The following is a 55,359-nucleotide window of genomic DNA, read 5'->3' as shown; positions in this document are numbered from 1 at the left end:
CCCGCCATCGGGGTAGATGGTCTCGCCGGTGATGTAGGACGCGTCGTCACTGGCGAGGAAAGCGACCACGGAGGCGATTTCAGCCGCCGTACCCAGACGTCCAAGTGGCGTGCGCGAAAGGATCGCGCGGCGCATTTCCTCGGAATCGATGAAGGTGCCATCCATCACCATCTCCGTGGCAATCGTGCCCGGGCCGACACCGACCACGCGGATGCCGTAAGGCGCGAAGGCGACGGCGGCGGTGCCGGTCACCTGGTTCATGCCGCCTTTCGAGATCGCGTAGGTCGCGACCCGGGGATTGGCTAGCCCGGAATTGATCGAGGACATGTTTATGATCACGCCGCCCTGCCCCTGCGCGATCATCTGGCGGGCGGCCGCCTGCGTGCCCATGAACGCCCCCTTCAGATTGACGGCGAGAACCCGGTCGTAGTCGGCCTCGCTGATGTCGAGAAAGTCCTGAACCGGAGCGATGCCGGCATTGTTGACCATGATGTCGACACGGCCAAGCTTGGCGACCGCCGCCGCGACCAGCGCGTCGACCTGTTCCTTCCTGCTGACGTCCGTGACCAGCGCCAGCACGGTCTCGGGAGTACCGATCTCGGCGGCGCATGTCTTCAGCTCGCTGGCGTCGATATCGCCGAGCACGACCTTCGCGCCTTCAGCCAGGAAGCGTTCGGCGCATGCGCGCCCGATGCCGCGTGCCGCTCCGGTGACGACCGCCACCTTTCCTGCTTGTCTCATATGCGGTTCCCTCGTCATTCTGAACGGGCCGTTGCCTTGGGGCCCTTGTCTATCTTAGCGGATCACGAACGGGTTGGCGGTCTTGCCGACCGTGTCCATCCATACCGTCTTGGTCTGAAGATAGGCATCGATCGCCCCCTGCCCGCTCTCGCGGCCTATACCGCTTCTCTTGTAGCCGCCGAAGGGCGCCATATAGGAGACCGCGCGGTATGAATTGATCCAGACCATGCCCGCTTCCATCGCCGCCGCGCCTCGCAGCGCTCTGCCCATGTCGCTCGTCCACAGCCCCGCCGCCAGCCCGTACGGACTGTCGTTGGCAATGGCGAATGCCTCTTCCTCGTCGTCGAAAGGAATGACCGAAAGGATTGGTCCGAACACTTCTTCGCGCGCGATGCGCATTGAGTTGTTCACGCCGGTAAAGATGGTGGGCTCGACGAACCAGCCCTCCGCCAATTGGTCCGACGCAGGCTTTCCGCCGCCCAGCACGCACAACGCACCCTCGCGCCGCGCGATCCCGAGATAGGAAAGCACCTTCTCACGCTGGGACTGCGTGGTGATGGGCCCGACTTGTGTCTCCGGCAGCGCCGGGTTGCCCATTCGGGCGCTGGCCGCCAGCGTGATCACGTTCTCCACGAACCGGTCATGGATCTTGCGCTGGACGAGCAGGCGTGAGCCCGCGATGCAGGTCTGGCCGCTGGCCGCGAAAATGCCGGAGATCGCGCCGTTGACAGCGCTTTCCAGATTGGCGTCGCCGAAGACGATGTTGGCCGACTTGCCGCCGAGCTCCAGCGTCACCGTCTTCAACCCCTCCGCGGCTGCGCGGTAGACAGCGAGCCCGCCCGGCTCACCACCCGTGAAGGCGATCTTGGCAACGTCGGGATGGGAGACCAGCGGCACGCCGACCTCCTGCGGCATGCCGGTGACGGTGTTTACGACACCCGGCGGAAATCCGGCCAGCGCGAACAGCTTTACGAATTCGAGCGTCGAGGCCGAGGCGTGTTCCGAGGGCTTGATGACTACGGTGTTGCCCGCCGCGAGCAGCGGCGCAAGCTTCCAGGTCAAGAGCAGCAGCGGCGAATTCCATGGCACGATCGCAGCGATGACGCCGAGCGGCTCGTGGCGGGTGAAGGCGAACATGCCGGCCTTGTCGATCGGCAACACCGACCCTTCGATCTTGTCGGCGAGGCCACCGAAATAGCGGTACCATTCGGGGATGTAGCGCAGCTGCGCCGTCATCTCGGTGATCAGCTTGCCATTGTCGCGGGTCTCGATCGCGGCGATGCGCTCAGCGTTCTCGGCGATCAGCTCTGACACCCGCACCAGGAGCTTGCCGCGCGCGGTCGGCGTGATGCCGGCCCAGTCCTTCGACCGGAAAGCCGACCTGGCAGAGGCCACGGCTGCATCCACTTCGGCCTTGCCGCCGCGCGGGATCAGTGCCCACGGCCTGCCGGTGAAGGGGTCATAGCTCTCGAACGTGTCGGCGCTCGATTGCAGCCGACCGTCGACCGTGTTCTGGAAGCTGACCAGCGGCATGTCGGCCCTCAACAGGTGGCAAAGCCCAGATGGGCGCGAAAGCGGTTCTTGACCGCGACGGCGTCGCGCGGCGGCAGCGAGCGCGGCAAGTTCTCCGCGGTGATTTTCAGCACGAACAAGCGAGGCCCCTCTGCAGGGCGGCGCAGCTTTTCGCAGAGCGCGTCGACCTCCTCCAACGAACGCAGTTCGGCCACCTCCGCGAAACCGCAGGCGGCGGCGACCTTGTCGAAGCCGATGCCGCGGCCGGTATGGCTGGATTGCATGCCGGTCTCGCCGAAATGCTGGTTGTCCAGAATGATCAGGTCGAGTTTTTTGGGGCGCGCCACCGAAATCGTCGCCAGCGATCCGAAGGCCATCAACTGCTCGCCGTCTCCGGTGATGACCATCACCCGCCTCTGCGGTTGCGCCTGGGCAAGCCCGAGGCCGACCAATGCCGCGCCGCCCATTGCGCCCCAGAGATAGTAATTGTCGTCCCGGTCGCCGGCGGCATGCACGTCATAGCTCGGCGAGCCGAGCCCGGTCACGACCAGGGCGCCGTCGCGTGCGTCGAGCAGCCTCTTCACCGCCACTCGGCGATCCATCGTCGGCAATGTCATGTCATTCACCACTTCTTCTTGCCAAGCAGGCGCTGTCCGATGAGCACGGCGATCTGCTGGTCGGCATCGAAGGCCATCGCGGCCGCCTGCGCCACGGTGTCCACCAGGTCGGGGCCGGTCTCTGCCCGCAGCACTCTGAGGCCGATCGCCCTCAGTGAAGTCTCGGTCGCCTGCCCCATTGGCACCTGCCATGGATTGAACTCGGCCCACTCGCCGCGCATCGTCACCAGGACAAGCAAGGGAAAGCGCGCCTGCACCGGCAGCGACAGCATGTTGATGCAATTGCCGACGCCGGAGGATTGCATCAGCACGACGCTGCGCTTGCCGCCGAGCCAGCAGCCGGCGGCGATGGCTATGCCCTCCTCCTCCGTCGTCAGCACGTTGGTGACGACCTCGGGATCGGCGCTGAAGCGGCGGATCAGTGTGGTATGGCCGGCATCCGGCACATAGGACATCTGGTTGATGCCGGCGGCCTTGAGTGCGTCATAGACCTGATCCGGCCACTGCGTTTCAGATGCCGCCGGAAGAGCCGCAGAGACAACCGCCTCCGGGTGTTTCGCTTGTAGGCTGCTCGCCGTCACCTTTGGACCCCCGAGGATTGGATTTGACATAAGACTACTTCAGCTCTCCGATCCAATCTTCGTCTATTTCTTGTGATCAGATATAATGATATTAGATAGCTTATGGAGCTATCGCAGCTGCGCACCCTGATCCATGTCGCCGAGCTCGGCAGCCTCAGCAAGGCCGCCGACCGGCTGCACATCGCGCAGCCGGCGCTGAGCCGCCAGGTACGCATGCTGGAGGAGGAGTTGGGCTTTGCCCTGTTCCTGCGTCATGGGCGCGGCATGGTGCTGTCCGAACAAGGCAAGGAGGTGCTGGCTCACGCCGTGCGCGTCCTCGCCGAGATCGACGAGATCCGCGCGACCGCCACGCCCGCCGATGCGCCGCTCACAGGCGAGGTTGCCATCGGCTTGCCGCCCACGGTGGCCGACATCATCTCGCTGCCGCTGGCAGCGGCTTTCGGCAAAGCCCATCCCAAGGCGAAGCTCAGGCTTGTCAGCGCCTATACCGGCTATTTGCTCGATTGGCTGCATCGGGGCGAAATAGACGTCGCGGTGCTCTACGATCCGCGCATGGCGAGATCGCTTCGCACGCGCACGCTGCTGCTGGAAAACCTCTTTCTGATCGGCCCGCCCGCCGCCGGCTTCTCGACCGTGCGCGCCATGCCGTTCACCTCGCTCGCCGGGAAAAGACTGTTGCTGCCGAGCGTGAAGCACGGGCTGCGCATCATCGTCGAACGCTGCGCCGCCGAGACCGGCATCACGCTCGATGTCGGCGTCGAGGCGGATACCTATTCGGTGCTGAAGGACCTCGTGCGCAACGGCCATGGCTGGACGATTCTGCCGCTCGCGCCCATCCATGCCGATGTCGCCGCCGGCCTGCTCACGGCCGCGCCGTTGATCGATCCCGTGCCCGTGCGCCGCCTCATTCTTGCCTATCCGGCCGACCGGCCGGCCTCGCGGCTGGCGCGCTTTGCCGGCCAGGCGATAGAGGATACCGCCCGGGATCTTGTCGAGCGGGCCGTGTGGGTCGGCCAGCTTCTCGGTTCGGCGCCGTAAGGGTTTCAATTTCGGCATAGCTGATCACGCCTGCCTTGCGTTGCTGTCGAGATGTGCTGGCGTGATACTGGACGCCTGAGCGAGACGAAAGGCCCGGCAATTCATGGAACACTATCAGGACATTCGGGAAGCTGTCGCAAAGCTCTGTGCGCGCTTTCCCGGCGAGTATTGGCGCGCCCTCGACAGGGATATGGCCTACCCCCGCGAATTCGTCGAAGCCCTGACAGAAGCGGGCTGGCTCTCGATCCTGATCCCCGAGGAGTATGGCGGCTCCGGCCTGCCGCTTTCGGCCGCCGCTGCCGTGCTCGAGGAGATTCAGCGCGCCGGCTGCAACGGCGGCGCCTGCCATGCGCAGATGTACACGATGGGCACGCTGCTTCGCCACGGCTCGGCGGCACAGAAGCAGCGCTATTTGCCGAAGATCGCCACCGGGGAATTGCGCCTGCAGGCATTCGGCGTCACGGAACCGACCAGTGGCACCGACACCGGCGCGCTGAAGACCACCGCCCGGCTCGACGGCGACCATTTCGTGGTCAAGGGCCAGAAGATCTGGACCAGCCGCGCCGAACATTCCGATCTGATGCTGCTTCTGGCGCGCACCGCGCCGCTGACCGATGGCATGAGGAAGACCGACGGACTTTCCGTCTTGATCGTCGACATGGGCCAGGCGCTTGGCAACGGCCTAACCATCCGGCCGATCCGCACGATGATGAACCATGCCACCACCGAGATCTTCTTCGACGACTTGCGCGTGCCGGCCGAAAACCTGATCGGCGAAGAGGGCAAGGGCTTCCGTTACATCCTGTCCGGCATGAATGCCGAGCGAATCCTGATCGCTTCCGAATGCGTCGGCGATGCCAAATGGTTCATCGACAAGGCAAGCGCCTATGCCAAGGAACGGCATGTGTTCGGCCGCGCGATCGGCCAGAACCAGGGCATCCAGTTTCCCATCGCCAGAGCCTACGCCAACATGCGCGCCGCAGAACTTATGGTGCGAGAGGCGCTGGCCCTTTACGAGGCCGGCAAGAACCCCGGCGCCGAGGCGAATATGGCCAAGATGCTGGCGGCGGATGCCTCCAACGAGGCCGCCAATGCCTGCATCCAGACGCATGGCGGATTCGGCTTCGCCGAGGAATACGACGTCGAGCGCAAGTTCCGCGAGACGCGTCTCTATCAGGTAGCGCCGATCTCCACCAACCTCATCCTGTCGTTCCTGTCCGAGCACGTCCTCGGACTGCCGCGTTCTTATTAGGAGTGGTCGCTGTGAACGTCCTCCTCGTCTATGCACATCCGGAACCGAAGTCCTTCAACGGCGCCATGAAGGATCTCGCCTTCGCGACCCTGACGCGGGCTGGCCACAGTGTGGTGCTCAGCGACCTTTATGCAATGGACTTCAGACCGGTTGCCGGGCCAGGCGACATGACTGGCGAGCGCAACGATCCGGATTTCTTCAGCCTGCAGCGCGAGCAGACCGCCGCCTATGAGACGGGTCGGCTGGCGGGTGACATCAATGCCGAGGTCGAAAAGCTGAAACGGGCGGACTTCGTGATCTTCCAGTTTCCCGTCTGGTGGTTCGGAATGCCAGCGATGCTCAAGGGCTGGGCCGACCGGGTTTTCGCGCGTGGCTTTGCCTATTTGCCGGGCCGCAAATACGACACCGGCATGTTCAAGGGGAAGCTCGCCATGGTGGCCGCCACTACGGGCACCTCGGCCGACACCTATGCGCCCGACGGTATCGACGGCGACATCCTCACGGTGTTGTGGCCGATCCACAACGGCTTGCTTCGCTATGCCGGCTTCGATGTGCTGCCGCCTTTCGTCGCCTACATGCCTGGCCGCGTCGGCGACGACGGCCGCAAGGCCTATCTGGAGGCCTATCGCAAAAGGCTCGAGGACATCGACGAAACGCCGCGCCTGTTCTTCCACCCGGCTGAAGATTACGGCAAGAACGAGCGGCTCAAGCCCGGCGTGCTCGCCCGCTCTGGAGTGCAGCGTAATGTCTGACGCCGCCCGCCCGCTCGAGGGCCTGTTCGTCGTTTCGATCGAGCAGGCGGTCGCCGCTCCCTTATGCACGGTCCGCCTCGCCGATGCCGGTGCCCGCGTCGTGAAGATCGAACGCCCCGAAGGCGAGACCGCGCGCCACTACGATTCCACCGTCGAAGGTATGTCGGCCTATTTTGTCTGGCTGAACCGCGGCAAGCAGAGCGTGGCGCTCGACCTCAAGGCTGAGGAAGACCTCGCTTTGTTGCACCGGATGGTCGCCCGGGCGGATGTCCTCGTGCAGAACCTCGCACCGGGCGCGATCGACAGGCTCGGTCTCTCCTGCGATTTGATTGCACGGAAGTTTCCCCGGCTGATCGCCGTCAACATCGTCGGCTACGGGCAGGACACACCCTACGCGTCGATGCGCGCCTACGACATGCTGGTGCAGGCGGAAAGCGGCATCTGCGCGGTGACCGGCACCGCCGAGACGCCTTGCAAGATCGGCGTGTCGGCCGCCGACATCGCGACAGGAATGAACGCGCACGCGGCGATACTTGAGGCGCTGCTGGCGCGCGGCAAGACGGGCCGCGGCCGCAGCGTCGAGATCGCCATGTTTGATGGCATGGCCGACTGGATGGCGGTGCCGCTGCTGCATAACGAATATGCCGGACGCGAGACCGGCCGCTACGGGCTGGCGCATGCCTCGATCTATCCCTACCGACCCTATGCCTGCCGCGATGGCGCCGTGGTGGTCTCTATCCAGCAGAACAGCGAATGGAAGCGCTTCTGCGAGGTGGTGCTGCGGAGGCAGGATCTGTTTGCCGACGAACGCTTCGCCACCAATGCCTGGCGGGTGGCCAATCGCGCCGCGCTGGATGCCGAGATCGAACCGCTTTTCGCGGCGATCGACTGCGAGGAAGCCATTCGACGCCTTGACGAGGCCCGGATCGCCTGGGGCCGGGTCAGCGAGATGCGCGACCTTTCGCGCCACAGGGCCTTGCGCCGGATGGAGGTCGAGTTGCCGGACGGCAAACGGATCGCCGTGCCGATGCCCGCAGGCCGCCCCGAAGGCCTCGGCAAAACCCCTGTGGTTCCCGCCCTTGGCGCCGACTCCGATCGGATCCGGTCCGAATTCACGGTGTGAGGAGAGCGTCAAATGAGCCTCGATGCGAGCGCGACGCTGCAGAAATGGGTCGGGCGCACCCGCGAGGTCGACGACATCGTGACCCCTCGCCTTGTCGCCAGCTTCGAGGCAACGCTTGGCCCTCACGCGGCGCGCCGCGACGAGGCCCCGCCCGGCCTGCACTGGTGCCTGACGCCCGACATTGCCGACGCAAGTGAATTGGGCCCGGACGGACATGCCGCCAAGGGCGGGCTCCTGCCGCCGGTGCCGCTTCCGCGCCGCATGTGGGCGGGCAGCGACATCCGTTTTCTGGCGCCGATCCGCAGCGGCGACACGATCCGTCGCCGCTCGACGCTAGGCGGTGGTGACGATTTAACTATTTGAGCCAGATGGCGATAGCGGCGAGTTTGACGAAGCCCATGAAGTTGGCGAGCAGTTTGTCGTATCGGGTTGCGACGCGCCTGAACTGCTTGAGCTTGCTGAAGAAGTGTTCGATTCGATTTCGCTCCTTGTAGAGATCACGGTCGTAGGGTCGCTGGACCTTGCGGTTGCGCTTGGGCGGGATGACGACCTCGGCGCCCCCTTGCGCGATGCTATCGGCGAGGTGATCGGCGTCGTATCCCTTGTCGGCGATGGTGGCATGGGCGTCGATACCGTTGATCAGGTCGTGGGCAAAGGCGATGTCGTTACGCTGGCCGGGCGTGCCGATCAGGCGCAGGGGAAGGCCGAGCGCCTCGGTAGCCGCGTGGATTTTGGTGCTTAGGCCGCCGCGAGACCGGCCCAGGCCCTGGGCATCCGCCCCCCTTTGACCTTGCGTGCCCCGGCGGCGTGCTGGTGCGCCCGCACGATCGTTGAGTCGATCATCAGCCATTCGAGATCAGCTTCGCGGGCGAGTGCGGCCAGCATGTCGTCCAGCACGCCCATCTCGATCCAGCGATAGTAGCGGCGCTTCACCGACCGGTAATCCCCGAGCCGCTCCGGCAGGTCGCGCCAGCGCCCGCCTGACCGCGCCATCCACAACAACGCGTCGAGGAATTTCCGGTTGTCGGCACGCGGGCCACGCTTGCCCTTTCTGCCGCCCGGAACAAAGCCCTTGATCCGGTCCCACTGGTCGTCCCGAAGCGCGTCGCAGTTCATCACTGATCCCCAAAAATCAGCGTTGAATCTGATTTGCCGGCCCGTGGGAATCCCAATTCCTTAAATCGTCACTACGGCCTAGGCGTCGTCGAGGAAAAACAAGGGCGCACCGGCCGGCTTACCTTCGTCACTGTCCGTCACGAGATCTCCAATGCCGCCGGCCCCGTCGTCGAGGAAGACCAGATCATTGCCTATCGCCCTACGGAAGTTGGCATTGCGCCGCCGACGCTGCCGGACCCAAGGTCGCCCGCATCGCATGAACGGATCGTCGACGTCGATCCGGTTCTGCTTTTTCGGTACTCCGCGCTGACATTCAAAGGGCATCGCATCCACTACGACGCGCCCTACGCCACAAATGTCGAGCATTACCCCGGACTTGTCATCCACGGGCCGCTTCAGGCGACGTTGCTCATGAACTTCGCCGCGGTCATTGCCGGGCAAGCGCCACGCCGCTTCTCCTTTCGCGGCGTGCGTCCCGCGATCGGCCCGCAGACCTTGCTCTTGAGCGGAACGGCTCGTGGAAAGGGCGAGATGGAAATGGAGGTGCGGGCATCCGATGGACATGTGACGGTCAAGGCCACGGCCCAATGGTGAGGTTGATGACCTCTGTCGTGCCGCTGTTCGTACCGGGCTCACGGGAAAGGTTCGCAAGGATCGATGGCGAGATGGTCGACCGTCCGGAGCGACCTGTAGCAGCCGCCTGCTACCTGCTGCACGATTTTCTGTGTTAGCCAATGAACGAATGGCGAGCCTTACCGAAGTCGTATGGGGTCAGAAAAAAGATGCGACCCAGGCACGAAGAAGGCGAGTGAATCTGGGAGGATTCATGGTCGAAATCATCTCCAAGCGGGATGGCCCCCGGCGCGAGGACGTTCAGGTCAGGCGGCTGATCGAACAGAACCGCTCGACGATTGTGCGCCTTGCCGACCAGATCAGCAGCGGCGGCTATTCAGCATCCAGGAAGCCGCGCCAGAAACCGGAAGCCGAAGGCCTGATCATCCATGTCGGCGGTGGTTCACCGGTCGCCGCCGAGGCAGAACCATCCATCCGCGTCACCCTCAACGGCAGGGTGGTCGCAGTGGACCGGAATACAAGCCGCCAGCTTCACCATATCGGCGATGTCCGCAACCGGAATGGCGAGCAAGTCTTCGTCCTGGCGACGAAGCAGAACGGATACTTCTCGCTGGTCGACGAAACCATCGCACAAGCGCTTGCCGGCCTGGACGGGTCGCGGCTCGCGGCCTCCTACACCGAAGAACAGCTTGCCGCCGACATTGGATTGAAACTCGGCATCGCCTAACGCATCTTGCGAACCGATTATCAGGCGTCCTAACTCGCGAGACTGCAGCACAACAGCATACAGAAATACCGTGCCCCCAAAAGGTTCTGTGATGGCTGAATGAAACGCGGGATCGATACCAACCAGATGAAGACCGGAGCGCTTCCGGCGCGTGCGCCGACGGCCGCCGGACAGCTGGTATTGGATACCATCGACTATGACGAGCGCGCCACCATGCGCGCCTGGGAAAATTTCCTGTCCGATCCTCCGAAATGCGCGCGTGATCCGGTCCAGGTCCGCTCATTGATCCACGATTCCTGGTTCCGCAGCGCTACTGGCGGGATAAATGCGCAGGGCGTCGAAGCGCCGCTCAACAGCAACCGCGACGAGATCGAGTATCTGACCCGCGCCAACGCCGAGCTGCTTTCGGCGGCGCGGCGGCCGTTCGCCTCTCTCGGCCCACTGCTGGAAGGGACGGGAGCGATGCTGGTGCTCGCCGACAGCGACGGCGTGCTGATCGAAGCCATCGGTGACAAGAAGACCCTGCATGATGGCATGGACATCCATCTCGCCATCGGCGGCAAATGGAACGAGGGCGCCGTCGGAACCAACGGCATCGGCACCGCGCTGTGGACCGGCGAACCGATCTTCGTCCACGCGGCCGAGCATTTCTGCGCTGGCATCAAAGGCTGGACCTGCGCCGGCGCACCGATCCGCGACCCGCTGGACGGGAAGATCGTCGGCGTCGTCGACCTGTCGGGCTATTCGCCGATCTTCCGTCCCCACAACACCGCGCTTGTCGCCGCCACTGCCAGGCAGATCGAAAAGGCGCTGGCCGAGCAGCAGCAGGAACAGCGCACCCGCCTGCTCGAAGCCTTCATTTCCTCCGCACCCGGTTACCGCGGAAAAGACGGGCTGGTGATCGTCGACCACCGTGGCCGAGCGATCTTCTGCAACAACGTGCCCAATGGCGATACAGCCGAGATGACGGACGGCCCGATGGAGCCGGGCCGCGGTCGCTGGCTCATGAACCTGCCGGCGTCCGGCTCCGACAACGATCTCGCCAAGGCACTCCCGGCGCATCTGAGGTCTTGCCACATCACGCCGCTGAAGCTGGACGGGAACCTAAGTGGGGCGGCCCTGGTGTTCCCGGCAGCGCCAATCGTTTCGGGCGTGGCGGCGATCAACCGCGAGGCGGACAAGCGGCTGCAGGCTGCGACGTCGATGATCGTCGGCGAGAGCGAGAAGGTGCTGGCCGCCGTCGACGTCGCTTCCCGCGTGGCCCGGTCGAGCGGTGTAACGTCGTTGCTGATAGAAGGCGAAACCGGCGTGGGCAAAGAGCTGTTTGCCCGGCTTGTCCATGCTGGCAGCCAGCGCAGCGACACCGATCCGTTTGTCGCGTTGAATTGCGGCGCCATCACCAGGGAGTTGTTTGGCAGCGAGTTGTTCGGCCATGTGGCCGGCGCCTTTACCGGTGCCTCACGTGACGGCAAGGCAGGCGTTTTCGAACAAGCCAATGGTGGCGTGCTCAGCCTCGACGAGATTGGTGAGTTGCCGCTCGAGATCCAGCCGTTCTTGCTGCGCGTGCTGGAAGAGCGTGTGGTTCATCGCATCGGCGACAGCAGGGGACGGCCGGTGGACGTCCGCCTGGTCGCCTCGACCAACCGCGATCTCAAGCAGGAAGTCGCGGCCGGGCGCTTCCGCAGCGATCTCTACTACCGCATTGGGGCCGTTTCGATCCGTGTCCCTGCCCTGCGCGAACGTGGCGAGGACGTGCTGTTGCTGGTCGAGCATTTCAACCGCCAGATTGCTGCCAAGGCAGGCAACGATCCGTTGCAATTTTCAACCCAAGCGCTCGACGCGCTGCTTGCCTACCGCTGGCCGGGCAACGTACGTGAACTGAAAAACATGATGGAGCGCCTGCATATTCTGGCGCGCGACAGCGGCATCGACCTCCAGGATCTCCCCTCGGAAATCACGACGGGCCACGGCAGCGGCACGATGCAAAGCGATAATCCCGCGGCCATGCTCGAGGCACCCGTTTGCACATTCGAGGATGCCGAGCGGCAGGCGATCAGGAACGCGCTTGCCGCAGAGGGCGGGAACTTGAGCAAAGTCGCCCTTAGGCTCGGCATTTCCCGGCCAACACTCTACCGCAAGCTCGAGCAGTACGGCATCCGACGCGGGTTCGTCTGAGCGGCCGCAAAAAAACAACCCCATGGCATTCGCGCCATGGGATCGAAGATTTCAGTCAACGGAGAATGATGGATCGACGGCCGATCAGGCAGGCTGCGGCGCCTGTTCGCCGGAACCGATCACGCCGACGCGTAGCGCCAGTCCGGTTGCGGCAGCACCAAGGCAAGGGGCAACGATGTAGAGCCACAGTTGCGACAGCGCCGCCCCGCCGGCCCTTCTCCACATGGCATCCGGTCCAGGACTTTCTCAGGGAACGATGACGCCGCGGCCGGTGAACCGCCGGTTCTTGAAGTCGTCGAGCGCGGTGTTGATGCTGGCGAGGTTGTACTCGGTGTAGTGCATCTTCACCTTGCCGTCGGCGTTGAGCTCCATCAGCTCGACAAGCTCGGTGAAGTTGCCGACCAGGCTGCCGCCGATGTTGATCTCCTCGATAACCAGATACGCGGTCGGCACATTGATGGCGCCGCCGTAACCCACGACGAACAACTGGCCGCCCTTGCGGACCATCTTCCAGCAGATATTCTCGACGCCCAGCTCGCCGACGAAGTCGATAACCACATGGGCGCCGCCGCCGGTGATCGCCTTGACCTCCTCGACGACGTTCGGCCCGCCGTCGAGCACGAAGTCGGCGCCGAGATCCTTGGCCAGCACGCGCGCTGCCGGCTCGCGATCGACGGCGATGATGCGGGAGCCTGAAATCGCATGCAGCGACTGCAACGCGATGTGGCCCAGCCCGCCGATGCCGAGCAGGACGCAGTAGCTCCCCGGACGCAGGAGCTTCGCCGCTCGCTTGGCGGCCCGGTAGGCGGTGATGCCGGCATCGGCCAGCGGCGCCACCTCGATCGGCGTGACGTTGGCGTTGAGCTTGATCAGCGAGCGCTCGCTGGTGATGAAATACTCGGCGAAGCCGCCATTCATGCCGAGGCCGGGGAACTGGCCGTTGTCGCAGTACATGTCCTCGCCGTGCCGGCAGTTGAGGCAGATGCCGCAGGAGCGGAACGGATGGCAGATCACGGCGTCGCCACGCTTGACCGACCTGACGCCGCTGCCGACCTCCTCGACCCAGCCGGCATTCTCGTGCCCCATGATGTAGGGCAGCAGGCTGCCGTCGGGATCCATCGTCGGCTTCCACACCCCTTCGATGATATGGAGGTCGGTGCGGCACAGCCCGGCGGCGCCGACGCGCACGATCACCTCATCCGGTGCGGTAATCGTCGGCGCGGCGACATCCTCGATCTTGAGCTTCACGTTCATTTTCGGATCGTATTCGTAGAGTCTGGCAGCTTTCATCGTCGTGTCCTCTCGGTTCCGGGAATTGTTTCAGGCGCGGCCAAGCTTTTCCGCGCCGCCGCCGAGCGCCGGCCCGGCCGTCGGGTCTTCGTCCTCGGCAAGATCGCCGATCAATGTCTCGGTGGTCAGGATGAGCGTCGCCACGGACGCCGCGTTGGCGAGTGCCGTATACGTGACGCGGACGGGATCGATGATCCCGGCTTCGAACATGTTCTGGTAGCTGCCGGCGGACGCGTTGTAGCCGTAGCCGCCATTGATGCGCGTCACCTCGGTCACCACGGCCTCGGGATCGGCGCCGGCATTGGCGGCGATGCGCCACAGCGGCCGCGTCAGCACGGAGCGGACCAGGCGCACGCCTTCGGCGATGTCGCCATCGACACCGGTCGCCACCTTGTCGAGCATCGGCGCGATCTGGGCGAGCGCCGAACCGCCGCCGGCGACCACGCCCTCCTCGGAAGCCGCGCGCACCGCATTCAGCGAATCCTCGATCAGCTGGATTGTCCGCTTCTGCTCGACCGGCGTGACGCCGCCGGCATAGAGGATCGCGGTCCCGCCGGAAAGCTTGGCCAGGCGCTCGCGCAGCTTGTCCTGCTCGATGTTCGGCGGGGCGGCCTCATATTGCCGCTGCACCTGCGCACGCCGCGAGGCGATCGCATCATGGTTGCCGCCACCGCAGATGATCGAAGTGTATGACGAACTCGTCTTCACGCGGTCAGCGGTTCCGAGATCGTCGACCGTGATATCCTCCAAGCGGCCGCCGAGATCGCGGGCTATCACCCTGCCGCCGGTGATGATCGCCAGATCCTCCATCATCGCCTTGCGCCAATGGCCGTATTCCGGCGGATGCACGACGAGGTATTTGCCTGGCCCCTGCTTGCCGAGCAGCGTGACGACGACTTCCGGCGACACTTCCTCGGACACGATCAAGAGCGGCCGGTCGGCCTCGTCGGCGATGCGGCGCGCGGCCTCGAGTGATTGCGGCTCCTTGATCTTGAGATCGGTCATCAGGATCAAGGGCCGCTCGAGCACGGCCTCCATCTTCTCCTGGTCCGTGACCATGTGATGCGAGAGGTAGCCGCGGTCGAAGGACATGCCTTCGACCACGTCGAGCGTGGTCTCGGTGGTGACGCTGAAGTCGGTGGTGATGACGCCTTCGGCGCCGACGCGCTGATGCGCTTCCGCCACCAACGCGCCGAGCTTGGCGTCGGTCGCGGCGATATTGGCGACGGAGGCGAGAATGCCGTTGCCCTTGGCGGGCTTGGCCGATGCCTTGAGGGCATCCACAACCGCCGTTACGGCGAGTTCGATGCCTTTGCACAGGTCGACTGATTTGGCGCCGCGCTCATTCGCCTCGATGCCGCCCTGGATCAGCGCGTTGGCGAGCACGATGGCGGTCGTGGTGCCGTCGCCGGCGACCTCGTTGGTCTGCATCGACACTTCGCGGACGACCTGCGCGCCCATGTTCTCGAAACGGTCGTGCAGTTCGATCTCGGAGGCGATGCTGACGCCGTCGCGCGTAACGATCGGCGTGCCGATCGGCCGGTCGATCATGGCATTCATGCCTTTGGGACCGAGCGTAGGCTCGACGGCCGCGGCGAGCCGAAAGACACCACGGGCCAGCGCGCGGCGGGCCTCGGAATTGTGAAGCATAATTTTGGGCATGACTCCTCCTTCCGCCTTACGGGCGGGTTGTTGGTTGGGGGCCTCGTGCGTGGGAGGCCGTTGCTTCGGTTCTGCTTAGAGCGCGTCGCGCAGAAACGGATTCAGGCGACGCGCTCTAAGTCTTTGTTTGATGCATGTCGTTCTCCCAAAACCGCTACGCACTTTTGGGCGACATGCATTAGGTGGCCGGCGCGCTTCGCTCCGGCACGCGATCCATGATGAAGTCGACCAGCGTCGGCTCGCCGTCGATCACGTCCAGCTCCTTGTATCTTGCCTGCTTGAGCCCACGGCAAAGCGCGCCGTTGAACTCCATGTTGATGCGCACGGCGCGCAGTTCGGCGAGATGGGCATCGAGGGCCTCGGCCGAGATTTGGCGCCCCTCCCAGGTGAGGAAGACGGGGTCGCCCTGCCTTCGCGCCGGAAAGCGCTCGACAAGCGCTGTCCGGTATCGCTCCTTCTGCCTTGCCGCGTCGCCGGACCCGAGCCGGGCAACATCATACGCGGCAAGGTCCATGCCGAGGATCTCGCGATCCGTCAGCCCTTGCTTTCTCAGGGCGAGCAGCACAGCTTCCTGACGCCGCTTGAAAGCCTTCATGCTGAAGGTCTCGCGCAGCGCGCCGATATCCTCATCCCCGGCGAGTCCGGCGAATATATCGCCGAACGTCTTGCCTTCCTCGATGCCGCGATTGACCTCTTCGGCGAACATGTGGTCGTGCAGCCGGACACGATAGGCGGGCGACCAGGAGAGGTGGTCGAGCGCCTTGCGCACGCCGTCGAGCATGAGGAAGGCGAAGTTGGGTGAGCACCAGTAGGTCGGCAGGCGGAAATCGACCTCCACGCTGCCGTCACCCTTCATCTCGGCCCGCTCGACAAAGCCCATCTCGGCAATGGGTTCGTCGAGTTCCGGGTCGTTGACCTCGCCAAGGCGCCGCCAGAGTTCCTTCTCGCGGCTGTCGGAAACACTGGCGGTTGCCATGGCTTCTACTCCGCCGCGATGCTGAAGGGCGAGCTTGCGAGCGCCTTCTTCTTGGCTTCGATGTCGATGTCGTAGAGACGCGCGGCGTTCAGGCCGAGAATCTTCTCCTTGATCTCGTCGGTCAGTTGCACACCGCGTTCCGCGGCGATGTCCTGCGGGATCTGGTAGGCCCAGAATTTCTCGACAAGCCAACGGGGCGTCCAGATCGCGTAGTCGGAGCCGAACAGGATTTTCTCCGGTCCTATCCAGAACAGCAATTCGCCGATGACCTCGCCGAAATAGCGCGGGCGCGAATGGATGAAGGGAAGCGCCACCGCCAGGCCGCCATAGACGTTGGTTTCCTGCGTCGCGATCCAGCAGAAATCGTCGAGGCGCGGCAGCCCGCAATGCTCGATGATCCAGTTGAGGCCCTGGAAATCCGTCGCCGCATGGTCGACGTCATGCACGTCGAACGCGTCCTTGCTGAGCGGGATGATCGTAGGGCCCTTGTGGACGTGGATGTTTTTGATGCCGAGCTTTTCGCACAGCTCGAAGCATTTGTAGGCATCGGGGTCGGTGAGCTTCCAGCCTTTGGAGGCGCCATTCCATTCGGCCGTGTACATCTTCACGCCCTTGACGTCGTAGGTCTCCTTGAGGAAGTGGATATATTCCAGCGCCTTCTCGCCGTCGCGCGGATCGAAGGCGCCGTTGACGATGAAGCGCTCGGGATAGCGCTTGGCGACCTCGGCATTGCGCTCGATCGTGTTGAAGCCGTTCTTGTAGAAATCCTTCAGATAGGTCGACTGGACGATCGCCACGTCGTCCGGGCCGTCGATGAACAGGTCGCGGTAGAGATCGTCGGCGCTGTATTTCTCGAACTTGCCCTTCTCCCAGAGCTGTTCCTTCGGGCTCAAGCCCGTGTGATAGGCATAAAAGCAGTCAATGAACTGCTTGCCGTGGATGTTCTTCTGGTTTTCCGGGCTGCCATCCCAGAAATGGGTGTGGCCGTCGACCACGAAGATGTCCTTGCCTTCCGGTGTCCTGTACATTTCTTGCCTCCGCAGTCGTCATGTTGATAGGGCGTCGTGTTGACGGGGGCCGGCGCGCCGCGTCCGAGCGGCGCGCCGGGTCTCGGGCTTCCTCAGATGTATTCGAAGACCTCGTCCATGTTCCCGAACAGGATCACGGTGTTGTCGTCGACGCGCACCATGCGGCCATAGTGGGTGGAGGTGTTGACCTCGAAGATCTCGGCGGTCATGTCGCGGCCGAGATATTCGCTGATCTCGTCCATCTTGAAGATCAGCTTGCCGTCGCCGTCGATGCGGATCATGGCCGGCTGGTAGGTGACGATGACCCCGGGCTTCTTGCCCATGAATTCGGCGATGGCGCGTGCCTCGACCGAGTCGTTCATGGTGACGCCGCACTGGTGCGAAATCGTCTGTTCAAAGGTGATGTCCTTCATCGACTTGAAGATGTTGGACTGCGAGGCGTCGCGTGCTGCTACTGACATGATCTTTTCTCCCCTGTTCAGCGCTTGAGGCCGAGTTCGCCGAGGATCCGGCCGATCCGTTCCTCGGATTGGGCGCGAACGTCGGTGAAGGAAACCGGCTTGGAATGAGGCATCGACCAGATCGGCTGGAGGCCGGCGGCTGCCTTGTCGGCAAGCGCGCCATGCTTGTTCACCCAGCTCTGGAAGAGCTTCCTGTTTGCCGCGCCATGCTTCTCGTCGTGGGCGAGCAGGTAGGCCAGGTCGATGGTGTTGGCGAGGTTGCGCTCGTAGTCGGCTTCAGCCGCCGAAATCACCGGCGGCGTGATGAAGTCGTGGTTGGCCGCCGCCGCCTGCATCAGGAAACCGGAGCGGAACAACTCGCCGACCAGCGGCTCGAACACGATATTGATGGCGAAGTACTGTTCCAGATAGTCGGTCGTGCCCATGATGGTCTCGACCGCCTCGCGGGTGCTCTGCCATACGCCGTCCTCGAGCCAATGCTTCTTGCCGAGCTCGTCGTCCCAGCCGACGATGTCCATGCCGATCTCGGCGAGATAGAGCGTGATGTCCTGGGCGAGCCGCAGCTTGTAGGAGGAGTTGGTCAGCGTCGCATTGTTGATCATCTGCGTGTAGCCGTAGCGCTGCGCCTGCATGAGCGACGTGCCCAGGCCGAATTCGGCGTGCTTCCAAGCTCCGAGATGCGCCTGCAGCAGCTTGGCCCAGACCTTGTCGAAGGTCTTCGGCGCGCCGGCGCGGCGGGCATTGGTGATGACGCTCTGCACCATCGTCTCGATCTTCGACTGGCGCTGGTAGTGCGTGCGTTCCCACTCCTGGTCGGGAGCCCGGAAAGCATGCCAGTTCGAGCTTCTGGCGGCAGTGTTGTCCTTGATGTAGGCGCCTTTGCCGTTCGAGAACGAGATGATCCAGTCCTGGATCAGGTAGCGCTCGGGGTCGGGCTGCACGTCGACCGTGACATCCTCATAGTGTGTGGCGCGCTGGCCTCTCGGCTCGAAATACCGATATTTGCGGCTGTCCGAATCGGCGAAGATCGCGGCTCCCGCGGCTCCCGATCCTACTGAACTCGACGTTGCTACCATTGTCTTCACTCCCTTTGTTGCAGTTGCTCTGATGTTGCGCTCCGGCCCGCCTCAATGGGCGGGGACGGCGTTGGACGATGTGGTGAACCGATCGAAGAAGATGCGTTCGGTCTCGAAGCCGTTCATGAACAGCACGGGCTGCAGCGCATCGATCATGGGCGGCGGACCACAGGCATAGACGTCGCCCTGCCCGTCGACCGCGAGCTGCTTGAGCTTGGCGTCGACGCCCTGGTGGACGAAGCCGCGCTCGCCGTCCCACGCCTCGCCATTCACATGCGACAGCACCGGGATGAAATTCAGCTCCGGGTGGCGGCCGGCAAGCTCGGCGATCCTGTCGAGATAGAACAGGTCGGTAGGGGTCCGCGCGCCGTAGAAGAAGTAGACGTCCCGCTTCTCGCCGCTCTTCAGGTGATCGTTGAGGATCGACCATACCGGCGACATGCCGGAGCCGGCGCCGACCAGGATCAGGGGGCCTTGCCGTCCTTCCCGCCGGAAGCAGGTTCCATAGGGCCCGGCGACGCTGACCTCGGCTCCGACGCGGATACCTCCGGAATCGAGCTCTCCGGAGAACTTTCCTTCGGGGTATTTCTTGATGATGAAGGAGAGCTTTTGGGTTTCGTCCGGCGTATTTGCCATGGAGAACGAGCGCGTAATCGTCTCCCCTTTTTGCGTGGTGACCGTGATGTCGACATATTGGCCAGCCCAGAATTTTATCGGCGAGCCGAGCTCGATCTCGATGCCGCGGATGTCGTGGGTAAGATGCTCGAACTTCGAGATCCGGCCCTTGAACGTCTTCACCGCGATTGATTTCGCCAGAACCTCCTCGTCGTAATTGAGGAGCTCGACCTGCATGTCGGAATAGGCGATCGACCGGCACAACAAGACGTGGCCGCTCTCCTTCTCCGTGTCGTTGAGCGCGAAGGTCGAGTATTTAAGCATGTCGACTTCGCCTTCGAGCAGCACGCATTTGCAGGCCGAGCATTGCCCTTCCTTGCAGCCATGCGGCAGCGCGATGCCCTGGCGGAAAGCCGCGTTCAGGACCGTCTCGCCGTGTTCGACCTCGAACTCGACGCCGACCGGCTCCAGGCGCACCGTGTGAGCACCAGTCATCGATAACCTCCCAATTCCTCTCCGGCCCGTCCGCAGGACAGGAGATGGCCTTCCTCTGGAATGTCGCGGGGGTCGGAAACCCCGGCCCCCGCGCTCGGATGGTCAGTTGATGGGCGTGATGGTGAAGCCTGCCCGATACTCGGCCAGATGCTTCTCCCGATCGGCCGGCGACATGCCGCGGAGCGCATTGAGCGGCGATCCGAGGATGTTGCCGCGCACGTCGTCGAGCGTCCACTGCTCGTCGGCGCCGAAGCGCAGGTGCGGCTGCGGGATCAATGTCTTGCCGTCGGAACGGACAAAGTTGAGATCCTTGATCGCATCGGCGAGATCCCAGCCGTCATAGAGCGTCTCCCACTCGCGCTTGCCGCTGAAGCGGCCCATCGCAGGCGTCGGACGGCCCTGATACTCATCGGCGAAGGCTTCGACAGCGGTCCAGCGGTCGAGTTCGTGTGCGAAGGTGTGCAGTTTCCCGTCGATCTCGTCGACCACCATGTCCTCGCGGATCAGGCAAGGCACCAGGCAGGACCAGCAGCGGTGCGGATAGACGTAGCCGACATCGCTGTTGAACAAGAGCACCTTCTCGCCCTTGTGGCTGAGCTTGGCGTACCATTTCCAGAAGTCGCCGAACTCTGCGTACCAGCCTGGGTATTTGTGCTCGAACCACTCGAAGTCCTTGTCGGTCTGCGCCTCGATGCGCCAGAAGTTGACCGGCCAGCCGACGGCGAAGAACTGGCCAACCTTGTGGACGTAGTTCTTCTTGGTGATGCGCTCCCAGGCGGCCTGGACATCGTCGTGATGTATCTTGATGCCGTATTTCTCGAGCGGCAGCATGTAGGTGCGGTAGTAGTCCTCGTAGATCCAGCGGTGCCACATTTCCGCGTAGGACTCCTTGTTCTTGTCGCGGTTGGTGGTGCCGTATTCGATGAAGGTGCCGATCGCGGCGTCGACGATGGCGTGGTTCTGCCAGAAGGCGTAGCGCATGTCGCGCTCGAGCAGCAGGTGGTTCTCCGGCTCCTTCAGCGCGGCCATCAGCAGCGAGTGACCGTTGCCGATGTGGCGGCTCTCGTCGGATTGCACCGAGAGGAACACGGTCGGCAGCGCATAGTCGCCGTTGCGCGCGGCTTCCGAAGGCATGGCGACGAAGAGCGTGTTGGTGAACGCCGTCTCGGCGACGACGGTCAGGTACATGCAGGCGGCCGTCATGGTGTCGCCGGTGATGAAGCCTTCACCGAACTGGCGGCCGATCGTGGTCGCGTAGCATTTGCCGAAGGCTTCTTCGGTGATATCGAACCCTGCCGGGTCGATGTAGTTTTCCATGTACCATTTCTTCAGATTCATCTGGATCGTCGAGTGGCGGAACTCGTCGACCATCTGCATGGTGAAGCCGGTCCTGAGATCCTCGCCGGGCGCCAGCCGCGCCACCATCGCCATCGAGCGGGCGGCGGATATCTCCGGGAAGGGAATGATGGCGAGGAAGAGCTTCATCCACTCCACCCAGCGCGGCTCGACATTGCGGAACATGTCGCCGCGAAGAGCGGCGTCGAGCGCGCCGTAGACGCGATTGTCCTTTTCCTCCTGCATGGGGAAATAGGAGCGCAGCACCTGCTTCATCGGATCGCGCGGCGCCTTGGCGATCTTGTAGTCGGTCGGAAACGTCATCGCTTCCTGGACATAGGTCGGGTTCCAACCGAGGTCGGAAATCTTCTTGGTCGCCTCGCCCACGGAAATACCGCGCTGCGAGGTAATCTTGTTAAGTGTCAACGACGACATCGTCATAAGCCTCCACCAGGTTGAGCCATGGATCCCTCGATCCAGGCATGAGACGGCACACAACGCCGCCGGTGAGTTTGCGAACGGCATGACAAGGGTTGCGCCGCCAGGCGCGACGCAGGGTCCAGCCATTCAAGTGGATCGCGGCAAAGGTTCTCGAGGTGGACTGCGGGGCGCTGCGACACCCCAGTCGCATCTTGCGATGGGCGTATCGAAGCGCGTGTGCTGCGGCTTCCTCCGGTCCTTCGTTCTTTTGGCACCGCGTCGGAACGCGATGGGCTTCTTATGCAAATAGGTAAAGCAAGCGCCGTGCCAGTTTGAAAATCGGGCCTATGAGCAGCGCCTGGGCGGAGACCGTCGTGGCTGTCTCCGGCGAACATCCAGATGATTGTAACGATATTTTACATCTGTACATTACATATGTAATATTTGTGCTATTTTGTGCACTGCAATATATAATCTTAGAAAAGGCGGTACGAATAAAATAGTCCGCACCTATTCATTTCGATTATTTCATACACTATTTGATACCGATCTCGATTTGATGACCATCTCGAGCGGGAGGCAATGCCGAGAAAGACAATGCCAGGCAACAATGACAGCCCCGGCCTTCCCCGGCCAAGCCAACCGGACGACGTGACCGCCGAACTCGTCAGGCTGATGCCGAGTGACCTCGTTTTCGTCATGCGATTCATGGGTGAGAGCCAGCACCGTCTGCAAGGCCATTTCCAGGATTTCATCCGGGCCGAGCTTGCCGCCAGCGGCGTCACCACGGAGACGCATCCGATGATCCATCTGTTCGTTGAAAGCCACGCGATCCTGTTGCGCGACTTCGTGTTTTCCGGGGTATCGCTATCGCGCCAGTTTCGCATCGCCGAGATCGAGCATCTTACCGGCGACACCACGTCCATGATCCGCGTCGACATATGGGATCAACTCAAGAGCCATATCGAAACCGCCGAAAAGCAGTTCCAGAAACAGGTAGACGGCCTGCCGGGATTGCTGTCCGCTTTCGAAAAACCAGCCGAGAAAAAGTGATGAGCGGCGGCACAAGACGCGACGCTGGGCTGGCCGTGCTGGTCGCTCAACGATTGGCTCTCGTCGCCGAAGTCTCGGCGCTCACCGCCGAAGCGCAGCGGTTCAATCAAATGCTCTCCGGCATCCAGATGGAGGTGCTGCGCCTGCAGCTCGAAATCGGGAAGCATGGCGGCAGCGCTGAACTGGTGCGGGATTTGCATGACGCTGAAGCGAGTGCCGAGGCCATGAGGCAGGCATGCATCGAAAGCGAGGAACGCATCGTGGCAATCGAGGGCAAGGTCGCGGATGTCGACCGCGCGCTTGCCGAAGCAACGAGCGACATTAGGGGAGACAAGCCGTGAACCAGCAAACGACGCAGAACCTGGCGCTGTTCGACCTGCTGGCACGAGGCTGGCGGCGCCCGGCCGCGGTTGCCGATGTGTGCTTCAGCGCCGATGGCTCCGCCATCGCATTCACATCCGTGGACGGATCCGTCGCCATCGGCAAGGTGGCGGATCAGGAACCGCCGGAGGCAAGGATCCGGGTGAGCGGCGATCTCGGACAGACCACGATCCGGCCCCGCGAGAAGCCGCACGCACCTTTGATCGCCTCCGCATCGCTTGGGGACGGCGATGTCCCGATCGTCGCTTATCGCAGTTCTGGCTTCCTCGTCGGCACGAGTGCGGGTGAAGCCACGCATTTTGCACCCGACGGCGCGATTGCGCCAACGCCGATCAAGATCGACGGACCGATCCTCGCTATCGCCCATGGTGCCCCGAAGGCCATGACGGCCTTCAGCGATGGACATGATGTGTTCCTGGCGCGCGCCAACGATGAAGTGGTAAGGCTCCGCCAGGCAGCGTCCTCATCGACGCACGCCATCGCGTTCTCGCCGGACGCGAACCGGCTCGCGTTCGATTCCGGCAACGGGCTGTCGATCTGGGCGGTCGACGGCGGTCCCGGGCTCATTAACGAATTTTCCACTCCCTCACGCCCGGCTTCCATCCGCTGGAGCTACGACGGCTCATGGCTGGCCTGCGGACTTGAGACAGGAGGCTTTGGCCTTGTGCGCCTGTCAGATGGCCGATCGGGCGTAGTCGGCGGATTTCCTTCGCCGGTCCGGACCGTGTGCTGGAGCACGCAAGAGAACACGCTGTTTGCGTCCGGCGCATTCCGTATTGCTGGCTGGTCAATGGCTGTCCCGCCATTTGAGCATGCGGCTTCCGGCGCGCTGGAAACGGGTCGTGCGGCACCTGTTCCAGTTGAAACAATGGCGGCGCATCCGGTGAGAAGCCTTATCGCCGCCGGCTACGCCAACGGCCGCATCACAGTCGCCCAGATCGGCTCGCGTGACGAGCTCGTCGTGAAATTTTCAGGCAGCGCGATCACAGCGCTGGCCTGGTCCGGCGATGGACAGCACTTGGCTGTGGGCATGGTGGATGGAACTGCTGCGATCGTCACCTTCCCGGCAATGCTTTTCAAATAGCCAGGGCGAAGCCCGACAACAGGAGGATGGAATGCAAACCGAGCTCACTGCAGAGGAAAAGAGCAAGGACGCCTTTTTCGAACGCCTTGCCAAATTGTCGGAAGAGATGGTTGCCAAGCACGGCAAGGATTTCAGCATGGGGGCGCTGGTGCTGGCCGCGCGGTGGATCGCCGAAAACCGGGCGGGTCCGCTGAAGACCAATTGAATTGCCGATGCGCTCTTGACCCGGCGCGCCCTCAAGATTGGCAGAGCTGTTCGCATGTTGCTGGGTCCGGACCCGCGGGGACCACGTGCCACAGCTCGAATCGCCCGCGCCAACGATCAGCATCGACAGGCTGTGATCGGGAACTCAACGGGCAAGATAGCCACCGTCAACCGCCAGGACATGGCCGGTGACGATCTTGGCAGCCGGTGACGCCAGATACAGAACCGCCGCCGCCACATCGGCCGTGTCGGCGAAAGCGCGCATCGGCATCAGGTCCAGCAATGTCTTACGCCGGCCCACAATGAGCCCAAAACGTTTTTGGCCGAGGTCTTCCATCAATTGAATCAAAGATAATGGTAGGCCCGGAGGATGTGTCACGGGTATTGATTTTGCTGGCCTTTTCGTGGGCCAAAGGCATCAATGTCCCGCATTGCCCGACGCCCGTTTCAGCCAGCAGCGATCCACGGCGGATCGCGGTAGTTGTCCCAGGTCGCGCCGATACCGGCGTCGACCGGGATCGCAGCCCCGGTGATGCCATTGGCGATCGGCGACGCGACAAAAGCGATCGCGGAGGCAATATCGCGCGGCGTCAGCACCCGGCCGAGCGGATGGCGCGCTGCATAGGAGGCAAGTATCTCGTCGCCGTTCGGCAGTGTTGCCAGGCGGCCCGCAAGCAGCGGCGTGTGCGTCACGCTCGGGCACACGCAATTTACCGTTACACCGTCGCGCGCCAGATCGAGCGCGGCGGCGCGGGCCAAATTGAGCAGCGCGCCCTTGGATGTGCAATACGAAAACATGCCGTGCTCTGCCTGCAGGCCGTCCAGGCTGGACAGCAGCACGATCGCGCCTCGCTTGCGCTGTCGCATGCCGCTGGCGGCCTCGCGCGTGACCAGGAACGAGCCACGCACATTGACGGCCATTACCTGCTCGAAATCCGCGACCGAGGTTTCGAACACCGGACCGCCGGCGCCCAGTATCCCGGCACAGGCAACCGCAACGTCGATCTCGCCGAGCTGTTGGCGCGTCGCCGCGAAGGCATCCACAACCGTTTTCTCGTCGCCTGTATCTCCATTGAAGGCAACGGCCTTGCGCCCAATCTTCCGCACAGCCTCGGCCGTGGCATCGGCCGCGCCGGCGGTCCAATCGAGGACCGCGACATCGGCGCCCAGATCGGCGAGCGTCAGCGCCGTCTCGCGGCCGATCCCGGAGCCGCCGCCGGTGACAAACGCAACCTTTCCCTTGTAGGAGAGGCCCGGAAAGGCTTCTCGCGCACTCATGCCTTGGCCTCCATCCCGATCGAGCCCTTGTAGGTAGGAGCGCCGCCGCCAGGAAATGTAAGCCGCCACAATCGCCCCGCATAATTGGGCTCTGCGCTGCTAGCCAGGACGCTGGCGTCCGTTACCCAAAGCGTTTCGCCATCGAAGGCAAGATTGGTCGGACAGCCGCCGGTGCGCACGAAGCCCTTCGGCGTGCCATCGCGCGCCAAAACGTGAAACCCTTCGCCAACGAGGTCGGTAACGAGCAGGGAGCCGTCCTTGGCGATCGCCATGCCATCGAGAATGGGATTCTTGCCTGGCATCCTGCCGAGATCCTCAATCGTTCCGTCGGTTTTCAGCCGGCAAACATGGCCGGTGTAGGATTCATCCCACACGATCGAGCCGTCGGCCTCGACGACGACCCCGTTCGGAAACGTTGGCGCGGGAAACGCGACCTTCACGCTGGCCCTGCCGTCCGGCGACAGTGCATAGATGTAGCTCGGATCGGGATTGGCCGGATTATAGGTCCCCGGATCGGTCCAGACCAGTGTGCCATCCGGCCCGAAGACCAGATCGTTCGGCCCATTCATCTTGACGCCGTCGACTTCGCTCACCAGGATTTCCGGCTTGCCGCCTGGCCGCACCCGCTGGATCGACGGCAAGGTCATCTCGGCTGCGCGCCACGGGCCGACCGTGCCGCCGTTCTGGCAAACGTAGAGCGCGCCGTCGGAACCCAGCACGCATGAATTCGGCGCGCCGGTGACGTAGGCGAATTGCCTGGCCTTGCCGTCCTTGCCGACGAGGGTCAGCTGGCTGCGGTAGCTCTCAACGAAGACAACGCTGCCGTCCGGCATCACGGTCGGCCCCTCTGGCCAGCCGAGATCCGAAGTCACGAGTTCCGGCTTGAGATCGTAGTTCATTTGACAGCTCCGGCGGTTATTCCGCGCACAATGTAGCGCTGGACGAAGAGCGAGAAGATGAGGATCGGAATGACCGTGACGACACCCACCGTTGCGGCGATGTTCCAGTCGATCGGACGCTGTGCGCTGACCAGCGTCGCGGCGCCGAGCGAGATGGTCTGGAACGCGCGCGAATCGATGACATACAGCGCGACGAGGAACTCGTTCCAGATGAACAGCGCGCCGAACAGCGCCGCCGTGACGAGGCCGGGCCTGACGATCGGCAGCATGACATACCAGAGCGCGCTGACGCGCGTGCAGCCGTCGATCAGGGCCGCCTCGTCGATCTCGCCTGGGATCTCGTCGAAGAAGCCGATCATGATCCAAACCACAAGCGGCAGCGAGAAGGCGACGTAGGGCAGGATCAGCCCGGGATAGCTGTCCTGCAGGCCCGCGGCCTTGACCATCAGGAAAAGTGGGATCGCAACCGCGATTGGCGGCATGAAACGCATAGATAGAATGGTGCTGGCAAGGCGCTCGCTGTTCTGGAAGCGCAGCCGCGAAAACGCGTAGGCAGCGGGCGTGCCGATGACAAGCGCGATCGCCGTGGCGATGCTGACCACGATCAGCGAGTTCAACGTAAAGCTCAGCATGCCCTGGCTGAACAGCACCTCGTTGTAGTTTTTGGCCGCCTGCACCCAGGTGAACGTCAGCTTCGGCGGCACCTGCGCCAGGATCTCGATGCGCTTCTTGGTCGACAGCACGACGAGATAAAGGAAGGGTGCTGCGCCGACGACCGCAAGCACGATCAGAAACAGATAGGCGATGATCCTGCCGGGCCGGAACTTCATCGTGAATTCCCTGGCCGCAGCTGAACGTATTGCAACAGGACCGTAGTGCCGACGGCGAGGATGATCAGCATCATATAGGCGACCGCAGCCGCATAGCCGTAGTTCTGGAACTGGAACCCGTTCTGGAACGAAAAGAAACTCAGCGTCGTGGTGCTGCGCGCTGGACCGCCATAGCTCAGCCCGTAGATCAGATCGAAGGAGCGGAAGGCGTCCACCGCGCGGAAGACGGCGGCAAAGACGATCGCCGGCCTCAACATCGGCAAGGTGATGCGGCGGAAGGTAACGACCGGGCCAGCGCCATCGACCTGCGCCGCTTCGAACACCTCCTGCGGCAGGGCTTGCAGTCGGGCGAAGACGATCATGAACACGAACGGCGTCCATTGCCAGCAGTCGACCATGATGACGGTAACCATCGACATACTGACCGTACCCAGCCAGTCGGGCGGCGTCAGTCCGACCGCTTTGATGGCCCAATCGACAAGTCCCCAGTCGGGATTGAGCAGTGCCCGCCACATGACGCCGACGACGATTGGCGTCATCAGCATCGGCAAGAGCAGGATGCCGCGCACAATCCACGACCCGCGCAGCTGGAGGTTGAAGAACATGGCGAGCGCAACGCCGAGAACCACCTGGATCGCCACCGACAAGGACACCATGACGGCGCTGTTCCAGGCCGCGTTCCAGAACTGCGGATCGACCAGCAATGCGCGATAATTGTCGAGACCGACGAAATTGCCGGTGCCTGTCGCCGCGGTGAGGTCGGTCAGCGACAGGCGCAGGCTGTGGAACAGCGGATAGATGCTGAAGATGACGAGATAGGCGATGCACGGACCGAGGAGCAGCCATACCGACCTCCCCGGCCTGTCGCGCGTGCCGAACACGAATTTCGCCGACGCCGGCGCAGCAATGCTCATCACTCACTTCCAAACCGACGATCGTGAGCCGATCAGGCGAGATGGCCGGCCTTGCGCAGCATGGCCTCCCACTGCGTCTGTACCTTTTCGCAGGCGGTCTTGGCATCCTGCGTGCCGATCAGCGCGGCGTTGAACTCGACATTCATGATGTCGTTCAACTGGAAGAATTCCGGGATCAGCGAGGTTGGAATGATCTCCGCCGTCGACGCCGCTTTCAGCGCGTCCGGCAGATAGGGTAGCTTGGCAACAAGGTCGGGATCGGTGAACGCCGAGGTGCGGCTGGCGTCGATCTGGTACTTCTCGACCTCGAACTTGTTGAACGCCTTGCTGGTCATCCAGGTCAACGCGAGCCAGGCAGCATCCTTCTTGGCCGGATCGATGTTCTTCGGAATGCCCATGCCCCAGCCGCCCTGAATTGCCCGCGCCGTCTCGCCCGGTTTGGCTGGCACTGGACCGGTGCCCGTCTTGTCCGACACCATCGAATTGTCGCCGTTGAGGATTGGGCCGGCGATGGTCGACCAAAAGATCATCTGCGCGATCTTGCCGGTGGAAAAGCCGTCGACGTTCTCGGCAAAGCCGTATTTCGTCACGTTCTTCGGCGCGTAGGGCAGAAGATCGATCAGCATCTGCAGCGCGCCGATGCCTTCGGGCGAATTCACGTTCGGTTTGAAGTTCTTTTCCTTCGGGCTGCCGCTCATCAGCTTGCCGCCCGTGGTGATGAAGCGCGTGTACCAGTCGACGGCGGCGAGCGAGAAATCATTGGCGCCGATGAAGGAACAGCCGGCGACATCGTCCTTGTTGAGCTTTATCGCCGCGTCTTTGAACTCGTCCCAGTTCGTGGCCGGCTTCAGGCCCGCCGCCTCGAACAGATCCTTGCGGTAGAAGTAGATGACCGAGCCGGAATGCAGGCCCGGAATGCCATAGATGTCCTTGCCCTTGCCGACGGTCCCGGATGCCATGTCGAAAATACCGACATTGGACATGGCCGGCGGCAGGAAGTCGGCGACGTCCCAGTCCGGAGGGGTCTTCGACGGATCGTCGATGTAGGAATTGAGCTGCTCGTAATAGCCGGCGCCGACCTGCTGGGTGGTCAGGAAGCCGAGATATTCGATGAGCTCGAACGAAGAATGGTCGGCCTTCAGGTTCTGCAGCGTCTTTTCGATCAGCGCGCCCAGCGCCGGAGACGTGATCTCCAGTTCCATGCCGGTGTCTTCCTTGAATTTGTCCAACATGTCGCCCAACGCCCGGTGGTCGTTCTCGTCGCCCGTCATCAGGATGCTGAGCTTGGTGCCGGCATGCTTCTTCCAGTCGAAATCGGCGGCGAGCGCCGGGAAGCCGAAATTGGCGAAGGCGCCGGCGATGCCGAGCATCGCGGCGCGCTGCATCAGATCCCGACGCGTGAGGCCGGCCGCGTCGGCATGGCCGGATTTGGCCTTGGCGAGATGCCGGTTGTCCAGTTTTCCATCCATGATTCTCTCTCCCCGGTTTTCTCTTCACCGCCGGTTTCATTCATCCGGCTTGACGCAACAGTGCATCCGAACAACCCAACAGTCAATCGATTGCTCAAACATATTCGGCGTGATAATTGAGAGCTGTAGTGCAACCGAGCACGGTCCGGAACCATGCGCTTGACAGGCGTTGGGGGCAGCTTCTAGTTGTGTGTCCTGCACGACCCTTGAAGCCGACCAACAAACCCATGGCGCGTCGACAAGCCGAGCCGCCCGCCCGGATCCAATGGGAGGTCTCGATGAGTCTCGGAAGCGTTGTCGTAACGGGAGCCGGCGACGGCATCGGCCATGCCATAGCCGTTCGTCTGGCGGCCGATGGATGGAACGTCGTCGGCCTTGAAATCAACCCTGAAACGGCATCTGACCTGGGCAAGAAGCTGGGCAAGGGACATGGCTGCCTTTGCGGCGACGCCTCCGACCGTGCCGTGCTGAAGAAAGCGCGAGAGGCCGCCGAAAAGCTCGCGCCCCTGCGAGGCTGGGTCAACAATGTCGGTATCGCTCTGATGGGCAATCTGCATGAACCGAAAGACGCCGATGTCGAGCGCGTCTTTGCGGTCAATTTGATGTCGCATTTCTGGGGCTCTTCGGAAGCGATCCAGACATGGGTGAGAGACCGCGTCGCCGGGTCGATCGTCAACGTCTCGTCGGTGCATGGCCGCTCCGCCTTCAACATGTGGGCGGCTTATGACGTCGCCAAGGCCGGCATTGACGCGCTGACCCGCTACATCGCGGTCGAATACGGACCGGTGGGCATTCGAGCCAATGCAGTGGCGCCCGGCGCGGTGCGCACATCGCTCGTGCAGCGGGTTATCCGCGATAGCCCGGACAGCACCCGCGCCGAACGGGAAATGTCCATCCAGCATCCGCTGGAACGCATAGGCGAACCGGGGGAGATAGCGGCGGCGGTGTCATGGCTTATCTCGTCGGAAGCCTCCTTCGTCACCGGCCAGTCTCTCGCGGTCGATGGCGGCCTGACCTCCCGCTGCTATCGTTACGAGCCGGACGCAGCTCTGCTAGAGAGGTACGGGAAGGTCTCGTGAAAACATCGACACCAGCTGCGCTTCCCTCTGCACGTGCCACGCTGAAAGATATAGCGCGCGCAGTCGGCGTTGACGTTTCGACGGTGTCCAAAGTGCTGAACAATGGCGGCATCAGCGTGCGCGCGCAGACCCGTCAGGCTATCCTGGACGAGGCAGGGCGCGTCAACTACCGGCCGCATGCGCTGGCGCGCAATCTGCGCACCCAGCGCACCGGCGCTCTTGGCATCCTGCTGCCCGACCTGACCAACCCGGTCTACGCAGAGACCGTGCGCGGTGCGATGCGGCAGGCTGAAAAAGCCGGCTATGTCATGCTGATCGCCGAGGTTGCGGACGAGCAGCGGTCGACGGCGGCCTATCTGAGACTGGTCAGCGAGCGGCGCATCGATGGCCTGATCATCGCGGTGACGGCTGAGAGCCGCGAAATGATCGAGGCGATCGCGAACAATCCGGTGCCGCACGTCTTCGTCAACCGGCGTTCCACGATCGGCAGAAGCGTCACCGTGGACGACCATGCCTCGGGCCGGCTGGCGGCGCGCACGCTCATAGAGGCTGGACACACGAGGCTCGGCTTCATCGGTTCGATGCCGGAACTCGATACCTCGCGACGCCGCCATATTGGCTTCATCGAAACCTGCAAGGCTGCCGGCCTCGGGCCTGCGATCGTCGCCAATGCGCCGGTGTCGCGGCGCGGCGGCTACGACGCCCTGCACCACATCATGAGCGAGGCGGCGCCGCCGACCGGCATCTTCGCCTTCAACATGCTGGTCGGCATCGGCGCGCTGGCAGCGGCGCGCGTACGCGGCATCCAGGTGCCGCGTGACCTTTCGGTTGTCTCTCTGGACGGCGAAGACGCCATCTTCACCGCGCCGCCGCTGACCGCCATCGTCACGCCGCTGAGCGAGATGGGCGCCCGCGCCGTGGTCGAACTTGACGCCATGATCCATGGCCGCGAGCCGCAGGACGTCGTGATCGACATTGCGCCGCAACTGGTGATGCGCGAATCCGTTGGGCCGCCGCCAAAGATAAAGATAAAGTCCTAAAGGCGGCGCTCGGCTCCTGCGACGACGCCGCGGTCGTGCAGGCGGCCGATCTCGCCATCACTGATGCCCAGACCCGCCAGGATCTCGTCGGTATGTTCCCCGAGCAGCGGCGCACGCATGGCCGGCAGCCGATCCGCCACCGAAAAGTAGAGCGGCGACGCGGGCGTCAGCACCGTCCCGATGCCTGGCGTATCGACTGGTGAGAACAGCGGATTGGCCGGCGAGCAGCGTGGGTCTTCGGCGACGAGTTGCTGGAAACTCTGATATGGCCCCCAGGAGACCCCCGCGGCTGACAGGTCCTTCGTCGCCTCGTCGAAACGACGCGCCGCGAACCACGGCGCTATCGCGTCCGCGATGGCATGGCGGGCAGCGTAGCGCCCTCCCTCGCTGTCAAGATCGGCGCCGGTCGCCGCGGCCAGCGCCTTGGCATCGATACCTGTGGCCTGGACCAGCGACTTCCACTGCCGTTCCGTCAACGCAACGACCATAACCCTCCGACCATCGTTTGTGGCAAAGTCGCGCCCGAACGCGCCAAACAGGAAATTGCCGTCCTTCGCCGCGCTGCCGCCGCGTTCGGCCTGCCCGATACGCCCCAGATGTCCGACGGTGGCAAAAGCGACGTCGGACAAGGCGAGCTTTACCAGCGAACCCTCGCCTGTGCGGCTGCGGTGTCTGTCGGCGGCAAGCAGACCAACGGCGGCGAGTTCGCCCATCGCGATATCCCAGGCCGGCAGCACGCTATTGGTGGGGCCGCAAGACCCAGGCAAACCTGTGATGTCGGGGAACCCCGTGGCGACATTGACGGTATAGTCCACCTCGCTCGACCCGTCGGCGTTGCCGCTCAAGGCGACCATGATGAGATCGGCCCGCCGTGCCTTCAATGCCTCGTAGGACAATGCTCCGCGCGCCGCGAAATTGGTAAGATAGAGGCCTTGATCAGTGCCGGGCCTGGTTATCAGCGCGGCGACGATCTCCTGCCCTTCCTCGGAACGCAGGTCGATCTGGATCGAGCGCTTGCCCTTGTTCATGCCGGCCCAGAACAGGCTTTGTCCGCTATCCGTCACCGGCCATCGGCGATAGTCCAGTCCGCCACCGATTTGGTCATAGCGGATGACATCGGCGCCAAGCTGCGCCAGCGTCATTCCTCCAAGCGGCGCCGCGACGAAGGCCGAGCCTTCGACCACGGACATGCCGCTCAGGATGGCTCGCGTCATGCAAACAGCCCTACCAACCGCCAGTCGAGCACGTCCGACGTCTCACTGGCACCGTCGGTCGACCGGACCTTGCAGCGAAGATGCGCCAGTCCGCCGCCGCCAGGCAGCGGCTGGCAGCGTTCGACGATGACCTGCGAATGCAGCGTCTCGCCCTCATGCACCGGGCCGAGATGGTCGCAGTCATGCCAGGCAAGGATGGTCACCAGGCCGGGGAAGACGCGCGTGATTTGTGCGGCGGCGATGCCGATCGTGTGGCCGCCATAGACCAGGCGCTGTCCGCCTGCCGCGATACGGTCGTGATGGATGACCGCCAGATTCATGGTCAGCCTGGCCAGTTCCGGAGCGCTGCTGACGACGTCGCCTCCTGCAAGATCGTGCACGGAACCCGCTTCGAGGTCATCAAAATGCGGACCGTGCGTGGCATCGCGAAAAGCGTCAAGATTCCAGTCCGATACCGCTTCCAGCAGTTGCGTCTGGGTGAAATCGGATTTCGGCAGCTCCGTCTGGCCTTGCGCCGCCACAGCATCGGCCGAGCGCGCGGGCAGCATGGCGCAACGGCAGAAATCGAGGATCGGGCGCCCCTTCTGATCGACCGTCGCGATGCGCATGGCAACAAGTCCGCGCGGTGGGCGACCAGGTTTTGCGGATGCCGGACGCAAGCCGATGACGGTCGTGGACGTCGTCAGGCTGTCGCCGATCGCCGGTGCGCGGCGGAACACCAAACCACGATAGAACAGGTTCGCGACGGCGCGTTGGGTGACAAGCGTCGATTGCCCTATGGCGATATCCCACACGAAAGCCGGCGCGGCAAACGGCGATGCCTGCCCCGTCACGGCCTCGGACAGCCTGGCATCGAAGGCCAACCGCAGGCGTCCGCCGACGATTGCGTGGTGGACGGCGGCCAGACCTTCCGTCAGCCGCATCGTCGGCGCGCTGTCGAAGCGGTCGCCGATCGCGAGATCGTCGAAAAACGGGCCGTCGAAGCCTATGTCGGAACGCGTGCCCATTTTGCTCCGGCCTGCGCCGACAAGGGGCGCCAGCAGTCGATAAAATCGCCGCCGGATATCGTCTCCGGCGGCGTGCGGTCAGAAATTCCTCCCGACGCAGGCTGCTTTGCAGCGACCTGCGTCACCAAAACGGCCAGATCAATTCGACCAAAACAAATGGCGCTGATCGCCGCCTGCAGAGTAAGCGCCGACATGCGCCATGATCTCACCGAGTTCCGGCGCCGGCGAATCCAGCACCTCCGCCGTTGCCGTTTCGACAGCCTCGCGCACTTCGGTCTTGAGCGAATCGAGGCCGCCCGCCGCCAACAGCGTCTCGGCGGTCAGGCGTTCGGCGAAGATGTCGATCGGGTCGCGCTTCAGCCATGCGTCGAGTTCGCCGGCCGGCCGGTAGGTCGCCGGGTCCGAGCGGGAATGGCCGGAATAGCGGTATGTCTTCATCTCGACCAGCGAAGGTCCTTCCCCGCGGCGTGCACGCGCAACTGCCGTCGCCATCGCTTCCGCTACCTTGTCGGCGTCCTGCCCGTCGACGATGACCCCTGGCATGTTGTAGCTGGCGGCGCGTATCGCGATGTCCTCGACCGGCGTCGACAGCTGGATGCGCGTATATTCGCCGTACAGATTGTTTTCGCAGACGAAGACCACGGGCAGCTTCTGGATCGCGGCGAAATTCAGCGATTCATGGAAGGCCCCGATATTGGCCGAGCCGTCGCCGAAGATGGCGACCGCGACGCGGTCCGTGCCGCGCGCGCGCGCCGCCAGCGCGGCGCCGCAGGCGATCGGCAGGCCGGCGCCGATGATGGCCGCCGTGGGCAGCAGTCCGATCGCCGGCTCGACAAGGTGCATCGATCCGCCAACCCCGCCGGCACAGCCGATGACACGACCGCAGATCTCGCCGATGACGCCCGCCGGCGTTAGGCCCAATGCCAACGCATGGCCGTGGCCGCGATAAGTGCAGGTGACGATGTCGTCGGGGTCGATCGAGCGTGCGATGCCGACCGACACGCCTTCCTGGCCGCTCGCCAGATGCGTGCTGCCACGCACGTGGCCTTCCGCGAACAGCTTCTGAATGCGTTCCTCGACGAAGCGGATCTCGATCATCCGGCGAAGCTGCTCCAGCCTGTCGTCGAGGGCTTCCCGGCGCGCCAGCGGCGAGTTGGAATTGGAGAGCGTCATGCTGCGTTCCTCCACCAGGGCATTGGCGTTTTGTTGGTCGACACCAGGGCGGACACCTGCTCGGCGACGTAGGCCGCGCTGGGCAGAAAGCGCGCTTCCAGCTTGCCGCTGTAGGGCACCGGCGCATCGGGCAAGGTGATGCGGTGCGGCGGCGCCTTCAGCGAACCGAAGGCCTCGACAGCGACGGAAGACACCACTTCGGCGCCCCAGCCGTTTCCGGCGGTGGCCTCTTCGAGCGTCACCAGACGACCGGTTCTTGAAACCGATTCCATGATCGTATCGCGGTCCCACGGCCACAGCGTCAGCATATCGATCACCTCGATGTCGGCGCTGCTGTTTTCGGCGGCTTCCTTGGCCACCCGCACCATCGCCCCGCAGGCGAGCAGCGTCGCATCCTTGCCCGCCTTGACGATCTCGGCCCTGCCGAGCGAGATGCGGTAGCTGCTGTCGAATTCGTATTCCTCGCGTTCAGCGTAGAGAATGCGTGGTTCGAGCACGACCACCGGATCCGGATCCTCGATCGCCGAGCGCAGCAAGCCGTAGGTCGTGCGGGCGTTGCTGGTGACGCACACCTTGAGGCCCGGGGTACCGCGGAACCAGTGGTCGAGCATCTGCGAATGCTGGCAGCCAAAACCCTGCCCGGCGCCGGCCGAAGCGCGCACCACCAGCGGCGTCGTCAGTTTGCCGCGCGAAAGATAGCGCATCGTCGCCGCCTGCGTCGTCAATTGGTCGAGAGCCACGCCGATGAATTCGATGAACATCATCTCGACGATCGGCTTGAGCCCGCAGACAGCGGCACCGACGGCGGCGCCCATGAAGGCCATTTCCGAGATCGGCGTGTCGATGACACGCTGCGGACCGTGCACGGCGAGCAGACCCTCCGTCACCTTGAACGGGCCGCCCGCGGCCGCAATGTCTTCCCCCATCATGATGACGGTCGGATCTTCCGTCATCGCATCATCGAGGGCCCTGAGGACCGCTTGCCGAACCCATATCTTAGCCAAGGCGAAATTCTCCCAATACGCAGGTCGGATGGTTGATGCAGGCTTGCGAAGCTAGCGCAGGCAACGAAATTTGGAAACGTTTTTATTTGGTCCAGATCACTCCGGCTTATAGCTCCCGAAGGCTTGCGCCGATTGGATCAGTTCGACGCGGAAACCGTCTGGATCGATGAGATAAACCGCCTTGCCGCCCTTGTTCGGACCGATCGTCGGCGTGACCGGGGCGGAGACCGATTTCACGCCTTTGGCAACCAGCTCCTCGTAGAGGCTCATCAGGTCGTCGACGTTGAACGCAATGTGGCCATTGCCGATGTTGCCGTTGCGCATGTCGACCCGGACCTGTTCGATATTGCGGTATTCGAGCAGCTCGAGGCATACATCCGTGCCCGGCAGCCGAAGAATGGCGCCGTGCAGATCCACGCTCGGATAGCCGACAAGCTCACCGATGTATTCGGCCTGCGGGTTCCATTGGAAGGCCAGCTCGAAGCCCAATATGTCGCGATAGAAGGCGATCGAGCGTTCGAGCGAGCGCACGGTGAATCCGGTATGATGGGCTTTGGTGATCCTTGCCAAGTCAGCCTCCGGCCGGTGGTCGGCCCATGCGTTCGGTGTTCATGCCGTTAGATATCCGTCGTCGCACATGACGATGTGTCCGGTGACGAGTTCGGACGCATCGCTCGCCAGAAACACGGCCGTTCCGATCAACTCGCGCGGCAGCCCGAGCCGGGGCCGCAGCATGCGCGCCTTGATGAAATCCGCCGTGATCGACGAGCGGGAAGCCGCGGCCTTGGTGAGCGGCGATTCCATCAGCGTCGGACCGATGCCGTTGACGCGCACGCCGCGGTCTCGCCACTCCAGCGCCAGTGCCTTGGTCATCTGCAGCACGCCGCCCTTGGAGGCCAGATAGGCGCTGGCCCAGGGATAAGCGTTGAACGAGCCGATCGAGGCGAGATTGATAATGCTGCCCCTGCCCTGCGCCAGCATCACATTGCCGAAAGCCTGGCAGCAGAAATAGGTGCCCTTGAGGTTGAGATCGAGGATGAAGTTGAACTTGTCCTCCGGAAACTCCTCGGCCGGACTGCGGAAGGCGGAGCCGGCGCTGTTCACCAGAATATCGACGCTGCCATGGTCGGCTTTGACTTTCCTGGCGAGGTCGAAGCAGCGATCCCGCTTGGTGACGTCGAGTTCGGCAGCGACGGCTTTGCCGCCCTGCTCGGTGATCGTCGCCAGCGTCGCCGCCATTCCCGCGGCGTTGATATCGGCGAGCACGACAGTGACGCCGAGTTGCGCATAACCGATCGCGATCGCCGCGCCCAGCCCGCTGCCTGCGCCGGTGACGACGGCGACGCGGCCGGAAATGTCGAAAAGACCTGCCGTATAGTTCGCGGGTACTGTGATCTCATCGTCCGCCATGACAGCTCTCGCCTGTACCGGTGCGTTCCTACTGCAGGATGTTGTCTGGATCCTGGTGCGGCTGGCTCAGGCACCACGCCTTGTCGATCATCTTACCGAATCCCGGCCCCTGCGGCAGCGGCTTCATCAGTCCGCCTGCCATGATCTGCGGCTGCGCGAGGGCATCGTCATAGGGGTGCACCCCTGTCCACGGCACGCCCCATTCGATCGGCTTGTCGTCGAAGCCCCAGGCGCTGAACACCTGACTGTGGGTATGCGGGAACATGTGCGGGCCGAAATCGACGCCCGCCGCGAGGCACTCGTCGATGACGGCGCGGCCGCCGGTGATACCCCCCATGCAGGTCAGGTCGACGCGGACGCGATCGACGGACCCAGCCATGATCAGGGCTTCCGGGTAGTAGGAGCCACCCTGTTCATCGCCCTGCCAGATCGGCATGGGAACGCGCTTGCGGAGCGCCGCGAGCATGCCGGCATTGCCGGGCGGGAAAATGTCTTCGATGCAGCCCATGTCGATGTCGGCGATGCTGTCGGCGTAGGCGGCTGCCTCGTCGACGGTCTTGAACATCCAGACAAGATCGGTGCCGAGCCAGGCATCGGGCGCCGCCTTGCGTATCGCGCGCAGCCGCGCGGCCGACAGCTCCCAGGTAGCCGCCATCGGGGCTTTGAAGCGCCGCCATCCTTTGGCGTAGAAGTCAGCCGCCTGCGCGCCGGTCTTGTCCGGCGGCATGATCGCGGGCGGATAGCCGATGATGCAGGTTGCAGGCATCGGCTTCACCTTGCCGCCGAGGAACTCGGCGATCGACTTGTCGGCGATCTTCGCGGCCGCGTCCCAGGCGGCGAGGTCGACGATCGAAAGCGCCCGCAGGCCAACGCCGGCGCTATGCGAACCGTAGGTGCGTCCCTTCGCGGTCCGGAAGGTCGCTTCGCGGTCGGCGATGTCGGTGCCGGCATAGACCGGGGCGATGCTCTTGCGGATCTGCTCGGCGACGGCGCCGTCGCGCGTCAGCGTGAACGCCCACCCCTCGTGCCCCGACGACGTGCGTATTCGCACCGTGGCGAATTCACGCATCTTCATGACCCAGTCGCCGAAAATCACCGGCGCCGGCAGCTGAGCCTGAATGGTGGCTACGCTGACGTCGACAACAGTAGAATGACTAGGCATTCCATCCCCTCCCAAGGGCCCGGCCGAGCCGGGAATTTGCCGCCACCATAACGACGCATTTTTGCTCGGTCAACCGATTGATTGCCATTAGTCAAACGATTGACATGGTTTTCGCGATTGCCTAGTCTCGACTTCCGTTCACGGGTCCAAGGGTATTTTTCGGCCTTTGTTTCAGGTACCGGTTCGGCATCATCGGCGCGCGGTCCCAACCGGGATCGCGGCACCAATTTTGAGGCGACGAAGAGTTTCTGGATGGGGTCGATCGGTCTTCGCAAGGTTGGTAAGCTCTACGGCCCGGTGCAGGCCCTGAAGGATGTCAACCTGGAAATACGCGACGGCGAATTTGTTGTCTTCGTCGGACCTTCCGGCTGCGGAAAATCCACATTGCTGAGAATGATCGCCGGGCTTGAATCGGTCACGTCGGGAGAGATCAGCATCAATGGCAAGACCATGAACGACGTGTCGCCACGCGACCGCGACATCGCGATGGTTTTCCAGAACTATGCGCTTTACCCCCAGATGACCGTGCGCGAGAATATCGCTTTCGCGCTGGAACTGCGCAAGACGCCGAAGTCGGAGATCGACAAACGGGTTGCCGAAGCCGCCCGCATCCTCGACCTGTCGGAGTTGCTCGACCGCAAGCCGCGCGAGCTCTCAGGCGGCCAGCGTCAGCGCGTCGCCATGGGCCGCGCCATCGTCCGCAATCCGGAAGCGTTCCTGCTTGACGAGCCGCTCTCCAACCTCGACGCCAAGCTGCGCGTGCAATTGCGGGCCGAGCTGTCGCGTCTGCACACAAGGCTTGGCGTCACGACGATCCACGTTACCCACGACCAGGTCGAGGCGATGACGCTCGGCAGCCGCGTCGCCGTATTCTCGCGCGGAACGCTGCAACAATACGATACGCCGCACGCGCTGTACCACGCACCGGCCAACATATTCGTCGCCGGCTTCATCGGCAGCCCTGCCATGAACTTCCTCGAAGCAAAGGTCATCGAGACGCGAGCCGATGCTCTCGTTGTATCTATCGGCGATCGGCAGGTCAGCGTGCGACCAAAGGTGAAAGAACCTGGGCTCGCGGCCGGCGGCACCGTCATACTTGGCATCAGGCCCGAGCATTTGTCCTGGCAGCCTGCCGGCAGCGGTGCCGGCATTCCGGCCAAGGTCGAATTGGTCGAACAACTGGAGCCGGAATCGTTCATCGCGGTATCGCCCGCAAGCACCTCGGTCATCATCCGGACAGCCGACGACTACGCCCGCGGCGCGGTTGTCGATCCGGCGGAGTTGGTCCGTATCGACGCCCGGCTTCTCGTGCTGCGCGTCGGAGCCAGCCGCGTGCCGGCACGCGAAACCAGCCTCGAACTCGTCGTCGACGGCGAGCGGGTCCACCTTTTCGATAGCAGCACGGGCAAGGCGTTGTGATAGGGAGGAAAGCCATTCCGATTTTGCTGGGAATTACGGCCGGCGGTCGCGGTTTGCACGCCGTCTTCCGTTTCCAGGGCAAAGTTTCGATCGGCGAAAATCCTCCTTTTGGCAATGTTTTGATGGAGATCAGATAATGCGTTCCACGCTCAAGATGCCCAAAGTCGGCGACGCGGTCGACGAGGTGGTGATCAACGAAATTCAGGTCCAGGTCGGTGCCAAGGTCAACGAAGGCCAGACCCTGTTCGTGGTGGAGACCGACAAGACCCAGGTAGAAATCCCGTCCCCGTTCGCCGGCACCGTTGCGGAAATCCTGATCAAGGTCGGCGACGACGTCCGGACCGGCGCGCCGACTTTGGTGCTCGAGGGCTGAAATGGCGAAAGTTCACTCTGCGCGCGACGGAAGGTTCGGTGGGTATCTCGACGACTACCGGACCGGCGATGTTTTCGAACATTGGCCGGGCAAGACCATCACGGAGGCGGACAACCATCTGTTCTGCCTTTTGACGATGGCCGCCAGCCCACTGCATATCGACCGGCGCTTCGCGGAGACGGAGATGGCCGAGGGCCGCAACATCGTTGTCGGCACCTACATCTATTCGCTGCTGCTGGGGATGAGCGTGCCCGACATTTCCGGCCGCGCCATCGCCAATCTCGGCGTCAGCGAACTTCGCCATATCAAGCCGCTGTTCCATGGCGACACGCTCTACGGCCAGACCGAGATACTTGAGACGCGGCCATCCGCCTCCCGCCCCGGCGAAGGCATTCTCACCGTTCGCACCGATGGCTTCAACCAGGACCGGGCAAAGGTCTGCACATTCATCCGCGCCGTGCTTTTGCCGATGCGCGCCGGCCGGCCGGCTGGTCGCGCTCGGACGGCTTCGGCGGCGGCCGAAACCTGATGCGCAACGCATGGGTCAAAACGCATTTGCATGGAAGTGTCGGCGGCGGAGAGCGATCGCATGACGGACAAGGCTGATCCCGAATTGGCGCGCGAGACGCCCGGGCCTCTTGATGGCATACGCGTCGTGGAACTCGCCACCGTCGTCGCCGGACCGGGTGCCGGGCGATACCTGGCCGACTACGGCGCCGAAGTGATCAAGGTCGAAGGTCCCAACGGCGATCCGACCCGTCGCATGGGCTGGACCGGCCCGGACGAGACCGATTCGTATTTCTGGAAGCTGGTGAACCGCAACAAGCAGGTCGTCTCGCTCGATCTCAAAACCGAGAGCGGGCAGCGCAATCTTTGGTCGCTGCTCGAAGGCGCCGACGTGCTGATAGAGAACATGCGCCCGGGCAAGCTCGAAGCGCTCGGTTTCGGCCCGGACGAATTGCAGCGGCGCAATCCGAAGATGGTGGTGCTGCGCGTGACCGGCTTCGGCCAGGACGGGCCTTATGCCTTGCACCCGGGCTTTGCGACGATCGCCGAGGCGATGAGCGGATTTTCCAATCTGCTGGGTGAGGCAGGCGGCCAGCCGCTGCTGCCGCCGGTGGCGCTGACCGACGAGGTGACGGCCCTGGTCGGCGCCTTCGCCACGCTGGCCGCGCTCCGCCACGCCGAGCGCACCGGTGAGGGACAAACGATCGACGTCAACCTTCTGACTTCGATGTTCCAGATCATGGGTCCGCTGCCCTCGGCTTATGCGCATATGGGCTATCTGCAGCCACGGCTTGGCTCGGGTATTCCCTACACGGTGCCGCGCGGCACTTACCGATGCGCCGATGGCGTCTGGGTGGCGATTTCCAGTTCGGCGGATTCGATCGCCAAACGGGTGCTGGCGCTGGTTGGTCTGGGCAGCGACGACCGCTTCTCGACATTCCAGGGCCGCAGCCGCAATCGCGAAGCGCTCGAGGTCTACGTCGCCGACTGGGTGGAGTCGCGACACTCGCAAGAAGTGATCCGCGAGTTCCGCCGTGTCGACGCAGCCATCGCCAAGGTGCTCGACATGAAGGATATTTTTGCCGACGAGCATTATCGCGCCCGCAACATGATCACGCAGGTTGACGGCGTCGCAATGCAAAACGTCGTCGCAGGATTTTCGAAGACGCCCGGCCGCGTGCGCCATGCAGGACGTCCATTCGACGCGGATACGAAGGCGGTGCTCGACCGCTTTGCAGCCACCAGCTCCAAAGCCGAAAGCTGATGTTTGGCTTAAGCCAGGAAGATCAACCGCCAGCCACCACCAATGAAAGCTGGCGCCTCAAGAGCTTCCCATTGGCATTGCGAGGCAAGCTCGGGACGAAGAACACCTGCTTCGGCCGTTTATAGGCGGCAAGGCGCCGCTCGGCGATCGCCATGATGTCATCGGCTGTGGTTCTGCTGTCTCGGTCACGCACGACAAAGACGGCAATCACGGTAACGTCGCTCCGCACATGATGCTCAGCCGCCGCAATCTCGGCAACCCCCGCGCATCCGGTCAGCGCGGCCTCGACCTCCAGCGGCGACACGCGATAGCCCCCTGCATTCATGATGTCGTCGGCACGCCCGCGATGCCAGAGATAGCCGTCGCCATCGAACGCAGCGAGATCGCCGCCGACAAACCAATCACCGCGAAACACAGCCTGCTGCTCTTCGGGCCGCTGCCAATAGCCGAGCATCAGACCGGGATCGCTGCGGTGAATGGCAAGCAAACCCGTCTCGCCGGCAGCAAGGGGCTCCACGCCGCCGTCCAGCGGCAACACCGCGATCGGCCGTCCGGCTTGCGGCTTGCCGGGACTGCCCGGCCTGACAGGCATGCCCGGATGATTGGACACGAAGGTCGAGCATTCGCTCATCCCGAAAGCCTCATACAGTTGCTTGCCTGTGGCGGCGTGCCAGCCGTGGAGGATCGCCGGGCTGAGCGCTTCGCCGGCGGCAAGCGCGTGGCGAAGCATCGGCAGACATCCTGGCTGCAAGCTGCAATATTTCAGCATCTGGCGATACAGCGAAGGCACCGCCGCAAACAGCGTTGCACCCACGGCATCGATAAGCTTCGGCCAGACCGCGATGTCGTTTGGCCCGTTGTAGAGCACCGCGGTGGCGCCGCATGCCCAAGGGTCGAGGAGTCCGACACCGAGCGTATAGCTCCAGTTGAAGGCGCCGGCATGCAGCACGACATCAGATGCCGAAAGGCCTTGCCAGTCGATGTGCATTGGTTTTCGTCCGAGAACCGTGCGGTGCGCGTGGACGACGCCTTTGGGCCGACTGGACGTTCCCGACGTATAGATCATGTAGGCCGGTGCTTCGGCGTCGGTATCGGCAAAGCCAGCCGGCTCCGCTGTATTTTTCAGTCGTATCAAGGCCGCGTCATCCAGAACCTTGCATGCGGAAGGAGCGGTTACGGAGGCCAGCGACGATGTCTCGACTATCGCCGCAGCGCCGGAATCTCCGACAAGGAACGCCGTTTCGCTGCCGGTGAGTTGCGCCGAGATGGGAACCGGCACCAGGCCGGCCGCCATCGCGCCAAGAAACAGCAGGGCATAGTCGCTCGTGTTCGGCAACCGCAGCACGATACGATCGCGGGGCGAAAGACCTTCCGCCAGAAGACCTGCCGCCACCCGGCGCACGGCAAGATCGAGCGCCGCATAGGTCCAACGCTCGGCATCCTGCGGCCTGTCGGCGTCGCTCACGACAAGAAGCGCGGTCTTGCCCGGACTCGTCGCAGCCGCGCGGCCGATGCAATATTCCGCAAGATTTAGCTTTGCCGGCATCATGAGGCTGGCGTTTGCAGCCAGGTCGGCGCCTCGGGAATACCTTGTACGATCCAGCCACCGTCAACCACGACCGTTTGGCCCGTCATGTAGGACGACTCGTCGCCAGCAAGAAATCGGACGGCCTCGGCGATCTCCTCGGTCCGCGCCAACCGCTTCATCGGTACACGGGCCACCATCCAGTCTTCCTGCAAGGAGCCATCTTTCAAACCCTGCTCTATGAACTTGGTGCGCGTGAAGCCGGGGGCCACCGCATTGACCCTTATGCCCGCGGTCGCGACTTCAAGCGACAGCGCGCGCGTCAGTCCGAGAATGCCTGCCTTGGCGGCGCAGTAAGGCCCCCGCCCCGGCAGGCCGACGAAAGCGGCGGTGGATGCGATGCTGACGATCGCCCCGCCGGCGCCGCGCTCGACCATGCGCGGTACGACTTCCGAGGCGCACAGGAAGAGGCCGTGCAAGTGGGTGGCGATCACCGAAGAGAAGTCGGCGAACGATATCTTGCCGACCAGGCCGACACGCTGGATGCCGGCGTTGCTGACGAGGATGTCGACTTGACCCGCTTTGTCGTCGACGGCCTTGAACGCAGCGCTCACACTGGCCGGATCGGTCACATCCGTCTCGACGTAAGTGACGCCCCTGCGCGGCTCGTCTGGAAGCATTTTGTCCAGCGCAAAGACTTTTGCGCCGTCGGCAATCAGTCGGCCCGCGATGGCATCGCCGATGCCGCGCCCCGCGCCCGTGACGACCGCGACTTTTCCCGAAAGCGATCCTGACACGGTTCATCCTCCTCTGATCTGGACCTGGCCTTCTTGCGGTCGCCGGTCAGTACATCAGCCAGCCGCCGCTGACGTTGATGGTAGCGCCGGTAATGTAGCCGGCATGGTCTGAGGCCAGGAACAGCACCGTGCCTGCCAGATCCGACGGCGCGGCCATGTAGCCGAGCGGTATCTGGGCGACTTGCGCGTCGAGCGCCGCCTGATCCATTCCGGAGCGCATCATGGCCGTGTCGGCCGCGCCCGGGGATACCGCATTTACGGTTATCTTGTCCTTGGCGAGCGACCGCGCCAGTCCGCGCGTCATCGACACGACGCCGCCTTTGGTGGCGGCATACGCCACGGAGCCGCCGAAACCGCCACTCTGCCAGCCTTGCGAGGTGAAATTGATAATGCGGCCGCCCCTTCCCTGGTCCTTCATGACCCGCGCCACCGCCTGATTCAGGAAGAAGGATGCTTTCAGGTTGACGTCATGCTGGAGGTCCCAGTCCGCCTCGCTCACGTCGAAAACGCTGGGCCGGCGGATCAGGACCGCAGCCGTGCAGACCAGGACGTCGATGCCGCCGAACACGGTCACGACCTTTTCTATCAGCGTCTTGTAATGTTCGATCGGCTTCAGGTCACATGCGATCGGAAGATGCGGACCGGCTTCCATTTCGGCAGCGACCGCATCGACCTTGCCCTGATCGAGATCGACGACCGCGACACGTGATCCGGCGGCAGCGAAGGCCAGGCAGACCTCGCGGCCTATGCCGCCGCTGCCGCCGGTGACAACGACGCTTTTGCCTTCAAGCCCGGAACCGATGTTGAAAGCCATGGAGCCGTCCTTCAGCCAATTGCCGGTGGTTGCACCGCCGTCTGCTCGGTGACGAAACATGCCTGTATTTCGCGGGTGAATTTCTTCCGATCTTCGACGAGGAGGCTCTTGAATGGTTCGGTGGCGAAGGCTTTCAGCGCGTCCTCGACGCTGTCGAACCAAATCTCGCCGACGCCGTCCCAGGCATCCTCCGCCGGCGTCCAGCTTTGCACGCGGCCGAAGCGAAGCCCGCGCAGGCCCGGCATCTGGCGCACGATATCGGCATGCGGCCCTGTCCAGTGAGCGAAGAAATCTTCCTGGCTCATGCCTTCCTTGCGGCGCAGGAAACTGATGCGCTTGATCATGCGGATCGATCCTTCCTCGGTGCCTGGAAAAGTTCCAGCGTAATGCCGTCGTGAATGCGCAGATAAGCCGCCTCAGCGCCGATGTTGGGGCCGCCGTCGATCGCCACCGGACCATCCGGCGAGATCGGCTTCGCGCCGCAATCGACAGCGCGCTGCCAGGTGGAGCGCGCATCGGTGACTTTCAGGCAAAGATGCACGTTGCCGGGGTTGGCGGTCGCGTCCGCATTCGCCGTCCGGCCGGCAACCTGATAATCGAGCAATTCGATCACACCACCGCCAGGCAGGTCGATGAACGCCGCGTTGATGGCGACGTTCGGATAACCGACGACGCGGCTGAGATAAGGCCTGTCGAGCACGGTGGTCCAGCGCGCGGGCTTGCCCAGAAATGCCTCCCAGAAGCGGAGCGCGGTTTCAAGGCTGGCCACCGTCATGCCGATGTGGTGCACCGCTTCTATTGTATGGGCGGTTTCGCTCATCGTGCCATCAAATCCTGAACAGCCGCTCTGCATTACCGGAAAACATCGCTGCTTGCTCGATTTTCGGAAAGCCGGAAATGATCTCGGCATAGGCGTTTATGACATCCGGATATGAGCTGAACATGCGGTCGACCGGCCAGTTCGTGCCAAAGACCACCCTGTCCGCGCCGAACGCCTCGATGCTGCCCAGCACGTAAGGGCGGATGGTTTCGACCGTCCACTGCGGATCGCCCATGCCCAGCCCTGAGATCTTCATGGTGACATTGGATGACTTCGCCATCACGTTCATTGCGCCGCGCCAACGCCGGAAGCTCGCCTGATCGCGGCCCATCGGAATCGCGCAATGGTCGATACAGATCTGCGTGTCCGGAAAGGCCCGGGCGAGGTCCAGAATGTCGTCGGCCAGTTCGACCCGCGTGTCGATGCAGGAAACCAGATTGCGGGAGCCAAGCTCGGCGAAGCCGCGCCGCCAGGCGGCATCGACAAGGTAGCGCCCGTCGCCAAAATTGCGAATGCCGCGCACATTCGGATACTTCAGATGCTGGTCGAGCACGCTCGCCGCGTCGGGTCGGGCGAAATGGCATTCCGCGATGATGCCGTGCGGATAGCCCGTCTGGTCGGCAAAAGCCTGCAGCCAGGCAGTTTCGACCACCGGATCGGGCGTATTGACCGCGGCTTGAACGTGCACGGCCTTGGGCACGTTGGAAAAGCGGATTTCGGCGATGTAGTCCTTGACGAGATAATGCTGCGATTTCAGTGGATCGGTGTCAGCCAGAAAGCCATGAACCGCGTCGGGTTCCAGCCAGCCATAGCGAAGCTGCCGGTGTTTCATGTCGTGCAGATGGAAATGCGTATCGACGAAGGGCAGTTCAGCCATGGCGACGCGTCTCCGCGGGGTGAGCTGAAACGGCATCGGCTATGGCCTGGCCGAGCGCGCTGGTCGAGGCCGTGCCACCCATGTCGCGCGTCAGGTTCTCGCCTGACAGAAGCACCCGCTCGATCGCCGAGACGATGGCAGCAGCGGCTTCGGTCGCCCCTAGGTGGTCCAGCATCATCGCGCCCGACCAGATCTGGCCAATCGGATTGGCGATGTTCCTGCCGGCGATGTCAGGCGCTGAACCGTGCACGGGCTCGAACATGGATGGAAACCTGCGCTCCGGATTGAGGTTGCCGGAAGGTGCAATGCCGATCGTTCCGGTCACCGCCGGGCCGAGATCCGACAGGATATCGCCGAACAGATTGCTTGCCACCACCACGTCGAAGCGCGACGGGCGTCCGACGAAATGCGCGGCCAGAATGTCGATGTGAAACTGCTCGGTCGCGACCGCGGGGTAATCCTTGGCGACAGCACGGAATCTCTCGTCCCAAAATGGCATTGTGTGAATGATGCCGTTGGATTTGGTTGCGGAGGTCAGCCTGCGTTTGCGCTTCATGGCGAGCTCGAAGGCAAAGCGCATCACGCGATCGCAGCCGAAGCGGGTCAGCACCGTGTTTTGGATGACCATCTCCTGATCCATGCCGGGAAACATCCGGCCGCCGATCTCGGAGTATTCGCCCTCATTGTTTTCCCGCACGATGTAGAAGTCGATCACGCCGGGCGTTGCCAGCGGCGACGGCACGCCGCCGAACAGCCGCACGGGCCGCAGATTGACATACTGCTGGAAGTTGCGTCGGATCGGCATCAGCAACGTCCACAGCGATTCCACGTCGGACACGGTTGGCCAACCGATGGCGCCGAGGAAGATCGCATCATGCCCGGCGATCTTGTCGAGGCCGGCTTCCGGCATCATCCGCCCGAAGCGGGCGTGATGGTCGCAACCCCAGTCGAACGCCTCGAAACGCAAATCCAGCCCGAAAACACGCGCCGCTGCTTCAAGGACCTTACGTCCCTCGGGTACGACTTCCTTGCCGATGCCGTCTCCTTCGATGACCGCGATTCTGGCCGATGACATGATCCTCAATTCTCCACGGCGATCGGGCCTCTTTGGGAAAATATCGTTTCAATTCATAGTCACCACTTAGCCTCTTTGCAAGCGTCCCCTGCAGCACGATTTGGAAGAAAAGGGGGCGCGCCGCTCTCGACCGGCATGCGTGTCAAAGTCTCAGAATATTGGCCAAGCCGCGACTGAATACTGCATTTTGCGGCTATTTTCGTCGGCTCAAGGCGAAATCGCCGAAAGGGATATGCTCAAGCGAACGTGATCCGTCGAGCCCGCGTTTGAGAGCCGGACAGAAATTGCTTGCATGTCTTGATAACGTTTCAATATAGTTCGAGGGATATCGCACGGCACCTTCTTCCTGACGTGGTTTGAAGCTGCCGCGGGTTGGCCGCTGGGAGGTAGGACGTCTGAATGGGTTCGCCAGCGCGAAATCGTCGCGGCGTCGTGACCGGAGCCGGCAGCGGCATCGGCAAGGCTGCCGCATTGCGGCTTATGCGACAAGGCATTGACGTCATTGCTGTCGATATCGACGAAGAAAAGCTCGCCGATGTCAAATCCGCCGGATGCAAAACATTGACGATCGACCTGTCTGATGCCGATGCCCGCGCCCGTCTTGCCGAGGCTGCCGATGGTTTCGACTACATGGTGAACTCGCACGGCATTATTTTGATCAAGTCGATCTTCGACGTTAGCCTTGAAGACTGGCGGCGGATTCAGACCGTCAACGCCGAGTCGATTTTTTTCCTCTGCCAGCAGATCGGCCCGCGCCTTAAACCGGGCGGCGCGATCGTCAACCTGTCTTCGAGTTCCGCGAAACTGGCTGCAACCGTCGAGGTCGCCGCCTATGCGGCTTCCAAGACGACTATTACCTCCATTACCCGCTCCTTTGCCTATGCGCTGGCATCGCGACCTGTAAGGGTCAATGCAATCTGCCCGGGCATTGTCGACACGCCGATGCAAGATCACGTGCTGGCAGGCGTGTCGAAGCTGCGCCAAGCCGAGATCGCGGAACTGGAGAGCGCTCGCACCCGCGCCGTGCCGCTGGGCCGCGCGGCGACGGCTGACGAGTGCGCAGGCCTCATTTGGTTCCTGTTGTCGGATGCGGCGTCATACATGACCGGCCAGGCGGTGAATTTCACCGGCGGAATGGTCACCTGGTGAAGGGAGGAGAATCGTGAAGAAACCGCAGGTCATCCGGGCCAAGGGGCTCGGGCATCCCGAAGGTCCCTACGAACTTGACGACGGGCGCGTCATCTACGCCAACACCTACGCCAGCGAGATCGGAGTCTGGGACCCGAAGACCGGCAAGCAAGGGCAATATGCCTTTGTCGGCGGCGGCCCGAACGCCTGCATGCTGGGCAGCGACGGCGCAGTCTATTCGACGCAGACCCCGAATGTCGGTTCGTGGGTCGCGCCGGTGCACAGACCGCCGTCCATCCAGAAGACCTTGCCCAACGGGAAAGTCGAAATTCTCGTGACGGAAGCCGACGGCAAGAAGTTCGACGGCCCGAACGACCTGAGCTTCGGTCCGGACGGCAGGCTTTACTTCACCGATTCAGGCGATTGGAACCAGGCCGACAAGCCGCATCCGGGCCGGATCGTGGTCATCGAAAAGAACGGCGTCGCCAGGATCCTCGAGGAGCTCGATCACGTCTATCCGAACGGCATCGTTGTCGAGAAGGACGGTTCGATCGTCTGGGTCGAATCTTACACGTTGAACGTCATTCGCCGCAAACCCGACGGCAGCAAGTCGCTGTTGTGCAAAATGCCGGAGGGACACATTCCTGATGGGTTGAAGATCGATGAGAAAGGCGATTTCTGGATCACCGCCGTCGCGGCCGGTGGCGTCGACCATTTCTCCAGGGACGGCAGGCACGTCGAGTTCCTGGAAACCGGCGGCACCATCCTCAATTGTTGCTTTGGCAAGGGCGGCAAGCTGTTCTGCTGCGACATGGGGCCGTTCGATACGAGCGGCGCCGCGATGACCGGAAACCTCATAGAAGTAAGCCTCGGCGTCGAAGGCATGCCGCTGTTCCGCGGCGCGATCGGATAAGGACCGGCCCACCATGAAGATCGCCAGGATCGAAGCCATTCCGGTCAGCTACCCGGAACCCAACGACTTCAACGCGCTGCGGCATTTGTGCCTCGCGAAGATTACCGCCGATGACGGTCAGGTCGGCTGGGGTGAATCGATTACCCAATTCCCCGAAGCGAATTTCGCCGCCAAGGCGATCATCGAAGGCATGGCGCCCAACCTGATCGGCAAGGATCCGGTGCAGACCGAGGCGTTGTGGCGGCAGAACAAGCAGCAGGCCTGGTGGTACGGCTATCATGGCGGCATCGCCTCCTACGCCACGGCCGCGATCGACATCGCATTGTGGGATCTGAAGGGCAAGGCGCTGGGCCGCAGCGTCCTCGACCTGCTGGGGGGCTGCGTCCACGAGCGGCTGCCGGCGATCGCCTCTTGCCATGCGCATTACGAATCCATCGAAGAGATGGCCGAAGAGACGGCCGAATGGGTATCGACTGGACTGCAGGGGCTGAAGACGGGCTTCGGCAAGCGCGGCAACGCCAATCTCGGCTATGACCACAAGCGCGACGTGGCATACGTCAAGGCGATGCGCGAGGTGCTTGGCGACAAGATGCTGATGATCGACAACGGCATCAACATCAAATGGGATGTCACCGATGCGGTGCGCCGCGCCAAGGCGATGGAGGAATACAATCTCGCCTGGATCGAGGAACCGCTCGGCGCCTGGGATCCCGAGGGCTATGCCAACCTTCGCTCCAAGACGACAACCCGTATCGCTTATGGCGAACGCGAATGGACGCTGGAACAGTTCGAGCGGGTCATCGCGACCGGAACGGTGGATGTGATCGGCGTCGATCCCGGCCGGGCCGAAGGCATCACCGGCTTCAAGAAGGTGACCGAGCGCTGCGAGTTCTACCGCCGCCAGGCCAATGCCCATGCCTGGTCATCGGCCATCGTGACGGCGGCCAGCCTCGCCATTTCGTTCAACTCGCCATCGTGCAAGCTGTTCGAGTTCAAACCGCTGCGCAATCCGATGCAGCACGATCTCGTCACCAAACCCTTTGAACACGTCGATGGCTGGGTCTATCCGCCGACGGGTCCCGGGCTCGGCATCGAAGTCATTGAAGACGTTGTGGAGGGCTACCGCAGCGAGAAGGTCTTGGGGTTGGTATAGCGACGCGAAAGCAGCCTCGTCGCCAAGAGATCAAGAACAGGGAGGAAGAAGTGGGTATTTCATATCGTCATATGTTGCTTGCAGCGGCAAGCTGCGCCACTCTGGCAGTCGCAGCGACCGCGTTCGCACAGAACGCCAGCGAAAGCCAGATCCCGTCAACAGGCGAAAAGGTCGAAGGAGCCCCGTTCGAAGTGAAGCGGGATTGGGGCACTTTCAAGCTCGCCGACCGCATCGCCGAGAAGATCAAGAAAGGCGAGTCGATCAATTACGTCTTCTCCTACCAGGCCTCGGGCATTCCGTTGTTCTCGCCGCAGTACAAAGCGGGCTTCGACATGGGCTGCAAGATGGGCAAGGACATCTATCCGATGGAGTGTTCGGCGATCGCGCCGGTGCAAAATGACCCGAACCAGCAGGTCAGCCAGATCGAGGCCAAGCTTGCAACTGGCGAGATCGACTGCATCGGCATCGAGCCCGTCAGTTCGGACGCGATGACGGCCATCACCAACAAGCTGATGGATCAGGGCATTCCGGTCTTTACAGCCGGCGTTACGTCGCGCGGGCATGAGTTCACCAACTTCACTCAGATTCCGGACAAGGAAGGCCATACCGCAGCCGAAACCGTGCTGAAGTGGATCAAGGACAACAACAAGTCCGACATCAAGGTCTTCGCGGTTTCCGGCGGCGACCCGACGCAATTCTGGGCGCAGGGCCGCATGAAAGGTTTTGAGGACGGCATCAAAGCCGCGATCCCCGACGCCAAATTCGTGACGTCGGCATCCAATGGTCTCAACACCAGCTATGAGCCGGGCAAGACATTCGATGTCTTCCGCTCGTTTCTGACAGCCAATCCGGACGTTCAGTTCATTGAGAACGTCGACATCGGCGCCGAACATGCCGACCGAGCGATCGAGAGCCTTGGCCTGACAGGAAAGGTCTTCACGATTGGCTGGAATTCGTCCAAAGGGCAGCTCGACGCGATCGAGAAAGGCATCCAGGTCGCCCAACTCGACCAGCGCTGGCCCGATCAGGCCGCTTTCGGGGCGCCGGCCTGCGCGCAATTCCTGAAGAATGGCGTCATCCTGCCCAACACGCAGACGCTCAAGGCGGTGATGAAGGACGGCGTCGAGCAGGCGCGCAAGGAACTCGACACCACGATGTCGCAAAAATAGCGACCGCACCGACAGGACGGGTCTGCGTCTTGCGGCCCGTCCGATTCTGGCTCACGGTCATTTCGCAGCCGCTGCGGCAACAAAATCTTTGAGGTACGGATGCATTCAGGCGAAACCACGCAGCCAGCCGAGCGGCGCCAAGGGTTTTCCGCTGCGGGAAAGGCGACCATCGATGCGGCGTTGCGTATTGGCGGCCTGTTTGCCGCCGTTATCGTGGTCGCGCTCGTCTTCGTCTTTATCAATCCGAACTTCGCCAATCCCAATCTCGCCGTCTCGGTGCTGAGAGCCATGAGTTCCGTCGCCATCATGGCGATGGGACTGACCCTTGTCATCGTCGTCGGCGAAATCGACCTGTCGTTCGGCGCGATGTATGGGCTGGCGGCAAACACGCTGGCGGTCGTGTGGATCCTGTGGGGTGTTTCGGTCTACCTGGCAATCCCGATCGCAATCGGCGTCGGCATCCTGGTCGGACTGTTCAACGGGTTCATGGTGACGGGTTTGAAAATCCCGTCCTTCATCGTCACATTGGGCAGCTACAACCTGCTCTACGGGCTGTCGCTCTGGATCAGCAACACCGGCACATTCAACCCGAATTATCCGCCGCCGGGAGGCAATGTCGACCAGGGCGAACTGAACTTCTTCATCGGGCTCACCCAAAACGTCGGCAAATACAGCCTGTCGGTGGAAATCTTCTGGATGCTCGGCATCGCAATTGTCGTTGGCTTCCTTTTGCACCGCTCGCTGTTCGGCTTCCGGCTGATGGCGATCGGCGGCAATCCCGAGGCGGGTAAACTCGCCCGCCTGCCGGTCAGGCGCTACAAGATCCTCGCCTTCATTCTGTGCTCGATCCTTGCGGCTATCGCGGGCGTCCTCGACTTCTCCTTCATCCAGACCAGCCAGCCCGATATCGGCCTGTCGCAGACATTTCCGGTTTTCGCGGCCGTCATCATCGGCGGGGCGAGCCTCAGCGGCGGCAAGGGCACGATCATCGGCACCCTGGGCGGCGCGTTGTTGCTGGCGGAGCTTCAGATCGGGCTCGCCCTGCTCTCTCCCGGTCCGCATGTGCAACAGATATTCCTCGGCGCGGTGACGATCGGCGCGGTCGCGCTCGACCTTTTCCTGACCAAGTTGCGCAAGAGCCGCGCAGCATGAACGCAGAAGGCATCAGCATCCGCGGGATTACCAAGCGCTACGGCAGCACGATCGCGCTCGACGGCATCGACCTCGATATCTTGCCCGGCGAGGTGCTTGGCATCGCCGGGCCGAACGGCGCGGGAAAGAGCACGTTGGTGCGCATCATCGCCGGCGAGGAGAAGCCTGATGCAGGCAAGCTGACCTTCGATGGCCGGCCATGGTCCCCTTCGGTTGACTGGCATGCCGTCGCCGTCGTGCACCAGGAACCGCAGCTCTTTCCCAACCTGACCGTGGCGGAGAACGTCATGGTTGGCCGCGAGGGCACCAATTCCGCGCGTCCGCGCCTCGGTTCGGCCGACGCCAAGGTGATGGATGCGCTCGGCATCGGTCGGCTGAAGGACCGACAGCTGGCCGATTGTTCCCTGGCCACCCAGCAACGCACCGAGATCGCCCGCGCGGTAGCGCGCGATTCACGTGTTTTCCTTTTCGACGAGCCGAATTCCGCCTTGACGGCAGACGAGTCGGACCAGCTTTTTGGAGAGATGCGCGCGCTAGCCGGCACCGGAAGGATCGTGCTTCTCGTCACGCACCGTCTGGGCGATCTCGTCGAGCATTGCACCCGGGTGGCGATCGTGCGTGACGGCAAGGTTAGGGCGATACTTTCTGGCGACGCGCTTACGGAAGACGCGATCGCGCGGCAGTTGGTGACGGACGCAGCCATTGTCGACGCCGTTGCCGCCCGCCGTCCGAGCGGCTCCCCGACGGTCGAAACGCTTTTTTCGGTCCGCGACTGGACCCATCCCAAGGCATTCCGAGCCATATCGATGCAAGGCAGGGCCGGCGAGATCATCGCGCTGATGGGCGTCGAAGGATCCGGCTCGCGCGAACTGATCCGCTCGTTTGCAGGGCTGGAGCGATGCACGGGGACGATGCAGATCGAGGGCGAGGCATCAGCCTCGGCCTTGCGGCATCGCACCGCCTATGTGCCGGCGACGCGTCAGCTTAGCCTGTACAGCAATTTTTCCGTCGGCGAGAACTTGCTCGTGCGGCTGGGCTATCCGGAAATCGCCGGGTTCGGCCTCACGCTGAAGAAGCGCAAGATGCGCGACATGGCGAGGGACGCAGTGCGTCGTTTCCTGGTCAAGACCCGCACGACGACGCAAGGCATCCGTTCCCTGTCCGGCGGCAACCAGCAGAAAGTCGCGATCGCCCAGGCGCTGCACTGTGCCCCGAAACTGTTGCTTCTGGAAGAGCCGACCCGCGGCGTCGATATTCACAGCAAGGCCGAGATCTACAGGCTGCTGCGCGACTATGCCGATGCAGGCAATACGGTCATCATCTTCTGCACGGAAGTATTGGAAGTCTATGAAGCAGCCGACCTTGTCTATGTCGTCGCCGCGGGCATGCTGACAGAGCCGCTGAGGGTGGGCAATTATGAGCACGTCGAGATGCTCGCCACCGACATCACGCAGCTTGAACAGAAGCGGCGCAAGGAAAAAGCAGCGACCTGACGGCTGTCACGTACGGGTCGTATGCTATGGCCTTGAGTTACCAGCAAGATCGGTGACGTCGACTGCATTTCAGTCATCGACAGGAGCTGAACGGGCTCAGAGTCTATATTTGCC

Annotated in this window: 59 protein-coding genes (2 of these 59 cut by a window edge); 24 read left to right on the top strand and 35 right to left on the bottom strand. The window is 63.0% G+C overall.

Going from position 1 to position 55,359, the window contains the following annotated elements; genetic code table 11:
• The 4 genes in view from FJ430_RS13830 to FJ430_RS13815 are tightly spaced (at most 54 nt apart) and all read right to left on the bottom strand, a layout consistent with a single transcriptional unit that may run on beyond the window.
• Positions 1 to 741 carry the 5' portion of an SDR family NAD(P)-dependent oxidoreductase gene (locus FJ430_RS13830; RefSeq protein ID WP_140707895.1) on the bottom strand. 39 nt of this gene lie to the left of the window's left edge, so 741 of the gene's 780 nt are visible here — the first part of the coding sequence; it begins with the start codon at positions 739 to 741; its stop codon lies beyond the left edge, outside the window.
• Between the two features lie 54 nt (positions 742 to 795).
• Entirely contained in the window at positions 796 to 2,274 is a 1,479-nt protein-coding gene (locus tag FJ430_RS13825) for an aldehyde dehydrogenase (RefSeq protein WP_140707897.1), read from the bottom strand.
• 8 nt (positions 2,275 to 2,282) lie between these two features.
• On the bottom strand, positions 2,283 to 2,870 hold the full coding sequence (locus FJ430_RS13820) for a thiamine pyrophosphate-dependent enzyme (RefSeq protein WP_140707899.1): 588 nt from the start codon (positions 2,868 to 2,870) through the stop codon (positions 2,283 to 2,285).
• Between the two features lie 5 nt (positions 2,871 to 2,875).
• Positions 2,876 to 3,451, bottom strand: coding sequence for a thiamine pyrophosphate-binding protein (locus FJ430_RS13815; protein WP_226892185.1), 576 nt, complete (start codon positions 3,449 to 3,451; stop codon positions 2,876 to 2,878).
• Between the two features lie 102 nt (positions 3,452 to 3,553).
• On the opposite strand from FJ430_RS13815, the gene FJ430_RS13810 reads away from it, so the two are divergent.
• The 5 genes from FJ430_RS13810 (at position 3,554) to FJ430_RS13790 (ending at position 7,979) form a co-directional block, all read left to right on the top strand.
• Entirely contained in the window at positions 3,554 to 4,489 is a 936-nt protein-coding gene (locus FJ430_RS13810; RefSeq protein ID WP_140707903.1) for a LysR substrate-binding domain-containing protein, read from the top strand.
• 103 nt (positions 4,490 to 4,592) lie between these two features.
• Complete coding sequence (locus tag FJ430_RS13805) at positions 4,593 to 5,741, top strand: acyl-CoA dehydrogenase family protein (protein ID WP_140707905.1); 1,149 nt, start codon at positions 4,593 to 4,595, stop codon at positions 5,739 to 5,741.
• Positions 5,742 to 5,752: 11 nt separating this feature from the next.
• The gene (locus FJ430_RS13800; protein WP_140707907.1) at positions 5,753 to 6,493 is read left to right on the top strand and encodes an NAD(P)H-dependent oxidoreductase; all 741 of its coding nucleotides are present in this window, start codon (positions 5,753 to 5,755) and stop codon (positions 6,491 to 6,493) included.
• A complete protein-coding gene (locus FJ430_RS13795) occupies positions 6,486 to 7,616 on the top strand; it encodes a CaiB/BaiF CoA transferase family protein (protein WP_140707909.1) in 1,131 nt (376 codons plus the stop codon). Before FJ430_RS13800 ends, FJ430_RS13795 begins: the two co-directional genes overlap by 8 nt.
• 12 nt (positions 7,617 to 7,628) lie before the next feature.
• The gene (locus tag FJ430_RS13790) at positions 7,629 to 7,979 is read left to right on the top strand and encodes a hypothetical protein (RefSeq protein ID WP_319023010.1); all 351 of its coding nucleotides are present in this window, start codon (positions 7,629 to 7,631) and stop codon (positions 7,977 to 7,979) included.
• On the opposite strand, the gene FJ430_RS13785 is transcribed toward FJ430_RS13790, so the two are convergent.
• Positions 7,972 to 8,732 (bottom strand): IS5 family transposase gene (locus FJ430_RS13785; RefSeq protein ID WP_226891851.1). Its coding sequence is split into 2 segments (ribosomal slippage): positions 7,972 to 8,393 and positions 8,393 to 8,732, totalling 762 coding nucleotides; the frame shifts between segments, so codons are not numbered across the junction. The two genes, FJ430_RS13790 and FJ430_RS13785, sit on opposite strands and share 8 nt — an antisense overlap.
• Before the next feature lie 33 nt (positions 8,733 to 8,765).
• Here FJ430_RS13785 and FJ430_RS13780 point away from each other — a divergent pair.
• The 3 genes from FJ430_RS13780 to FJ430_RS13770 all read left to right on the top strand — a co-directional run bounded on the left by FJ430_RS13780 (position 8,766) and on the right by FJ430_RS13770 (position 12,207).
• Positions 8,766 to 9,326, top strand: a complete 561-nt coding sequence (locus FJ430_RS13780; RefSeq protein WP_226892184.1) for a hypothetical protein — start codon at positions 8,766 to 8,768, stop codon at positions 9,324 to 9,326.
• A 148-nt stretch (positions 9,327 to 9,474) separates the two neighbouring features.
• Positions 9,475 to 10,032, top strand: a complete 558-nt coding sequence (locus tag FJ430_RS13775) for a hypothetical protein (protein WP_226892183.1) — start codon at positions 9,475 to 9,477, stop codon at positions 10,030 to 10,032.
• A gap of 462 nt (positions 10,033 to 10,494) precedes the next feature.
• Positions 10,495 to 12,207: a sigma-54-dependent Fis family transcriptional regulator gene (locus tag FJ430_RS13770; RefSeq protein WP_413467850.1), complete on the top strand. Its 1,713-nt coding sequence runs from the start codon at positions 10,495 to 10,497 to the stop codon at positions 12,205 to 12,207.
• Between the two features lie 84 nt (positions 12,208 to 12,291).
• On the opposite strand, the gene FJ430_RS13765 is transcribed toward FJ430_RS13770, so the two are convergent.
• From FJ430_RS13765 to FJ430_RS13725, 9 genes are all read right to left on the bottom strand, one after another.
• Positions 12,292 to 12,432, bottom strand: a complete 141-nt coding sequence (locus tag FJ430_RS13765; protein ID WP_181175577.1) for a hypothetical protein — start codon at positions 12,430 to 12,432, stop codon at positions 12,292 to 12,294.
• Positions 12,433 to 12,453: 21 nt separating this feature from the next.
• Positions 12,454 to 13,497 carry an NAD(P)-dependent alcohol dehydrogenase gene (locus FJ430_RS13760; protein ID WP_140710491.1) on the bottom strand — a complete coding sequence of 348 codons (1,044 nt, stop codon included), beginning with the start codon at positions 13,495 to 13,497 and terminating at the stop codon, positions 12,454 to 12,456.
• Positions 13,498 to 13,527: 30 nt separating this feature from the next.
• Positions 13,528 to 15,159: a molecular chaperone GroEL gene (locus tag FJ430_RS13755; RefSeq protein ID WP_140710489.1), complete on the bottom strand. Its 1,632-nt coding sequence runs from the start codon at positions 15,157 to 15,159 to the stop codon at positions 13,528 to 13,530.
• Between the two features lie 178 nt (positions 15,160 to 15,337).
• On the bottom strand, positions 15,338 to 16,135 hold the full coding sequence (locus FJ430_RS13750) for an iron-sulfur cluster assembly protein (RefSeq protein ID WP_140710487.1): 798 nt from the start codon (positions 16,133 to 16,135) through the stop codon (positions 15,338 to 15,340).
• Between the two features lie 5 nt (positions 16,136 to 16,140).
• Entirely contained in the window at positions 16,141 to 17,163 is a 1,023-nt protein-coding gene (locus FJ430_RS13745; RefSeq protein ID WP_140640420.1) for an amidohydrolase family protein, read from the bottom strand.
• 92 nt (positions 17,164 to 17,255) lie between these two features.
• On the bottom strand, positions 17,256 to 17,624 hold the full coding sequence (locus tag FJ430_RS13740) for an MmoB/DmpM family protein (RefSeq protein WP_140535648.1): 369 nt from the start codon (positions 17,622 to 17,624) through the stop codon (positions 17,256 to 17,258).
• Between the two features lie 17 nt (positions 17,625 to 17,641).
• Positions 17,642 to 18,700 carry an aromatic/alkene monooxygenase hydroxylase subunit beta gene (locus FJ430_RS13735; protein ID WP_140710485.1) on the bottom strand — a complete coding sequence of 353 codons (1,059 nt, stop codon included), beginning with the start codon at positions 18,698 to 18,700 and terminating at the stop codon, positions 17,642 to 17,644.
• A 51-nt stretch (positions 18,701 to 18,751) separates the two neighbouring features.
• Complete coding sequence (locus FJ430_RS13730; protein WP_140710482.1) at positions 18,752 to 19,810, bottom strand: NADH:ubiquinone reductase (Na(+)-transporting) subunit F; 1,059 nt, start codon at positions 19,808 to 19,810, stop codon at positions 18,752 to 18,754.
• A gap of 102 nt (positions 19,811 to 19,912) precedes the next feature.
• On the bottom strand, positions 19,913 to 21,586 hold the full coding sequence (locus FJ430_RS13725; RefSeq protein WP_210242122.1) for an aromatic/alkene/methane monooxygenase hydroxylase/oxygenase subunit alpha: 1,674 nt from the start codon (positions 21,584 to 21,586) through the stop codon (positions 19,913 to 19,915).
• 576 nt (positions 21,587 to 22,162) lie between these two features.
• Here FJ430_RS13725 and FJ430_RS13720 point away from each other — a divergent pair.
• From FJ430_RS13720 to FJ430_RS13705, 4 genes are read left to right on the top strand one after another with little or no spacing between them, the layout of a single operon-like run.
• On the top strand, positions 22,163 to 22,618 hold the full coding sequence (locus tag FJ430_RS13720; protein ID WP_140710478.1) for a hypothetical protein: 456 nt from the start codon (positions 22,163 to 22,165) through the stop codon (positions 22,616 to 22,618).
• A complete protein-coding gene (locus FJ430_RS13715; RefSeq protein ID WP_140710476.1) occupies positions 22,618 to 22,959 on the top strand; it encodes a hypothetical protein in 342 nt (113 codons plus the stop codon). Before FJ430_RS13720 ends, FJ430_RS13715 begins: the two co-directional genes overlap by 1 nt.
• Positions 22,956 to 24,083 (top strand): WD40 repeat domain-containing protein, encoded by a 1,128-nt coding sequence (locus tag FJ430_RS13710; protein ID WP_140710474.1) that lies wholly within the window; start codon positions 22,956 to 22,958, stop codon positions 24,081 to 24,083. The genes FJ430_RS13715 and FJ430_RS13710 overlap by 4 nt, the downstream gene beginning before the upstream one ends.
• Before the next feature lie 31 nt (positions 24,084 to 24,114).
• The gene (locus tag FJ430_RS13705; protein ID WP_181167035.1) at positions 24,115 to 24,288 is read left to right on the top strand and encodes a hypothetical protein; all 174 of its coding nucleotides are present in this window, start codon (positions 24,115 to 24,117) and stop codon (positions 24,286 to 24,288) included.
• A gap of 144 nt (positions 24,289 to 24,432) precedes the next feature.
• Here FJ430_RS13705 and FJ430_RS13700 read toward each other — a convergent pair whose 3' ends face one another.
• From FJ430_RS13700 to FJ430_RS13675, 6 genes are all read right to left on the bottom strand, one after another.
• Positions 24,433 to 24,624, bottom strand: coding sequence for an SDR family oxidoreductase (locus FJ430_RS13700; RefSeq protein WP_140710472.1), 192 nt, complete (start codon positions 24,622 to 24,624; stop codon positions 24,433 to 24,435).
• A 110-nt stretch (positions 24,625 to 24,734) separates the two neighbouring features.
• Positions 24,735 to 25,565, bottom strand: a complete 831-nt coding sequence (locus FJ430_RS13695) for an SDR family NAD(P)-dependent oxidoreductase (protein ID WP_140710470.1) — start codon at positions 25,563 to 25,565, stop codon at positions 24,735 to 24,737.
• Positions 25,562 to 26,464 carry an SMP-30/gluconolactonase/LRE family protein gene (locus FJ430_RS13690; RefSeq protein WP_140710468.1) on the bottom strand — a complete coding sequence of 301 codons (903 nt, stop codon included), beginning with the start codon at positions 26,462 to 26,464 and terminating at the stop codon, positions 25,562 to 25,564. The genes FJ430_RS13695 and FJ430_RS13690 overlap by 4 nt, the downstream gene beginning before the upstream one ends.
• A complete protein-coding gene (locus FJ430_RS13685; RefSeq protein ID WP_140710466.1) occupies positions 26,461 to 27,294 on the bottom strand; it encodes a carbohydrate ABC transporter permease in 834 nt (277 codons plus the stop codon). The genes FJ430_RS13690 and FJ430_RS13685 overlap by 4 nt, the downstream gene beginning before the upstream one ends.
• On the bottom strand, positions 27,291 to 28,208 hold the full coding sequence (locus FJ430_RS13680) for a carbohydrate ABC transporter permease (protein WP_140710464.1): 918 nt from the start codon (positions 28,206 to 28,208) through the stop codon (positions 27,291 to 27,293). The genes FJ430_RS13685 and FJ430_RS13680 overlap by 4 nt, the downstream gene beginning before the upstream one ends.
• 32 nt (positions 28,209 to 28,240) lie before the next feature.
• On the bottom strand, positions 28,241 to 29,677 hold the full coding sequence (locus FJ430_RS13675; RefSeq protein ID WP_140652753.1) for an extracellular solute-binding protein: 1,437 nt from the start codon (positions 29,675 to 29,677) through the stop codon (positions 28,241 to 28,243).
• 206 nt (positions 29,678 to 29,883) lie between these two features.
• On the opposite strand from FJ430_RS13675, the gene FJ430_RS13670 reads away from it, so the two are divergent.
• Together FJ430_RS13670 and FJ430_RS13665 are read left to right on the top strand one after the other, a co-directional pair.
• Positions 29,884 to 30,756 carry an SDR family NAD(P)-dependent oxidoreductase gene (locus tag FJ430_RS13670; protein WP_210242121.1) on the top strand — a complete coding sequence of 291 codons (873 nt, stop codon included), beginning with the start codon at positions 29,884 to 29,886 and terminating at the stop codon, positions 30,754 to 30,756.
• A gap of 83 nt (positions 30,757 to 30,839) precedes the next feature.
• A complete protein-coding gene (locus FJ430_RS13665; protein WP_413467849.1) occupies positions 30,840 to 31,796 on the top strand; it encodes a LacI family DNA-binding transcriptional regulator in 957 nt (318 codons plus the stop codon).
• Here the strand turns inward: FJ430_RS13665 and FJ430_RS13660 are convergent.
• From FJ430_RS13660 to FJ430_RS13630, 7 genes are all read right to left on the bottom strand, one after another.
• The gene (locus tag FJ430_RS13660; protein ID WP_140710460.1) at positions 31,793 to 33,010 is read right to left on the bottom strand and encodes a CoA transferase; all 1,218 of its coding nucleotides are present in this window, start codon (positions 33,008 to 33,010) and stop codon (positions 31,793 to 31,795) included. The genes FJ430_RS13665 and FJ430_RS13660 overlap by 4 nt on opposite strands.
• The gene (locus tag FJ430_RS13655; RefSeq protein ID WP_140710458.1) at positions 33,007 to 34,017 is read right to left on the bottom strand and encodes a MaoC family dehydratase; all 1,011 of its coding nucleotides are present in this window, start codon (positions 34,015 to 34,017) and stop codon (positions 33,007 to 33,009) included. The genes FJ430_RS13660 and FJ430_RS13655 overlap by 4 nt, the downstream gene beginning before the upstream one ends.
• Positions 34,018 to 34,155: 138 nt before the next feature.
• Positions 34,156 to 35,190, bottom strand: coding sequence for a thiamine pyrophosphate-dependent dehydrogenase E1 component subunit alpha (locus tag FJ430_RS13650; RefSeq protein ID WP_140640454.1), 1,035 nt, complete (start codon positions 35,188 to 35,190; stop codon positions 34,156 to 34,158).
• Entirely contained in the window at positions 35,187 to 36,143 is a 957-nt protein-coding gene (locus tag FJ430_RS13645) for an alpha-ketoacid dehydrogenase subunit beta (RefSeq protein WP_413467848.1), read from the bottom strand. The genes FJ430_RS13650 and FJ430_RS13645 overlap by 4 nt, the downstream gene beginning before the upstream one ends.
• A 147-nt stretch (positions 36,144 to 36,290) precedes the next feature.
• A complete protein-coding gene (locus FJ430_RS13640; protein ID WP_140652742.1) occupies positions 36,291 to 36,764 on the bottom strand; it encodes a VOC family protein in 474 nt (157 codons plus the stop codon).
• Between the two features lie 39 nt (positions 36,765 to 36,803).
• On the bottom strand, positions 36,804 to 37,604 hold the full coding sequence (locus tag FJ430_RS13635; RefSeq protein ID WP_140640460.1) for an SDR family NAD(P)-dependent oxidoreductase: 801 nt from the start codon (positions 37,602 to 37,604) through the stop codon (positions 36,804 to 36,806).
• Between the two features lie 28 nt (positions 37,605 to 37,632).
• Positions 37,633 to 38,766, bottom strand: a complete 1,134-nt coding sequence (locus FJ430_RS13630) for an enolase C-terminal domain-like protein (RefSeq protein ID WP_140710454.1) — start codon at positions 38,764 to 38,766, stop codon at positions 37,633 to 37,635.
• Between the two features lie 252 nt (positions 38,767 to 39,018).
• Between FJ430_RS13630 and FJ430_RS13625 the strand changes: the two genes are divergently transcribed.
• The 4 genes from FJ430_RS13625 to FJ430_RS13610 all read left to right on the top strand — a co-directional run bounded on the left by FJ430_RS13625 (position 39,019) and on the right by FJ430_RS13610 (position 42,329).
• On the top strand, positions 39,019 to 40,185 hold the full coding sequence (locus FJ430_RS13625; protein ID WP_140710452.1) for an ABC transporter ATP-binding protein: 1,167 nt from the start codon (positions 39,019 to 39,021) through the stop codon (positions 40,183 to 40,185).
• Between the two features lie 136 nt (positions 40,186 to 40,321).
• Positions 40,322 to 40,558, top strand: coding sequence for a biotin/lipoyl-containing protein (locus FJ430_RS13620; RefSeq protein ID WP_140640466.1), 237 nt, complete (start codon positions 40,322 to 40,324; stop codon positions 40,556 to 40,558).
• Position 40,559: 1 nt separating this feature from the next.
• Positions 40,560 to 41,087, top strand: coding sequence for a MaoC family dehydratase (locus FJ430_RS13615; RefSeq protein WP_140710450.1), 528 nt, complete (start codon positions 40,560 to 40,562; stop codon positions 41,085 to 41,087).
• Between the two features lie 60 nt (positions 41,088 to 41,147).
• Positions 41,148 to 42,329 carry a CaiB/BaiF CoA transferase family protein gene (locus tag FJ430_RS13610; RefSeq protein ID WP_140710448.1) on the top strand — a complete coding sequence of 394 codons (1,182 nt, stop codon included), beginning with the start codon at positions 41,148 to 41,150 and terminating at the stop codon, positions 42,327 to 42,329.
• Positions 42,330 to 42,351: 22 nt separating this feature from the next.
• On the opposite strand, the gene FJ430_RS13605 is transcribed toward FJ430_RS13610, so the two are convergent.
• Genes FJ430_RS13605 through FJ430_RS13575 form a run of 7 tightly spaced genes read right to left on the bottom strand, consistent with a single transcriptional unit; the run spans position 42,352 to position 48,237 of the window.
• Complete coding sequence (locus FJ430_RS13605) at positions 42,352 to 43,878, bottom strand: acyl-CoA synthetase (protein WP_140710446.1); 1,527 nt, start codon at positions 43,876 to 43,878, stop codon at positions 42,352 to 42,354.
• Positions 43,875 to 44,651, bottom strand: coding sequence for an SDR family NAD(P)-dependent oxidoreductase (locus FJ430_RS13600; protein ID WP_140710444.1), 777 nt, complete (start codon positions 44,649 to 44,651; stop codon positions 43,875 to 43,877). The genes FJ430_RS13605 and FJ430_RS13600 overlap by 4 nt, the downstream gene beginning before the upstream one ends.
• Before the next feature lie 46 nt (positions 44,652 to 44,697).
• A complete protein-coding gene (locus FJ430_RS13595) occupies positions 44,698 to 45,465 on the bottom strand; it encodes an SDR family NAD(P)-dependent oxidoreductase (RefSeq protein WP_181175575.1) in 768 nt (255 codons plus the stop codon).
• A gap of 11 nt (positions 45,466 to 45,476) precedes the next feature.
• Entirely contained in the window at positions 45,477 to 45,809 is a 333-nt protein-coding gene (locus FJ430_RS13590) for an EthD domain-containing protein (protein ID WP_140640479.1), read from the bottom strand.
• Positions 45,806 to 46,285, bottom strand: a complete 480-nt coding sequence (locus tag FJ430_RS13585; RefSeq protein ID WP_181175574.1) for a VOC family protein — start codon at positions 46,283 to 46,285, stop codon at positions 45,806 to 45,808. Before FJ430_RS13585 ends, FJ430_RS13590 begins: the two co-directional genes overlap by 4 nt.
• A 7-nt stretch (positions 46,286 to 46,292) precedes the next feature.
• The gene (locus FJ430_RS13580) at positions 46,293 to 47,162 is read right to left on the bottom strand and encodes an amidohydrolase family protein (protein WP_181175573.1); all 870 of its coding nucleotides are present in this window, start codon (positions 47,160 to 47,162) and stop codon (positions 46,293 to 46,295) included.
• Positions 47,155 to 48,237, bottom strand: coding sequence for a tartrate dehydrogenase (locus FJ430_RS13575; protein WP_319023009.1), 1,083 nt, complete (start codon positions 48,235 to 48,237; stop codon positions 47,155 to 47,157). Before FJ430_RS13575 ends, FJ430_RS13580 begins: the two co-directional genes overlap by 8 nt.
• A gap of 399 nt (positions 48,238 to 48,636) precedes the next feature.
• On the opposite strand from FJ430_RS13575, the gene FJ430_RS13570 reads away from it, so the two are divergent.
• From FJ430_RS13570 to FJ430_RS13545, 6 genes are all read left to right on the top strand, one after another.
• Positions 48,637 to 49,386, top strand: a complete 750-nt coding sequence (locus FJ430_RS13570) for an SDR family NAD(P)-dependent oxidoreductase (RefSeq protein WP_140652723.1) — start codon at positions 48,637 to 48,639, stop codon at positions 49,384 to 49,386.
• 13 nt (positions 49,387 to 49,399) lie between these two features.
• Positions 49,400 to 50,278, top strand: coding sequence for an SMP-30/gluconolactonase/LRE family protein (locus tag FJ430_RS13565; RefSeq protein ID WP_181167040.1), 879 nt, complete (start codon positions 49,400 to 49,402; stop codon positions 50,276 to 50,278).
• Between the two features lie 13 nt (positions 50,279 to 50,291).
• Entirely contained in the window at positions 50,292 to 51,431 is a 1,140-nt protein-coding gene (locus FJ430_RS13560) for a mandelate racemase/muconate lactonizing enzyme family protein (RefSeq protein ID WP_140640489.1), read from the top strand.
• A 191-nt stretch (positions 51,432 to 51,622) separates the two neighbouring features.
• A complete protein-coding gene (locus tag FJ430_RS13555; protein WP_181175572.1) occupies positions 51,623 to 52,600 on the top strand; it encodes a sugar ABC transporter substrate-binding protein in 978 nt (325 codons plus the stop codon).
• A gap of 99 nt (positions 52,601 to 52,699) precedes the next feature.
• Positions 52,700 to 53,752: an ABC transporter permease gene (locus tag FJ430_RS13550; RefSeq protein ID WP_140640493.1), complete on the top strand. Its 1,053-nt coding sequence runs from the start codon at positions 52,700 to 52,702 to the stop codon at positions 53,750 to 53,752.
• The gene (locus FJ430_RS13545) at positions 53,749 to 55,245 is read left to right on the top strand and encodes an ATP-binding cassette domain-containing protein (RefSeq protein WP_140710434.1); all 1,497 of its coding nucleotides are present in this window, start codon (positions 53,749 to 53,751) and stop codon (positions 55,243 to 55,245) included. The genes FJ430_RS13550 and FJ430_RS13545 overlap by 4 nt, the downstream gene beginning before the upstream one ends.
• A 96-nt stretch (positions 55,246 to 55,341) precedes the next feature.
• On the opposite strand, the gene FJ430_RS13540 is transcribed toward FJ430_RS13545, so the two are convergent.
• Positions 55,342 to 55,359: the 3' portion of a mandelate racemase/muconate lactonizing enzyme family protein gene (locus FJ430_RS13540; protein WP_226892182.1), read on the bottom strand. Its footprint extends 1,053 nt past the window's final position; only the last 18 of its 1,071 coding nucleotides appear in the window; its start codon lies off the right edge, out of view; its stop codon occupies positions 55,342 to 55,344.

Source organism: Mesorhizobium sp. B2-8-5 (genome assembly GCF_006440675.2).
In the GTDB taxonomy this organism is placed as follows: Bacteria; Pseudomonadota; Alphaproteobacteria; order Rhizobiales; family Rhizobiaceae; genus Mesorhizobium.
Note: the sequence above shows the minus strand (reverse complement) of the source record. Positions and strands in the feature narration are given on the sequence as shown.

Coding starts and splice junctions, on each gene's coding strand:
- FJ430_RS13825 (WP_140707897.1), bottom strand. CDS start 2,274: ATGCCGCTGGTCAGCTTCCAGAACACGGTCGACGGTCGGCTGCAATCG.
- FJ430_RS13820 (WP_140707899.1), bottom strand. CDS start 2,870: ATGACATTGCCGACGATGGATCGCCGAGTGGCGGTGAAGAGGCTGCTC.
- FJ430_RS13810 (WP_140707903.1), top strand. CDS start 3,554: ATGGAGCTATCGCAGCTGCGCACCCTGATCCATGTCGCCGAGCTCGGC.
- FJ430_RS13805 (WP_140707905.1), top strand. CDS start 4,593: ATGGAACACTATCAGGACATTCGGGAAGCTGTCGCAAAGCTCTGTGCG.
- FJ430_RS13795 (WP_140707909.1), top strand. CDS start 6,486: ATGTCTGACGCCGCCCGCCCGCTCGAGGGCCTGTTCGTCGTTTCGATC.
- FJ430_RS13790 (WP_319023010.1), top strand. CDS start 7,629: ATGAGCCTCGATGCGAGCGCGACGCTGCAGAAATGGGTCGGGCGCACC.
- FJ430_RS13775 (WP_226892183.1), top strand. CDS start 9,475: ATGGCGAGCCTTACCGAAGTCGTATGGGGTCAGAAAAAAGATGCGACC.
- FJ430_RS13770 (WP_413467850.1), top strand. CDS start 10,495: ATGCTGGTGCTCGCCGACAGCGACGGCGTGCTGATCGAAGCCATCGGT.
- FJ430_RS13765 (WP_181175577.1), bottom strand. CDS start 12,432: ATGTGGAGAAGGGCCGGCGGGGCGGCGCTGTCGCAACTGTGGCTCTAC.
- FJ430_RS13760 (WP_140710491.1), bottom strand. CDS start 13,497: ATGAAAGCTGCCAGACTCTACGAATACGATCCGAAAATGAACGTGAAG.
- FJ430_RS13755 (WP_140710489.1), bottom strand. CDS start 15,159: ATGCCCAAAATTATGCTTCACAATTCCGAGGCCCGCCGCGCGCTGGCC.
- FJ430_RS13750 (WP_140710487.1), bottom strand. CDS start 16,135: ATGGCAACCGCCAGTGTTTCCGACAGCCGCGAGAAGGAACTCTGGCGG.
- FJ430_RS13745 (WP_140640420.1), bottom strand. CDS start 17,163: ATGTACAGGACACCGGAAGGCAAGGACATCTTCGTGGTCGACGGCCAC.
- FJ430_RS13740 (WP_140535648.1), bottom strand. CDS start 17,624: ATGTCAGTAGCAGCACGCGACGCCTCGCAGTCCAACATCTTCAAGTCG.
- FJ430_RS13735 (WP_140710485.1), bottom strand. CDS start 18,700: ATGGTAGCAACGTCGAGTTCAGTAGGATCGGGAGCCGCGGGAGCCGCG.
- FJ430_RS13730 (WP_140710482.1), bottom strand. CDS start 19,810: ATGACTGGTGCTCACACGGTGCGCCTGGAGCCGGTCGGCGTCGAGTTC.
- FJ430_RS13725 (WP_210242122.1), bottom strand. CDS start 21,586: ATGACGATGTCGTCGTTGACACTTAACAAGATTACCTCGCAGCGCGGT.
- FJ430_RS13720 (WP_140710478.1), top strand. CDS start 22,163: ATGCCAGGCAACAATGACAGCCCCGGCCTTCCCCGGCCAAGCCAACCG.
- FJ430_RS13715 (WP_140710476.1), top strand. CDS start 22,618: ATGAGCGGCGGCACAAGACGCGACGCTGGGCTGGCCGTGCTGGTCGCT.
- FJ430_RS13705 (WP_181167035.1), top strand. CDS start 24,115: ATGCAAACCGAGCTCACTGCAGAGGAAAAGAGCAAGGACGCCTTTTTC.
- FJ430_RS13700 (WP_140710472.1), bottom strand. CDS start 24,624: ATGGAAGACCTCGGCCAAAAACGTTTTGGGCTCATTGTGGGCCGGCGT.
- FJ430_RS13695 (WP_140710470.1), bottom strand. CDS start 25,565: ATGAGTGCGCGAGAAGCCTTTCCGGGCCTCTCCTACAAGGGAAAGGTT.
- FJ430_RS13690 (WP_140710468.1), bottom strand. CDS start 26,464: ATGAACTACGATCTCAAGCCGGAACTCGTGACTTCGGATCTCGGCTGG.
- FJ430_RS13685 (WP_140710466.1), bottom strand. CDS start 27,294: ATGAAGTTCCGGCCCGGCAGGATCATCGCCTATCTGTTTCTGATCGTG.
- FJ430_RS13680 (WP_140710464.1), bottom strand. CDS start 28,208: ATGAGCATTGCTGCGCCGGCGTCGGCGAAATTCGTGTTCGGCACGCGC.
- FJ430_RS13675 (WP_140652753.1), bottom strand. CDS start 29,677: ATGGATGGAAAACTGGACAACCGGCATCTCGCCAAGGCCAAATCCGGC.
- FJ430_RS13660 (WP_140710460.1), bottom strand. CDS start 33,010: ATGACGCGAGCCATCCTGAGCGGCATGTCCGTGGTCGAAGGCTCGGCC.
- FJ430_RS13655 (WP_140710458.1), bottom strand. CDS start 34,017: ATGGGCACGCGTTCCGACATAGGCTTCGACGGCCCGTTTTTCGACGAT.
- FJ430_RS13650 (WP_140640454.1), bottom strand. CDS start 35,190: ATGACGCTCTCCAATTCCAACTCGCCGCTGGCGCGCCGGGAAGCCCTC.
- FJ430_RS13645 (WP_413467848.1), bottom strand. CDS start 36,143: ATGACGGAAGATCCGACCGTCATCATGATGGGGGAAGACATTGCGGCC.
- FJ430_RS13635 (WP_140640460.1), bottom strand. CDS start 37,604: ATGGCGGACGATGAGATCACAGTACCCGCGAACTATACGGCAGGTCTT.
- FJ430_RS13630 (WP_140710454.1), bottom strand. CDS start 38,766: ATGCCTAGTCATTCTACTGTTGTCGACGTCAGCGTAGCCACCATTCAG.
- FJ430_RS13625 (WP_140710452.1), top strand. CDS start 39,019: ATGGGGTCGATCGGTCTTCGCAAGGTTGGTAAGCTCTACGGCCCGGTG.
- FJ430_RS13620 (WP_140640466.1), top strand. CDS start 40,322: ATGCGTTCCACGCTCAAGATGCCCAAAGTCGGCGACGCGGTCGACGAG.
- FJ430_RS13615 (WP_140710450.1), top strand. CDS start 40,560: ATGGCGAAAGTTCACTCTGCGCGCGACGGAAGGTTCGGTGGGTATCTC.
- FJ430_RS13610 (WP_140710448.1), top strand. CDS start 41,148: ATGACGGACAAGGCTGATCCCGAATTGGCGCGCGAGACGCCCGGGCCT.
- FJ430_RS13605 (WP_140710446.1), bottom strand. CDS start 43,878: ATGATGCCGGCAAAGCTAAATCTTGCGGAATATTGCATCGGCCGCGCG.
- FJ430_RS13595 (WP_181175575.1), bottom strand. CDS start 45,465: ATGGCTTTCAACATCGGTTCCGGGCTTGAAGGCAAAAGCGTCGTTGTC.
- FJ430_RS13590 (WP_140640479.1), bottom strand. CDS start 45,809: ATGATCAAGCGCATCAGTTTCCTGCGCCGCAAGGAAGGCATGAGCCAG.
- FJ430_RS13585 (WP_181175574.1), bottom strand. CDS start 46,285: ATGAGCGAAACCGCCCATACAATAGAAGCGGTGCACCACATCGGCATG.
- FJ430_RS13580 (WP_181175573.1), bottom strand. CDS start 47,162: ATGGCTGAACTGCCCTTCGTCGATACGCATTTCCATCTGCACGACATG.
- FJ430_RS13575 (WP_319023009.1), bottom strand. CDS start 48,237: ATGTCATCGGCCAGAATCGCGGTCATCGAAGGAGACGGCATCGGCAAG.
- FJ430_RS13570 (WP_140652723.1), top strand. CDS start 48,637: ATGGGTTCGCCAGCGCGAAATCGTCGCGGCGTCGTGACCGGAGCCGGC.
- FJ430_RS13560 (WP_140640489.1), top strand. CDS start 50,292: ATGAAGATCGCCAGGATCGAAGCCATTCCGGTCAGCTACCCGGAACCC.
- FJ430_RS13550 (WP_140640493.1), top strand. CDS start 52,700: ATGCATTCAGGCGAAACCACGCAGCCAGCCGAGCGGCGCCAAGGGTTT.
- FJ430_RS13545 (WP_140710434.1), top strand. CDS start 53,749: ATGAACGCAGAAGGCATCAGCATCCGCGGGATTACCAAGCGCTACGGC.